We start from the raw sequence: 57671 nt of genomic DNA on the forward strand, positions 1-57671 counted from the left end.
TGCCGCACCGCCGGCGAGAATTGCCGCCGGTGCGGGCAGAACAGCTGCAGCGGCAACGGCTCGCCGGGCTGCTCGGGCAGCAGCCGCACCAGCCGACCGCGCTGCAGGTCGTCGCGCATGTCCAGCCAGGACTTGTAGACGATGCCCTCCCCAGCCACCGCCCAGCGCCGCACCACCTCGGCATCGTCGCTCTGCAGGGGTCCGCTGACGGCCACCTGGCGCAGACTGCCGTCGGCCTGTGGAAAGCTCCACTTGTCATAGGTGCGCCCATGCAGCTGGTAGAGCAGGCAGGCGTGCCTGGACAGGTCGTCCAGGCTGCGCGGCGCGCCCTGGCGGGCCAGATAGGCCGGCGCCGCCGCCAGCAGCCGGCGATTGTCCGGGGCCAGCGGCAGGGCCACCAGGCTGTCGTCCTGGCTGCGACCGTAGCGGATGGCGATGTCCACCGGATCGCGATAGACGTCGGCCTGCTGGTCCGAGACGTAGAGCCTGAGGGTCAGGCCGGGATGGCGCTGACGAAACTCGGCCAGCCAGGGCAGCAGGAGATTGCGCCCCAGATCCGAAGGCGCCGCCACCTGCAGCACCCCACGCAATTCCGGACTCTCCCCCTGCAACCGCTCGCGCCCTTCGCGCAAGGTCTCCAGCACCTCACGGGCATAGGGCAGATAGGCCTCGCCCTCGGCGGTCAGGCGCAGGCTGCGGGTCGAGCGGGCGAACAGGCGGATGCCCAGTTCGCGCTCCAACCGGCCGATGGCGGCGCTCACCTGCCCCGGCAAGAGGTCTGCCTCGCGGGCGGCGCGGGAAAAGCTGCCGAGGGCGGCGGCGCGGACGAAGAGGCCGAGGTCGTCGAAGCGGATCATTTTCACTCCTGCAGTGAAGGTGCTATCCGATTCTGCCGCTTTTTCCGGTCGAGCATGAAGACGACCATGGGCCCACGTCTTCTTATCGTACAAAGGAACCCGCCCATGAAAGCCATCGTCCACGGTGACACCACCCTGCCCGCCAGCGATCCCCGTGCCCTGCAGGACGCGGTGCTGCCCGACCCCACGCCCGAGGCCCATGACCTCCTGGTGGAAGTCCGCGCCGTGTCGGTCAATCCGGTCGATACCAAGGTGCGCCAGGGCCTGGTGCAGCGCGAGTCCAAGGTACTGGGCTGGGACGTCTCCGGCGTGGTCCGCGCCGTGGGCAGCGCGGTCAGCCGCTTCGCCGTGGGTGACGAGGTGTACTACGCCGGCGAGCTGTTCCGCCCCGGCTGCAACAGCGAACTGCACCTGGTCGACGAGCACCTGGCCGGGCACAAGCCCAAGCGCCTGGATCACGCCCAGGCCGCGGCCCTGCCGCTGACCGCCATCACCGCCTGGGAACTGCTGTTCGACCGTCTCGGCGCGACCGAAGGCGGCGGCGCCGGCCAGCAGCTGCTGGTGATGGGCGCGGCAGGCGGCGTCGGCTCCGTGCTGGTGCAGCTGGCCCGCCAACTCACCGAGCTGACGGTGATCGGTACCGCCTCGCGCCAGGAAACCCAGGACTGGGTGCGCCAGCTGGGTGCCCACCACGTCATCGACCACCACCAGCCGCTGCGACCCCAGCTCGAAGCCCTGGGTCTGGATGGCGTGACCCTGGTGGCCAGCCTCACCCATACCGATGAGCACTTCACCCAGCTGGTGGATGTCCTGCGGCCCCAGGGTCGCCTGGGTGTGATCGACGATCCGGCGCAACTCGACGTGGTGCCGATGAAGGCCAAGTCGCTGTCGCTGCACTGGGAGCTGATGTTTACCCGTTCGCTGTTCCAGACCCCGGACAAGGTGCGCCAGCACGAGATTCTCGAACGCGTCGCAGGTCTGATCGACCAGGGCACCCTCAAGACCACCCTCGGCGAGCACCTGGGCCGGATCGATGCCGCCAACCTGCGCCGCGCCCATGCCCAACTGGAAAGCCATCAGGCCCGCGGCAAGCTCGTGCTGGAGGGATTCTGATGCCCCGCCTCAGTGCCCTGACCCTCGCCGTCGCCCTGGCCGTGGGTAGCCTGACCGCCCAGGCCGCGCCGCTGCCCCAGGAGCGCACCCTTGGCCAGCTGGAGCCGGTGTTCGCCTTCCAGGACGCCATGCCCACCGGTGTCACCGTCAGCGAGACCGGGCGGATCTTCGTCAACTATCCCCGCTGGGGCGACGCAGTGCCCTTCACCGTGGCCGAACTCAAGGACGGCAAGGCGGTGCCCTACCCGGACGCCGCGCTCAACGTCGAGACCCCCGGCCAGCCGGGCAAGGGCTTCATCAGCGTGCAGAGCGTGGTGGCCGATGGTCGCGGAAACCTCTGGGTGCTGGACACCGCCGCGCCGGGTTTCGCCGCGCCCAAGGCCGGCGGCGCCAAGCTGGTGGCCATCGACCTCAAGACCAACAAGGTCGCCAGGACCCTGGTCTTCCCGGCCGCGGTGCTCGAACCCAACAGCTACGTCAACGACGTGCGCTTCGACTTTCGCGTCGGTCGCGCCGGGGTGGCCTATGTCACCGATTCGGCGCCTCCCGGTGGGCTGATCATCCTTGACCTTGCCACCGGCCAGGCCCAGCGTCGCCTGACCGGCGCGACCCAGGCCACCGTCGACCCCAGCTTCGCCCCGGTGGTGGAAGGCGAACCGTTGCTGATGCAGCGCCCCGATGGCAGCAAGGTCCGACCGGCCATCGCCAGCGACGGCATCGCCCTGTCGCCGGACGGCGGCACCCTCTACTTCAGCCCGCTGTCCAGCCGGCATCTCTATGCCGTGCCCACCGCCCTGCTGCGCGATCCCAAGGCGAGCGAGGCTCAGGTGCGCGCCGGGGTGCAGGATCTCGGCGAGAAGGGTGCCTCCGACGGCCTCGAAGCCGATGCCCAGGGTCGCGTCTATGCCGGCGACTACGAGCACAACGCCGTGCGCCAGCGCCAGGCCGACGGCAGCTGGAAGACCCTGGTCCACGATCCCCGTGTGCTCTGGCCCGACACCTTCAGCATCGGTCCGGACGGCTACCTCTATTTCACCGCCAACCAGCTCCATCGCCAGGCCCAGTTCCACAGCGGCCAGGACCTGCGCCAGAAGCCCTACAGCCTGTTCCGCGTCAAGATCGACGCCCAACCGGCCCCTACCCACTGATCCGATCAGGAGTTATCCATGCAGCTGTCCCAGATCGCCCGCACCCGCTACACCACCAAGGCCTTCGACGGCTCCCGCAGCATCCCGGCCGAACAGGTCGAGGAATTGCTGGAGCTGCTGCGCCAGGCGCCCTCCTCGGTCAACTCCCAGCCGTGGCACTTCGTGGTCGCTGCCAGCGCCGAGGCCAAGGCCCGCATCGCCCGGGGCATGCAGAGCCCCTACAACGAACCCAAGGTGCTGCCGGCCTCCCACGTCATCGTGCTCTGCACCCGCCTGGAAATGACCGAGGGCCATCTGGCCCAGGTGCTGGAACAGGAAGCCCAGGACGGCCGCTTCGCCAAGCCCGAGGCGCGCGCCACCCAGGACGGTACCCGCCGTCACTTCGTCGACCTGCATCGGTATGAGCGCAAGGACGTGCAGCACTGGATGGAGAAGCAGACCTACCTGGCCCTGGGCACCCTGCTGCTGGGAGCCGCCGCCCTGGGCATCGATGCCACCCCCATGGAAGGCTTCGACGCCAACAGCCTGGACCAGGAACTGGGCCTGCGTGAACAGGGCTACACCGCCCTGGTGGTGGTCGGCCTGGGCTATCGCGGCGAAAGCGACTTCAACGCCGCCCTGCCCAAGTCCCGCCTGACCCGCGAGCAGGTGTTCACCTTCCTGTAACGCAGACCTGCGTAGCGTGGATAACGGCGCAGCCTTATCCACAGTGCGAACCGGTAGCCGCCAGTGGAAAACGCTGGCGCGGTTTTCCACGCTACGCAGGCGTAGGTTGGGTTGAGCGCAGCGAAGTCCAACAAGGGGCAGCAGCCGCCTTCCTGCAGACATGAAAAAGCCGACCGCTAGAAAGGGTCGGCTTTTTTGTTTTCGGGCCTGTTGGGCTTCGACGATGAAGCCGTCTCAACCCAACCTACGGGCTCGCGTAGGTTGGGTTGAGCGCAGCGAAGCCCAACAGGCCCAGCTCCCATCAACCGCCCTTCAGATCCGCCAGGATCGAGAAGGCCCGCAGGCGATCCGCCTGCTCGTAGACGTCGCAGGTAAAGATCAGCTCGTCGGCGTCGGTCTTTTCCAGCAACAGCTCCAGGCGCTCGCGGACCTTGTCCGGGCCGCCGATCACCGCCATGCCGAGGAAACTCGACACTGATTCCTTCTCATGGGGCAACCAGACCCCTTCCATGCTGCGCACCGGCGGCTGCAGGCGCAGGCTGTCGCCGCGGAACAGGGCGAGGATGCGCTGGTAGACGGTGGTGGCCAGGTAATTGGCTTCGTCGTCGCTGTCGGCCGCCACCAGCGGTACCCCGAGCATCACATAGGGGCGATCAAGCACCTTGGACGGCTTGAAGTTCTCGCGATAGAGGCGGATGGCCTCGTGCACATAGCGCGGTGCGAAGTGCGAGGCGAAGGCATAGGGCAGGCCCTTGGCCGCCGCCAGCTGGGCGCTGAACAGGCTCGAACCCAGGAGCCAGATCGGCACCTCGGTGCCCGCACCCGGCATGGCGATCACGCCCTGCCCGGGCTGCTGCGGCCCGAAATAGTGCTGCAGCTCTTCCACGTCGCGCGGGAAGTCGTCGGAACTGCCCAGGCGATCACGGCGCAGGGCATAGGCGGTGCGCTGATCCGAGCCCGGCGCGCGACCCAGGCCGAGTTCGATGCGGCCCGGATACAGCGAAGCTAGGGTGCCGAACTGCTCGGCCACCACCAGCGGCGCATGGTTGGGCAGCATGATGCCGCCCGAACCCAGCCGCAGGGTGCTGGTGCCAGCGGCCAGATAGCCCAGCAGCACGGCGGTCGCCGAACTGGCAATACCGTCCATGTTGTGGTGCTCGGCGACCCAGTAGCGGGAAAAGTCGAGTTGCTCCACATGGCGCGCAAGGTCCAGGGCGTTGTGCAGCGCCTGGGCGGCATCGCCATCGTCACGGATGGGAGCGAGGTCGAGGACCGACAGGGCGGTCTTAGCGAGACGGGTCATCAGGGTTCTCCTCGGCGACCTGATCGTAGGCCGCCCTGTGGCGCTGAATGAGAGGCTGCTTCGCGGAGGCCCAGGCGGCCAAGGCGCCCACCGGCACCATCAGGCTCTGGCCCAGTTCGGTGAGGGCGTATTCCACCTGGGGCGGCTTGGTCGGCGTCACCGTGCGGGACACCAGGCCGTCGCGCTCCAGCTGGCGCAGGGTCACGCTGAGCATGCGCTGGGAAATGCCGTCGACCCGCCGGCGCAATTCGTTGAAGCGCAGCGGACCGGGTTCCAGGGTAAAGAGCGTGAGCAGGGACCAGGCATCGCCGATCCGGTCCAGCACGTCCCTGATCGGACAGGCGTGGGCATGCAGGCGGCGACGGCTGGAGATACGACTGACCACGGCGTCCATGGCGATCCTCGAAGCAGAACTGGCTTCCAGCCTACGCCTTTCGGGCGGTTATTAAAAGTAACCACCCGTCAGGACTGGTATTGCCGCCGTGGCCAGGGCACAATCCAGAAGGTCGTGACCGTTTTTATTGATTGAACGTTCAATAAAAAATAGTTACCCTCTGAGGCTCCTTCCGCTCTGTCCAGGAGATGCCTCGTGCCCAAGGTCGGGATGCAGCCCATCCGCCGTTCGCAGCTCATTGCCGCGACCCTCGAAGCCGTCGACGAAGTCGGCATGGGCGACGCCAGTATCGCCTTTATCGCCCGCAAGGCCGGGGTCTCCAACGGCATCATCAGCCACTACTTCCAGGACAAGAACGGCCTGCTCGAAGCCACCATGCGGCATCTGATGAATGCCCTGCGCCAGGCCGTGCGCGAACGCCGTGCCGCCCTGCCCGGTGACGACCCCGCTGCCAACCTGCGCGCCATCATCCAGGGCAACTTCGACGATACCCAGGTCAGCGGCCCGGCCATGAAGACCTGGCTGGCCTTCTGGGCCACCAGCATGCACCAGCCCAATTTGCGCCGGCTGCAACGCATCAACGACCTGCGTCTCTACTCCAACCTCTGCTGGCAATTCCGCCGCCTCCTGCCCCACGAGCAGGCCCGTGCCTCGGCCCGCGGCCTGGCCGCCATCATCGATGGCCTCTGGCTGCGCGGCGCCCTTTCCGGCGACACCTTCAACACCCAGCAAGCCCTGCAGATCGCCTACGACTACCTGGACCTGCAAATGGCCAAGGCCTGACCTTCTCTCTCCTCCCAGGCCCCGCCCTGTCCACTCGGCGCGGGGCTCTCCTCCCGCGTCTCCCGCTCCCTCCCCCGCTTCGACAGAACCGCTCTGGGCCGCCCATCGCCCCGTTTCGGCACGCCTGTGAATTTTTCATTGATTGAACGTTCAATAAAAATTAAGTAGACTGGATCTATCGCTGGCGCAGAGAAACCTTTCTTTCGCGCCCCCTGTGTTCCTTGCGGGTGCCACGGCGCCCGCCCAGCTTGGGAGAACGTCCATGGCCCGTTTCGCCGAACAGCAGCTGTACATCGGTGGCCGTTATGTTGCCGCCACCGGTGGTACCACCTTCGAAACCTTGAATCCCGCCACCGGGGAGGTGCTCGCCACGGTGCAGAGCGCCAGCCGCGCCGACGTGGACAAGGCGGTGGCCGCCGCTGCCGCCGGCCAGAAGGTCTGGGCCGCGATGACTGCCATGCAGCGCTCGCGCATCCTGCGCAAGGCCGTGGACATCCTCCGCGAGCGCAACGACGAGCTGGCGCTGCTGGAAACCCTCGACACCGGCAAGGCCCTGTCCGAGACCCAGGCCGTCGACATCGTCACCGGCGCCGACGTGCTCGAGTACTACGCGGGACTCGTGCCGGCCCTGGAAGGCGAGCAGATCCCGCTGCGCGAGACCTCCTTCGTCTATACCCGCCGCGAGCCGCTGGGCGTGGTCGCCGGCATCGGCGCCTGGAACTACCCGATCCAGATCGCCCTGTGGAAGTCCGCCCCGGCCCTGGCCGCCGGCAACGCCATGATCTTCAAGCCCAGCGAAGTCACCCCGCTGACCGCACTGAAGCTGGCTGAGATCTATACCGAGGCCGGTCTGCCCGATGGCGTCTTCAACGTGATCAATGGCGTCGGCCCGGAAGTCGGCGTGGCCCTGACCGAGCAGCCCGGCATCGAGAAGATCTCCTTTACCGGCGGCGTCGCCACCGGCAAGAAGGTCATGGCCAGCGCCGCCGGCTCGACCCTTAAGGAAGTCACCATGGAGCTGGGTGGCAAGTCGCCGCTGATCGTCTGTGACGACGCCGACCTGGAGCGCGCCGCCGACATCGCCGTCATGGCCAACTTCTTCAGCTCCGGCCAGGTCTGCACCAACGGCACCCGCGTCTTCGTGCCCCAAGCGCTCAAGGCCGACTTCGAGGCCAAGGTGGTGGAGCGGGTCAAGCGCATCAAGCTGGGCGATCCCCTGGCCGCCGAGACCAACTTCGGTCCGCTGGTCAGCACCCCGCACATGGAAAAGGTGCTGGGCTACATCGCCCAGGGCCAGGCCGAAGGCGCCCGCCTGCTCACCGGTGGCGAGCGCGTCACCCAGGGCGAACTGGCCAAGGGCAACTTCGTCGCCCCCACCGTCTTCACCGATTGCCGTGACGACATGGCCATCGCCCGCGAAGAGATCTTCGGCCCGGTCATGAGCATCCTGGCCTATGCCGACGAAGACGAGGTGGTGCGTCGCGCCAATGACACCGAATACGGCCTGGCCGCCGGCGTGGTCACCCGTGACCTGGCTCGCGCCCACCGCATGATCCATCGCCTGGAAGCCGGCATCTGCTGGATCAACACCTGGGGCGAATCCCCCGCCGAGATGCCGGTGGGTGGCTACAAGCATTCCGGCGTCGGTCGCGAAAACGGCCTCACCACCCTCGGCCACTACACCCGCATCAAGTCGGTGCAGGTCGAGCTGGGCGACTACGCCTCGATCTTCTAAGCCGCTCAGGCAGCGCTGTTCTCCCCTCTCCGCTGGAGAGGGTCCGGGGCTGGGGCCCGACCCCACCCGCCGTCAGGAGGAGACTTTTTCATGGCACACGAATTCGACTACATCGTCATAGGCGCCGGCTCGGCCGGCAACGTCCTGGCCACCAGGCTGACCGAAGACAAGGACGTCACCGTCCTGCTGCTGGAAGCCGGCGGCCCCGACTACCGCCTGGACTTCCGCACCCAGATGCCGGCCGCCCTCGCCTACCCGCTGCAGGGCAAGCAGTACAACTGGGCCTACCAGACCGAGCCCGAGCCGCACATGGATAACCGCCGGATGGAATGCGGCCGCGGCAAGGGCCTGGGCGGCTCCTCGCTGATCAACGGCATGTGCTACATCCGCGGCAACGCCCTGGACTATGACAACTGGGCGCAACTCGACGGCCTGGACGACTGGACCTATCTCGACTGCCTGCCCTACTTCCGCAAGGCCGAGAAGCGTGACGCCGGTGCCAACGACTGGCACGGCGGCGAGGGCCCGGTCTCGGTGACCACCGCCAAGCCGAACACCAATCCGCTGTTCGAAGCCATGGTCGAAGCCGGTGTCCAGGCGGGCTATCCGCGCACCGAAGACCTCAACGGCTATCAGCAGGAAGGCTTCGGCCCGATGGACCGCTTCGTCACCCCGAACGGCCGTCGCTCCAGCACCGCACGCGGCTATCTGGATCAGGCCAAGGGTCGTCCGAATCTGACCATCGTCACCCACGCCACCACCGATCGCATCCTCTTCGAGGGCAAGCGCGCCAATGGCGTGGCCTACATGAAGGGCGATTCGCTGGAAGCCATCACCGTGCGCGCCCGCCGTGAAGTCCTGCTCTGCGCCGGCGCCATCGCCTCGCCGCAGATCCTGCAACGCTCCGGTGTCGGCCCCGCACCGCTGCTGCGGCGCTTCGACATCCCGGTGGTCCACGACCTGCCGGGCGTTGGCCAGAATCTGCAGGACCACCTGGAGATGTACCTGCAGTACGAATGCAAGCAGCCGGTCTCGCTGTACCCGGCGCTGAAGTGGTACAACCAGCCGCAGATCGGCCTGGAATGGATGCTCAAGGGCACCGGCCTGGGCGCCAGCAACCACTTCGAGGCGGGCGGTTTCATCCGCTCCAGCGAAGAATTCGACTGGCCCAACATCCAGTACCACTTCCTGCCGATCGCCATCAATTACAACGGCACCAACGCCATCGAGGCCCATGGCTTCCAGGCCCACGTCGGCTCCATGCGCTCGCCCAGCCGTGGCCGCATCGAACTGACCTCGCGCGATCCGCGCCAGCACCCGAGCATCCTGTTCAACTACATGAGCACCGAGCAGGACTGGCGCGAATTCCGCGACGGCATCCGCCTGACCCGCGAGATCATGCAGCAGCCGGCGCTGGATCCCTATCGTGGCGAAGAGATCAACCCGGGCCGCGATTGCGTGACCGACGCCCAGCTGGACGCCTTCGTGCGCTCCCACGCCGAGACCGCTTATCACCCGTCCTGCTCCAACAAGATGGGTACCGACGACATGGCGGTGGTCGATGGCGCCGGTCGCGTGCACGGCCTGGAAGGCCTGCGCGTGGTGGACGCCTCCATCATGCCGATCATCGCGACGGGCAACCTCAACGCCCCGACCATCATGATCGCCGAGAAGATCGCCGACAAAATCCGCGGTCGCGCCCCGCTGCCGCGCAGCAACGCTGCCTATTACGTCGCCAACGGCGCCCCGGTACGGGGTACCCCGCTGCGTGACGTCAACGGTCAGCGCGCCGCCGAGCCGGTCCCGCAGCGCCGCAACCAGCCGGCCGCCTGATCCCAGGCAGCCGAACGCAAGAAGGGCGCCCGCGGGCGCCCTTCTTGTATCTGGCTCTTCGAATCGTCTGGCAACGGGCTCGGCAAGACAGCCCGCTCTTTCCCCTCTCCCCTTGGTAGAGGGCCGCCCAGCCCCTCACCTCACAGACAATCCTTCACCGCCGTCAGAATGGTCCGCGGCCGCAGTGGATTGTTGGCCATCTGCTCGCGCAACTGGATCCGCGTACCGCGCGACGCCGACCCGATGTCGATGATCGCCGCCGTGGCGCCCGGCACCTTGCTGTCCACCAGCACGCGCTGCCCGCTGCTGCCTTGCGGCTGGACCAGCACGTGCCGACCATCCTTCTCCAGGCCGGTCACCAGGCAGCCGCGATAGTCCTCGGCATTCTTGCCCGTCCGCAACTCCATCGGCGGATTGCGCTCGAGGTTCGCCTGGCTGGTACAACCCGCCAGAGCAGCGGCCAGGATGGCCAGGGTCTTCGTTCTCATGGGTGGCTCCTAACAAGCTCTTCACCCTATTTTAGCCGCCGCTGCCTTACGCTAGCCTTAACCGCCGCACATCCTTGGTTTACAAGGGCTTTTCCATGGCTATAATGGCCTCCCCCTTGCCGGTATAGCTCAGCTGGTAGAGCAACTGACTTGTAATCAGTAGGTCCCGGGTTCGACTCCTGGTGCCGGCACCATCTCCGATCCTCGCCATGTCGACTGATCACCCGCATCGGCTCTCCTTTCGTCGGATCCATCCGATCCCGCCCTACAGTTGCCTCCTATCATTCATGGTCACTGCCAAAAGCGGACCCGACCATGGCTCAAGTAATCAACCGTACATCCCCGCTTTACAAAGAAAGCTGCTTCGTCCAAGCGATCTACGCTGACGGAGCCGTATTGCGTGGTTCGGGCACGGTGGTAGGTACGAATGACGTTCTCACCGCGCTACATGTGATCTACAACACGGAGCACGGTGGATGGGCGACCCAGGTCATAGTCACACCGGGGGCCTTGGTCAACGGTAATAGTTTCTCGGCACCTTTAGGCACCTACTCCGCAGCCAGCTGGACGGGCTATTCCTCGAACTGGGACACCAACAACGACGGCACTCCCAGTCTCGCCGAATCCGGCCATGATCTCGCCTTGCTAAATTTCGATCTGAATCTGGCCAATCTGACAGGCAGTTTGGCGGTCACGGATGCCCAACAGAATTTCAACGGGACCATCGTTGGTTATCCCGTACGGGGCAACGGTCTAATGCAGGAGCAGGTAAACGCCACCTACCTGTCCAATGAATCCGTCTTTCGGGTCGATGGTGCTCTTGGCGTGGGAGCTTCAGGCGGGGCGCTCGTCGATTCCAGCCAGGGTAATCCGACCGTCAGCGGTGTGCTATCCGCGGGAGACAGTGCCTATACCTATGCGATCTACGCAGCGATGACCGGTGCCAATCTGAACTGGTGTCAGACCGCCGCTGCTGCCAACGATGCCTTGCTCGATGCCAGCAGTACGTACCGGCCAATGGGAGCCGGCATTTCAAGTGGTAGCGATCAAGATGACCGCCTGATACAGACTCGCCTCGCTTACGACTCGTCCAACTCCTCCTCCGTCTACGCCTATAAAGGGGCGGATAGTCTGATCATGCGTGGCGCTTACGCAGATTACACCCTTACCGCCAGGGGCGCAGGATTGCAGGTGTTGGACCACTACAATGGTGCCCATCTTTCACTATATGACGTCAATGCCTTGGTTTTTCAGGATCGAACACTCTATGTCGTGAGTGAAGAACAGGCACAGGTTGCGCGTCTGTACAGTGGTCTAGGCAGAACGCCCGACTTTGACGGATTACAAAACTGGTTGAACGCCCATGCGCACGGCATGAGCTTTCAAAACATCCTCTCCAGTTTCGCGCAATCCGCCGAATTTACTGCGCATTACGGTGACACCAGCAATAGCCAGTTCGTATCGCTCCTGTACGGCACCGTACTCGATCGGGCAGAAGACAGCGCAGGAGCGGCCCACTGGATCGCTCATCTCGAAGCAGGGCTCAGTCGGCAGGAGGCCATGCGGTTCTTCACTGATTCGCTCGAAAATAGCCAACGTAGCGAAGGCGATTCAGGCTATTTGCAGGTGGTCACTCACAGCGCCTGGTCAGCATACGACGTGTCGATCCAGCCCAATCTCGTTCTGGGTACAACGCTCTCCGATCAGCTCTACGAAGTCGACTTACTCCAGACAGACGAGGACGCCGTGCAGGTGTTCGGCTATAGCGGACTCGACGTTCTACATCTCACCGGTCCAGCAGGCAGTTATACGAGGACATCCGGGTTGCCGGGCGAGTCCAGCTTCACGCTCACTTCCGCGGCCACAAGGGCGGCAATATCTGCTCATGACGTCGAAGTACTGAATTTCACCGACGGTAATGTCTATGCGCTTACGAGTGACCAGGCTCAGGTGGCGAGGCTCTATACGGCATTCGATCGGACACCTGACATGGAAGGACTGCATGGCTGGTTAGGCGTGGCACATCAGGGAGAAGGTCTCGCCACCATCGCTCAAGGCTTCATGCAGTCCGCCGAGTTCGCCACACGCTACGGCAACCTGACCAACACCGATTTCGTCAACGCTCTGTATCTCACCGTGCTGCACCGTGAGGCCGAGGCAACGGGCGCCGCCCATTGGGTGGATAGCCTGGAGCGTGGTGCGACCCGCCTCGACACCTTTATGGCCGTCACCAACTCGTTGGAAAATCAAAATCTGACGCAGGGCGACGGAGGATTCATCCAGTTGATCGGTAACAATAGTTGGACCTGAGTGCCGGGAGAGGTGATCAACGTTCTTATCCCGCTGGATACACAGCGACGAGCTGCCGTTTCAGGGGTTCGAGTGCCCCGCCATAGCTGTCCGACCTCGCTATCATGGGCCTTTCCTATCATTTCATGGATGAACCATGATGCAGTTGATCACGGACCGCTCGGTCGCTCCCTACAAACAAGTCTGCTACATCCAAACCTACTTTCCGGATGGCACCGTCACCAGGGGCTCGGGCAGCGTCGTAGGGACCAACGATGTCCTCACCGCCCTGCATGTCGTGTTCGATGACACCCATGGTGGTTGGGCAACCAAGGTGATGGTCACGCCTGGCGCCTTCGTGGACGACAGTGACGGCAGCTTCTCAGCGCCTTTCGGAACCTATTCGGCGAGCAACTGGGTTGGTCGGACCACCAACTGGGATACCGATGGTGACCATTTGCTGACGATCAAGGAATCCGGTCAGGACCTTGCCCTGATTGGATTCGATGTCGACATCGCGGCGGCAACGGGGGGTGTTCTGACCGTAGGAAATTCTACCAGCAGCTTCCAAGCCACCCTGTTGGGTTATCCGGGGAGTCAACACGGCCTCATGCAGACCACCGGATCTGCCACGTCCGTCTATCCCTATGCCTCGGCCTATGACGTGTCGGCGGCTCTCGGGCCAGGTGCCTCCGGCGGCCCTCTGCTGGATACGAGCTCGGGAACACCTGTCATTGATGGCGTTCTTTCCGCAGGAGACAGCACCAGTTCTTACTATGCATCCACCGGCGGACAGAATGCGGCCTGGTATGCCCAGAGCGTATCTGGGAACGATAACCAACTGCTAGAAGGGTACCTGCATCGCCCGGTCGGGGCCGGTGTCACCAGTGGTAGCGACCACGATGACCTGATGTACGAGTATCAACTCTCTTATGTCAACAGCTCTGCCTCGGTATATGGATACAAAGGTGCCGATGCGCTGTTGATGGATCGCTATTACAGCAACTACCAGATCACCGTGGACTCGGTCGATGGCGGCCAGGTGCATGTCACCAATCTCGCCGATCAAACGCAGCTGTCACTGAACGATGTCAACGCGCTGGCCTTCCAAGACTGGGTGGTCTATTTCATGACCTCAGACCAGGCACAGATTGCGCGGCTCTATACGGTCTTTGGGCGTACTCCCGACTTCAGCGGCTTGAAGAATTGGGTAAACGCTTATGAACATGGTACTTCGTTCAATACCATCGCTTCTACATTCTCGCAATCGCAAGAATTCGCTAACCACTACAATGCCGTAGATAATCAGGGGTTCGCCTCTCAACTCTATAGCACCATCCTGGGGCGTACAGCGGACAGCGCCGGTCTGGCGAATTGGACTCAGGCCTTGAATCAAGGCCTGAGTCGCGGTGACGCCATGGTTGCGTTCACCAACTCCCAGGAAAGTATCAATCGAACGTCCGGCAGCGATGGATTCATCAAGATTGTCAGCCATAGCGCCTGGTCCGATACCGATACGGTCATCCAGAACGGCGTTGCGTTCGGTAGCCAGTACAACGACCGGATTCATGAGAATCAGCTCTATTTCGATGCAGGCAATAGTACTGAGCTGTATGGCTACCAAGGTGGCGACATCCTTTACCTGGAAGGCGCCTCGAATGGCTATCAGCGTAGCCTCGCTAGTCCCAATACTCTCAGCTTGAGCAATGTCAGCTCAGGCGACCGGATGCTACTGAACGACATAAACATGTTGAGCTTCACGGACAAGAACGTCTTCGTACTGACTGATGCCCAGGCACAGATTGCACGTCTCTATACGGTCTTCGATCGGGTACCTGATTTCGATGGTCTGCAAAACTGGCTGAACGCCAATAGCCACGGCGCAAACTTCACCAGCATTGCCAATGGTTTTGCGCAGTCACAAGAGTTCGCCTTACGCTATAACGCCGTGGACAATCAGGGCTTCGCCAATCAACTCTACCAGACGATTCTCGGGCGAGATGGCGAGGCGGCCGGCCTCGCTCACTGGACGCAACAGCTCGACGCTGGCCTGAGTCGTAGCGATGCAATGATCAATTTCACCAACTCTCAGGAAAATCAGCTCCTCACGGAAGGAGCCAATGGTTTCATCCAGATCGTCGGACAAAGTGACTGGGTCTAGTGGCTAGTTAAAAAGAACCCGCCAAATGGCGGGTTCTTTTTATCCAGGACGCGGATCATCCTTTTGCCACTTCCCCTTCCTTCACTCCGGTCTTGCGCTCCTCGCCCGGCGTCGGCACCGCCAGCCAACCATTGATCTTCTGGATGTCGGTGTCGCGGAAGCCGCCGCTCCAGCGCAGCAGTACCAGCTGATTGGTGACGAAATCGTACTGCGCCTGCAGATAATCCCGCCGGGCGCTGTATTCCTGCTGCACCGCATTGAGCACATCGACGGCGGTCGCCACGCCCAGGCCGAGCGAGCGCTCGCTGGCGGCGCGCGACTTTATCGCCGAATCCAGGGCGTTATGCGAAGAGCCGATCTTGGCCAGGTCGGCGGCGCTCTTCATATAGGCTGTGCGCGTTTCCTTCACCACCTGCCGGCGGATCGATTCGTACTCCTGCTCAGCGGCATCGCGCGAGCCATAGGAGCTGGCGACGCGGGCGCTGGTCGAGCCGCCGCTGTAGAGTGGAATCTGCACACTTATGGTGGCGGAATAGGTGTTGATGGCGGACGAGGCGATGACGTTGTCATAGGCGAAGTCGCTGCGCTGGGCACCAAGATTGAAGCTGAGCGTCGGCAGGTGGCCGGCCTTGGCTTCGGAGATACCGTAGTTGGCGGCATCCACCGCACGCTGCTTGGCCTCCAGCGCGGGATTGTTCGCCACAGCGGAATTCACCCATTGCTCTTCGTCACCCTGCGGCATGGCCAGCTGGGCTTTTTCGTTGAGTCGCTTGAGCGGTTGATAGACCGCACGGCCGATCAATTCGCCCAAGGCCTCGCGGGTCACCTGGATCTGGTTGCGCGCCTCGATCTCCTGGGTCTTCAGGCTATCCACCTTGGCGGAGATCTGCAGCACGTCGGTGACGGTGCTCATCTGCTTGTCGAACAGGGCCTGGGCACGATCCAGATTACGCTGGGTCGCCTTGCGCTCGGCGGTGACCAACTCGAGGGTATCTTCCGCCGCCAAGGCAGCGAAATAACGCTGCACCAGATCCGCAGCCGATTGGCTCTTGGCATCCGCGTATTGGGCACGATACTGCTCGGTGAGTTGTTCGTAGCGCTTGAAGCCGCGCCAGGCGGCCGCGTTATACAGCGCCTGGCTCAGGCTGAGGTTGTAGCTCTCGCCATTGTAATTGAGCGTCTGCAGGCCTTCTTCGCGTCGAACCCGGCTGGTGGAAGCCCCACCACTCAGCTGCGGAAGAACCTGGCCAAACGCGGAACGCTCCTGGCCCTCCAGGTTCTTCACCTGAGCTTCGGCTCCGCGAATGCGCGGGTCCGATACGGCACTGTCCTGGTAGAGCTTCCAGAGATCGATATAGTCCTGCGCGCCGGGTCCCTCGGACGTCTGTGCCTGTGCCAAGCTACAGCCACTCAACAGCAAGGCCAGAGCGATACGTTTACCGTTCATGGCTGCCCTACTCCTCGATCAGCGAGCGAGCCATCGCATTGCGCGCTGGCTTGAGCAGGTATTGCAGCATGGTGCGGGACCCGGTGTTGATCAGCACGTCGGCCGGCATGCCCGCGACCAGTTCGCGATGGCCCAGATCCTTACGACCCTGGTCGGTCAGCTTCACCCGGCCCAGGTAATAGGGCGTACCGTCACGCTCATTGGTGATGCGGTCGGCCGACACATAGATCAACTCGCCCTCGATGATGGGCGTGGTGGCATTGCTGAAGGCACTGAAGCGCACTTCCGCTTTGGTCCCCAACTCCACCCGGTCGATATCCTTGGGTTCGATGTGCACCTCGACGATGAGCTTGGCGGCATCCGGCACGATATCGAGCAGAGTGGTGCCTGACTGAACGACGCCCCCGATGGTATGCACCGCCAGGTTCATCACCATCCCGCTGACCGGTGCCTTGACCTCGGTCCGGTTGTACTTGTCCTGCAAGGCACCCACCCGTTCACGGGCCTCATAGATCCGCGACTGAGCATCGGCCAGCCGACCAGCCACGTCCGATTTGAATTTCTGGGTGGCCTGCAGGATCTGCAGACGAGTCTCGCCGATCTGAACCTTGGCCCGCGCGATGGAAGAACGGCTATCGGCAATCTCCGCCTGCAAACGGGAGAGGTTGCGCTCCTGATCGCGAAGGCGTTCGTTACTGACGAAGCCTTCCTTCAGCAGCCCGGTGAGGTCCTTGATCTCGCTGGCATAAGATTTGGCCAGGCTCTCCTTGCTGACGATGACGTCGTTGTAGCCACGGATCTGCTGTTCGAGTTCAGCGGCACGATTCTTCAGGACGTCGATCTCACCACGGCGAGCATCCCGCCCGGCCAGGAAGATCTGCCGCTCACTGGCCCTGGCCTCCTGGACACGCTTGTCCGCGGTTGGAAAGTCGCTCGCGCCAAAGGTGATGTCATTGGCATCGTCGCGCTCGGCGATCAGCCGTGCCTCTTGCGCCTGGGCGGCAATCAGCTGACCACGGGTCGCCTCCAGTTCCGAACCCGCCTGGGTGCTGTCCAGCACGATCAGCACGTCCCCGGCCTTCACTTCATCGCCGTCATGTACGCGCACTTCACGGACGATACCGCCTTCAAGATGCTGGACTGATTTGCGGTAGCTATCTACGGCCACTACGCCAGTAGCGACAGCGGCACTGTTTAGCGGCGCCAGAGCTGCCCAACCGCCGCCAACTCCAAATACCACGAAGAGAATAATAAAGCCCAGTCGACGCACAGGGGCATCGTTGACCTTCAGGCCTGCGGCCTCGGCTTCCAAGTAGACATCTTTCATACAGAGGCTCCTCCTGCACTACCGGGTTTGGGAGGCAAAGGAGTAACCGAGGCAGGATTAGCTACCGGCTGGGGCGCCCCAGACTGCTGAGCCTTGAGTTGGGCGAGCACCTGATCACGGGCTCCAGACATCACGATCTGGCCTTCGCTCAGCACCAAGAGGTTATCCACATAGGCCAGGGCGCTTACCCTGTGGGTAATGATGAAAAGCGTAGTGCCCTTCTGCTTGAGCTTGATCAAGGCTTCGCCTAGTGCTCGCTCACCCGCATCGTCAAGATTCGAATTGGGCTCATCGAGGATCACCAGCTTGGGATCGCCATAAATGGCACGTGCAAGACCTATCCGCTGCCGCTGCCCACCGGACAACGCACCGCCATGGGCACCAATTACGGTGTCGTAGCCCTGGGGTAGACGCAGAATCATCTCGTGAACGCCTGCAACTTGTGCGGCCTCTACGACCTTGGTGGCGTCCACTTCTCCGAAGCGGGCAATGTTGTCGGCGATAGAGCCTTCGAACAGTTCGATGTCCTGAGGTAGATAACCAAGGTGCGACCCCACGGCAGCGCGATCCAGATGGAACATGTCGGCTCCATCCAGCCGCACCTTGCCACTTTGAGCAGGCCAGATGCCAAGGAGGGCGCGGGCTAGGGTCGATTTACCCGCAGCACTAGCCCCTAGTACGCCTACTGAAGCTCCAGGTGGTGCACGAAAGCTGATGCCCTTGATGACCGGTGAGTGAGCACCGGGCGGGGTGACAATGATCTGTTCTACGGAAAGATCACCTTTCGGAACAGGTAGAGGCATCCGCTCTGGATCTGCTGGTATTTGCTGGAGCACGTCATTCAGACGAGCATATTGCCCGCGGGCAGCAACGAAGCCACGCCAATTTCCAATCATTTGATCGATAGGTGCCAAGGCTCGACCGACAAGAATGGAAGCAGCGGTCATCAACCCAGGGGTAATTTCGTTATTTATGACCAAATAGGCGCCCAAACCGAGCACAAATGATTGAAGCAGCATCCTCCAAGTACGAGAAGCATTTGAAATAGCCCCCCCTTTCTCGCTGGCCTGAGCCTGTAGAGAAAGCACCTTGTATCCCCGAACTTTCCAACGCCGTAGCAGACTGGGCAGCATGCCCATAGAGTTGATCACTTCGGCATTGCGCAGACTTGCACTCATCATCCCCAGAGCTGCACCGTTTTCGCGATTCGCTTCGAGCAACTGTTTACTGGTTGCCCACTCGTTAGCGAAGGCGAAAATCACTGCTACCACTGCACCTATAACCGTTAACCATCCAAACCATGGATGGAAGTAAAACATAAGCCCTACATATATCGGAATCCAAGGAACATCAAAAAACGCAAACAAACCGCTACCAGTGAGGAACTGCCTCAAACCAGCGAGATCACTCATTGGCTGTGCAGAAATGCCTACACCGCTGGTATACAAAGACTGCTTGAAGCTTGCGTTGAAAACGCGCTCGCTTAACAAAAGATCCAACCTTGTAGAAATGCGGATCATTATCCGGGAGCGAATCCATTCCAGCGCTCCATATACCGACATTAAAAATACGACAATAAGTGTCAGCATGATCAAAGTTGTAACACTTCGACTACTAACTACACGATCATAAACCTCGAGCATGTAGAACGAAGGGACTAGCAAAAGCAAATTTACAAACAAGCTAAAAAAGCCAACATAAAAGAAGCTGGTCTTCGAAGAAAACAACGCCTTCTCTAATTCCGTTTTGTTTTTCCTGATCATTACACACCAAATAAGCTAAGCACTATCCCTATCTAAACGATAAGCTTTATGCTAGACAAGAAGACAGTTTACTGACCACATGAGAAAACATAAAATCATCAAATGGATCATTAAATCCTATTGCACCAACATCACTTCGAGCAAAAAAATCGACAACTGTTACCCTGGCAAATTTTTTGGCGACCTCAAAATATGGAAGAGATGCAGCAATATTTCTGTGTAGATTGAAAACTATAGCACGGCAAGCTTTTCTTTGAAGCGCATTATCTAAACGAGAAATTTCTTCACCCGAAGGATTCCGACCTAAATATATTAGCCTAGCATCCGAATTATTTAGAGCCAACCTAAATCTTTCAATACACCGCACAAAATAGGCATAATCTTTTTCAATCAATGGATCATGATGATTGAAAACAAACTTTACACCAAAATTTTCCAGATAAAATTGATGATCACACAAGTTAGCATCTTTTTCTGACCTTTGATCAGCCCCCACAGAACGATAGTAGCTTCCATCTAAAAAAGTTGAAAAATCATCCTCAACACAGTGTGAAACCATATCTAAACTTGAAAAAATCCAATCAAACGGAGTAGAGCACTTTCTTTGATTAAATTTTTTCAAGATACTCGCAGTTGCACAATGGTCACCAATGCTGAAATAGCTATAGCTACTATTGTGCAATGTCGACGCAAGGCCGACTAAGAAGTCATTGATTACATATTTTCGATACTCTTCACTCCTGGCAAAGTCTCCCGCAACTTCGGCTAATCGTTTTGCGTCCAGTGGATCCTGAATCGATAGCATATTACTACTGAAGCCTGATTCATCAGGCTCTCTATTTAAAACGCTCAAATACAACTGAGAAATAAAATCTTTTTTAAAGTCATTTCCAGTCATAGATTCACCTTAAGAGCAATAGGGCAACAGTAACTGAGAAACTTCATTATACTGTCGGCGGAGGTCACTTTTTAATTCATCTGAAAACACTAAAGGCGTAAGACTCAGCCACTTCTCAGATGCAATATAAGTCAACAACTCATTGTTCGTCCCTGACCAATAAGAGTTAAAAAAACCTCCTTCACACAAAAAGTCCTTTATCTTCTTTGATCCGTATCCAATTATAGGAACACCTGCCTTAATAGCTGCCGCGCAACCATGAAACCTCATACTTATCAAAGCAGCACTATCTAATATAAGAGAATATAAATCTTCAGTTGTAGTGCAAATTATGCAGCCAGGAAACTCTTCGATAACAGACGATTCTAAAGGATGATGAGGCTCCAAAAAAATGACTCTAAAGCACTCTTTGTTAGCCGCAGAATAAAGTCTTGAGATACCGTCAATGAATTCTTGATGAGATTCATTTAACGGATACCTCAAAACTATATCCAAGCGTTCTTTCCTATTGACTTGAACTGATGAGTTCTGAATGCAGTAATAGATCACGGGATCGCAAAGCTTAGTCACGCCGCACTTGTATTTACTTAATGCCAGCACGGACTCTTCATCTCTTGCAGTAGCAACACAAGATCCGCGCAAAAGTGCGTCGTATGCGAAATTAAAACTCTCATCGCCCGTATGTTCAGTGCTAGCTCCTACCGACATCAAAGCATAAGGCGTTTTTGTAGCAATCAAAGCATCGATCCAACGAATATCAGCTAAAGGGAAATGCTCAACACCAAAAAGCCCGCCCCCACCAATTAAAATCAGCTGAAAAGAAGCTAAAAAATCAAGATCACAAATTGCCTCGCGAGGTAATTTTTTACCCTTGAAGCTATAATCACCTACGGCTTGCCAAGACACGGAATATATTTGATCAAAATCAAATCCGAGGGTTGATACATAGTTAGCCAAAAATTGAGCTTGGTCGCTATCTCCGAGATTTCCATTCCCATAAGCACCAAACAAAAGGACACCTTTTCTTAAAGGAACTTTATCACCAAGCGAGGCCACTTGATTATCAATACGGTCAACAAGTCTCTGTCTATATAGCCTCTCAAAAAACTCGTCAGCGGCCAAAAAATCTTCGACATTAGACAACAAACTTTTCGAAGCCAACTTTTCATCTATCACATGTTGACTTTCTGGCGGCCTTTTTAAAAAAAGATCATAGAGCAAAAATATATCAGCCTCATTAGGTTTCATTTCCCACTTTTTTGTCGAGAGAAGATTACCAAATATTCCCAGAGCTTCTTCAGATCCCAAAACACTGATGCGGGCCAGGTCAAAGCTCATATTCATAAGCTGGTCAATAGCCTGCTCGTTTTCAGGCTCACGACCTAAAATGCACCTATAAAGATAAATGGCATCTTCTCTCGACAATTTCATCAAAAGCTCCTGACATCCGGTCGACTTACCTTAGTAACCTTACCGAACGACTCTACATATTCGAGCCGAGATAATAAATCGTCGTTCTCGCAAATCATAATAGAAATCAAGCCAATTCCTATTATTCTCGAGTCGGCTTTATTGCTCTCCAAGCTCAAGTCGGTCATTTTATGATTGATAAATTCAATACACAGAAAATTTCCGTGCGACTTCGGAGCAACAAACTTAAAAACCTCTTTACCTCTAGAGAATGCTGTCTGAGCGAATTCTCGACCATTTAACCGAACGCTGAAATTAGTACTTTCAGAAGGCCTCGTACATTGAATATAAACAGCTAAATCTTTTTCGGTAGGGTTTATCGGTACATTCAATGCTACCTTTTTTTGCAAACTCCAAATACCCCAATCCTCAAGAGCTCCCCAACCCTGACCTGAGCGAAAAACACTGCTATCCAAAATATACTTGTCAAAATACAGCTTCGAGTTCTTCCGAAAACTATATACAGAACCGAACTCCGCCACTACCAAATCCTTAGGAGATATAGCAGCTGAAGATGCAATGTCCTTTAAGGGGTTTAGAATAGCCAATGCGACATCAAGCCAAGTTTTCCTTTTAAATTCGGAAATGACTAATGCTTCTTTCTCCTGCAAAAAGTCTTCTTCAAGCAGAGACTTAAATTTATTAATATAATCAGATTTATTACCTGACTCGAAGTAGACAGCAAGCTCACCTCCTGCTTCGGTGAGCGAGGTGTTATCCGCAACCAATGGGACTTTACCACAAGCCAAACTTTCACTGACTGGTAATCCCCACCCTTCATAGTAAGAGTTATAGGTTGTAAATCGGCAGGCTTTATAAAGCACAGCCAACTCTGAATCGCCGATATTGGAAAGAACGCGTACTTTGCGCTGAAGTATCTCGCTGTTTCCAAGCCTAGACATCGCAGCTTCATTCAGCCAGCCAATCTTGCCGACGCAAACCAGATTAGGAACATTGTCAATTCCTAGGCCTCTTACCATCTCAAGCCAAGCATCGAAAACAAATAGATGATTTTTTCGACTTTCAATAGTACCCACGAAAAGAACAAAGGGCTTTTCCAAAATTTCCATAATTACGTCGGAACACACTATGTTTTTTTCTTGTGTTTGCTCCAAAAAAATAGGAATCGCATCTAGCGTGCAGACGTGAGGCGATATTTTACGTCCATGTACTTGTAGCGCCAGAGCGCTCAAATCGGAAGCTGTTTGTTTGGAATTTGCCAAAAAGTCATCGGCATACAAGATGACGTTATGAATCCAAGATATGAAATCTTTTACCAAACCCTCTGAGCAATGCTCAGGCACCTTCAACGGAATAATATCATGGATATAAGGAACGTATTTTATATTATATTTTCGCTTGGCCTCTGCCACAGTCGAAAAATAACTAGGAATCCACCAAGATGTCCCTAGATTCACCACCACGGCTCCTTTTTCGAAAGAAGCCTCCTTTATCCGCATCAAATAATTTTCTAATTTATTCAGGATGGCTCGCCAAGCGGGATCATCCACATCAGATGAAGTGCCTGCCAATACGGTCATTTCTTTGAACAGTTCTTTCGGAATCGACTTCCAATTAGCGCCATCTGCCTGCATGGAAATTATCGAAACTTTCGAATCCTCGATAAGAGCACTCACAACCTCGATTTGAACTCGCTGAATTCCCGTTGGCGCTCTATTGTGCTGGAAGTATTGGACAAGATCACTGATATCAAAGCAGACACCGGACAAAGGCGCTCCGGAGCTTCCAACAGCAAACTCAAGCGATCCGCCGTTCAAAATATAACCTGAGTTTTTTTCTACAATGTCAATTCGACCAGACAGCTGATTAGAAGGAATAGGCAATTCAAAGCCGTATGATCCAGACCCTATATTACTATCTTTCAAATCCTGACGAAATATGGTTGCCTCTACATTGGCTAAGATCTGTCCATTTTTCTTCGCCACTACTATGCAGGAAGACTCCAAATCGCTTCTATTTACCAACCAACCGGTGACCTTGCCAGCCGAATAACCATCGACATGTCCATAGTACTTATTGCTCATAATTAACCCCCATAGCTAAATTATTAAAGATAAATTCCAGGCGCTTCTTATAGCGCTCTTTACATTGACTCAACGAAAACGGCAGCTCGCCGACGCTGGTGTCTTTCTTAACACCCTCGAAGAACAAATCCTTCATCTTTTGTGCAGCATCAAGCACATCAACCTCAGCCCAGCGCCCAAGAGCATAGGCATATTCACCCTCTTTTACCGGCTCAAAGGTATGACGAGGAAATATAGTATTTTCAGAGTTACAAAACTCCATATTGCCAGAATGACCTGTCGCGATGACGTGCAATCCTAGCTGTAGCGCTTCCGCAACGTTTCTTCCATAACCTTCAGCTCGGTGAAATGATAAAAAGCAGTCACAACTCCTGTAAAGCTGGCACAGGCGTCCCTTAGTGAACGTCTCTTCTATTATGAAGATTCTTTTGTCGCTACTAGCAGCCGACTTTACGTCCTCCCACATTTGATCAAACACTTTTGGAGCATGGACCTTTATGACCAACCCAACTTCGCCTGGAGAGTATAAAGACGGAGGAAAAGCTGCCCAAAAGGCTTCCAAGCAAGACTTGGGATTTTTCCGATAGGATGATGAGCCCAGATCGAATACAAAAACAAATAAAAATGCCGTACTTGGGAGACCAAAATCGTCACGAGATACTTTCTTATATTCGGGAATTGTCACGGCCAAAGGCATTATCATGACAGGCTTCTTTGAAGTATGGGCTACTGCATCGTAGATATATCTAGATGACACCCAAATCTCGTCAACGAGATCGATATACTTCAACCATGCCACTGGCCAGGCTTCAAGCTCCCATGGCCAATAGCCCACATTATAGTGACCTGAAAAAGTATCTTTTTCGGAAGACACCAATTGTCTGGCTGTTTCTGGAGCGGTCATGCAAAAAATGTTGACCGCCAATGACGGATCGTAAGCGTCTGGCTCAGAGTACTCATTAAAATCCTGCGGATGGTTTGGGCCAGGATCGAAATTTACTCCGGCAACAGAAATACCGGACTCCTTGAGCGCTTTATAGGTGGTTCGAAAATCCTCACCTATACCTGAAGCACCATATGCATAGCCAAACACATTCACGCCCTTTCTTTTAGGGCCGACGCATTTTTCTTCTTTTTTGGCCTCGTACAACCAGCCGAAGTCGTACTCCTTCAGCAAGTGATGGGAAAACCACAGAAGAAGCTCCGCCCTGCGGCTTGGCAAAGGAAAGACATCCTGAAGATCACGCCTTGAGGCGTATACGACTTCCTCGAGATGCGTCAACCCGCAAGGCTCTGGCTTTTTTTCTAAAAGCTTTCTTTTGAGGCTATTGCTACGCTTTAGCGATGGGTACTCGTTGACACCATTGAATACTAGCCATGCCAAAAATTCTGTAGACCATTCACTGTGAACGACTGCGAACGTATCTATCAGATCGGGACGGATGTCAAAGAGTAGCGTGACCGGGTCCATATCTTTAGTCTGCATCAGACGCCTTACGACCAGTGCTCACTCCGCTATAAGTACCCAAGGCCCAATCGGCGTTCAGGGAAGGGCTGTAGCAGAAATCAAACTGGTATTTGATTCCCCATCGATCCAGCAGCAACTGCTGCTCTCTCTTGGATCGCGCGGCCTTGTCCGCCGAGGAGTCCTTCCCCCGGCTCGCCGATTCCGCATGAATCAACTCAGCGAATGGCGTCCAGAGAATCTTCAGGCCGAGCTCATTGATGCGCAGGCACATGTCCACGTCGTTGAAGGCGACGGGGTGCCGGACCTCGTCCATCCCTTCGATCTGCAGATAGAGATCACGCCGCAGGATCAGGCAGGCGGTAGTACAGGCGCTCTGGCGGCGGACAAGGTGGTTGAAGCCCAGGTAGCCCGGATCGTTGCGCATCCAGTTGTTGCCCGTGTGGGCAGCCAGGCCGTTGATGCCGATGACGACGCCGGCGTGCTGGACCATGTCGTTCTTCCACAACAGCTTGGCGCCTACCGCGCCAATGTCGGGGCGTACGGCCAGGCTCAGCATTTCCTTGAGCCAGTCGGGATGCAGGATCTCGATGTCGTTGTTGATGAGCCCTATGTATTCGCCCGTGGCGAATTCGATACCGACATTGTTCAGGGTGGCGTAGTTGAAGGGATAGGGATGCGGCAGGATGCGAACGCCGCGCCCCTTGAGTTCGTCGAAGTAGGCGAGCGTTTCGGGATCGCTGGTCTGGTTGTCGACGATGATGAGTTCCAGGTCCGGGTAGTCGGTCTGGGTCAGCAGGCCTTCCATGCAGGCATGCAGGAGCTGGTAGGCATCCCGGGTGGGGATGATCAGGCTGACCTTGGGCAGACGCTCGGGCAGTGGCCAGTGGGTGCGTAGCGTACCGGGCAATTTGGACTGACGGCTCAGACGGGTACCCGGACGCAGCTTGTCCACCAGCCAGGTCAGGCGCTCCAGGCGCTGCGGCTTGCCGGCATCGCAGCCGGCCGGCGTAGCGGGACTGTTGGCACTGCGATGGCTGAGCACCTGGGTCACGCGAGCAACGCCCAGCCTGTCTTGCTCCGTGGCCAGGATAAGGGCGGCGAGCACCCCTTCCTGATCGCGTGGCAGCTCGGGCGCTGCGTTCAGCAATCGGACGGCGCGCTGGATGATGTCGCGGCCAAACAGGGCACCGGCGGTAAAGAGATCGGCGCCCAGGTAGAGGTCCAGATCCCAGCTCGGTTTGAACCAGGGGTTGCTACGCTGGCCATCCGCTGCGTCCTGATCGCTATCGGCGAAGGCCCAGGCCACTTGCTTGCCTGCCTCCTTCGGTTGCAGCGCCAGCGCCAGTTGGTCGAGGGCGTGGGGCAGCAGACGACTATCCAGTGGCTGGAGCAGCACGGCGTCGGCCCCCTCCTCCAGCAGCAGCTGCAAGGAGGTGGATACGTCAGCGGGGTCGGCAACAGCCTGGGCGAAGGGCCGCAGGCGTTGTTGACTCAGGCTGTCCAGGCACGCCTGCCGCTCGGTTTCACCGGCTTCGCCATGGAGCAGAACGGCGATCCTGCGACCCGTCACGGCTTGTGGGTACTCAGGGGCGCGCTGGTAGTGAGCGAACCACTCTGGGTAATGGCCGAAGCCGGCACTACGCGGACAGCGCTGGTCGTAATCGCGCGCCAGGCGAATGAGCAGGTCGCGGGGTGCCGGGTCGGCCTGCTCCGGCCAATGGGCGGCCACCAGGGCGCCGAGTCCTTCGGCGTGGCAACAGACGGTGATGGGGCTGCCGTGCAGCGGTCGGCCTTGATCGTCTTCGATATGCACCTCGCGGCGCTCGCCGTCGCCGAACTGCCAGGGCAGCTCCAGGCTATAGCCATGATCGGCATCGGCGCGATAGATGAGTGCCGGATGGTGCAGATCCGCCAGGCAACGGGCGACGATCTGATCGCCCAGGCGCGCCCGTACCTCGACGTGACGTCCCGGGGTGGTGTCATCCCAGATCCAACCCGCTACGACAAGGCCACCGCCGTACCAGACCTGACTACCCGGCACCTGGGACTCGCCCTTGACAGGCTTCTCGTTGGGTAGCTCCAAGGGCTCGCCGATCCAGGGGCCCTCGTTGGCCAACCGAACGGCGATACGCCGAGCCCCGCTGAGCCAGGCCGGTTGCAACTGGAGGGCGAAGCCATGAAAGCCGTCACCAGCCAGCGGATCGTGCTGATAGGTGTCCGCACGTACCAAGGCCACGCACGCCCCATCGATGACGACTTCCAGCGCCAGACGCAGATCGGGCTGGGCAGGATCGAAGGCCCAGCCCTCGAGCACGTTGCCGTGAAGACCCTGGATCTGGCCTTGCACGGTGACCAGGGCGGGAGCTTTGGAGAGTTCAGTCATGGAGAAACCTGTCGGGAAGGGCGTCGCCTAGCAGGGCATTCAGGGGCGCGGGCAGCAGACCGAGGGGATGGGCGCCCACTTCGGTCGCGACCACCCCTGCGGGTGCATAAAGGGGCAAGGCGGTATGCCGGGCAATTTGAGGTGCGAACCAGGCACTGGCTGGTGCGGCCTCGAGACTCAAGACCAGGGTACAGCCGGCCAAGGCAGGTATCCGGGACCGGGCGATACCAGGTAACTCGATCAGGGGGCTGACATTGCCACTGGCGACCAGGCTCCTTTCCCAGGGCGTGCGCTCTAGGAGCAGGAAGCGACAGGCCAGGCCTTGCCGCCGGCTCAGACGAACCAGCTGCAACCACGCCTGGGCCAGTCGTGGATCCGCGAGGGAATCAGCGATCAGGATATTGCCCAGGCGCGGGGTCGGTGGCTGGTCGAGCGACGCAAAAGACGCGCTCGCCGCAACGGGGACCTGGGGATTGCTCATCAGCAGCGCGGTGGCCAGCGCGGCGAAGGTCACGCGCTGCTCGCTAGCTGCCTCGCGAAAGCCAGTGGCTGGGAAGCCGGTATCGGCGGCCGGATCGATCAGGCGATAGGGCACGTCGAGCCGCGCGGGCAGGGTCTGCAGCAATGCAGGACAGCGCTCGGGCTGAATGTAATCCAAGGCGCTAGGCCGCAACCGTTGCAGGTCCGTGATCAGCTGCTCCATTTCCAGGGGTAGACGGTAGTCAAGGAGCACCGGCAGCCCCTGGCCGTGAACCCGCAGGCTGACTCCCAGCTCGGCATCCGTCTGCCGAAAGGCGAGGACAAAGGCAGGTTCGTCGCCACCCAGCGCTGCGAGAAGATCGAGCCGGTCGGCCGCGATGATCGTCGCGCGGGTGTTGGCCGACGCCAGTTGGGCGCCGAGCTCAGGGAGTCGCTCGCGCTGGAGCCGCTGGCGATAGGGCTTGAGCGGATCGTGACGATAGAAACGCTCGAAGGCACGTTCCGCGCCGGGGTAACGCTGGCGCAGGATGGCGTTGTTGAAGGCTACCCGCTCGAGCTTTTCCGCACCGAAGGAAACGCCGCCGCGGTGCGCGACGAAGACCCGCTGCGCCGCCACGTGCCGCCAGCCCTGGGCCTTGGCCCTGAGGCACCAATCGGTTTCCTCGCCATAACCGCGCTTGAGCTGGATCTCGTCGAGCAGGCCGACCTGCTCCAGAGCGCGACGCTTGATATAGAAGCAGAAGCCACAACCTACTTCGATCTCGGGCGGTGCCGAGAGATCGCTGGCCGCCTGGCGATGCAGGGCACGCTGTTCGTCCAGCGTGGGCATGACGTGGCTCTTGCGGCTTTCCGGGAAGCTGAGCAGCTCGCCGTTGTTGCTGAAAGGTGTCGCGGTGGCTACCTCGGCTGCGGAGTAGGCCGCTTCACGCAGCCTGTCCAGCCAGTCATCGCAGACGCGCGCGTCGGCGTTCAGCCATACCACGTCGCGCGCACGATGCAGGGCCATGCCCCGATTCATGTTGCGGATGAAGCCCAGGTTGGCCGGGCTGCGATGGAGTTCGATCCGGCCCGCCTCGGCCAATTCGCGCAGCGCCTGGCTCAGCTCGGGCTCGGGGCTTTCGTCGTCCAGTACCACCACGTTCATCGGGGTCTGGTTGGCGTCCAGGCTATCGAGCACGCCCTGGATACAGGCGAGCGATGCCTCGCGCCCCCGGAAAATGGGAATGAGCACATCCACGACGGGGTCGATGGATTCCACCGGCGCTTCAACCGGAATGGGCCGTAGCGCTTCGACGGCCGCCAGCGGACTGCCCAGAACCTCGCTGCCATCCGCCCAGCACAGGCGCACACGGCCGAGCGGAGCAGGCAGACGGAGGCGAATGCCACCATGACGCCCGCCATTGATCGACTTGGCCAGTAACGGACTGGGTAGGTTGGCGACGATGGTCTGTTGACGATCACCCAGTTTCAACGTGAGTTTGACCGGCGTTTGTGGATGCCGGGTATCCAGCACCCAGCCACGGATTTCCTGGGTGGCCGGATCGAACTCGACGTGTCCCCAACGCCGAGGCGGTAGCTGCTGCAACAGCACGGCGAGTTCGTCGGCGCTGTTGACGTAGGGCAGTTGCTCGACCAGTCGCGCCGGTTTGACGCCAGGTAGCGCGATGAGTGCACGCAAGCGTAATAGCCGAACCGCAGGGGTATTACGGGCAGGATTGGCCGGGTCGGCGAGAAAGTCGTAGGCGGCTTGGGACTCGCCCTTTTGCAGGAGCACGTGGGCGAGCAATGCTGCCGTTTCGCCCTGCCGTGCCAGGCTGGCGTTGGCGTTGGCTTCGGCCAGGGTCAGGAAAGCCTGATCCAGCGCGCCTCTGTTGAGCGCCGCAAGACCGGCGGAGACCAGCGCTACCGGGCGCTGATCGGGAATCTGGAGTGCCAGCTCGAGACGACGTTGAGCCTCGTCTGACTGTCCGGCCTGGAGCAGAGCCTGATAGTGCTCCATGAGTGTCGATTGGCTCATGGGCAGCGGTCTCCGCGAAAAGCCAGGTGGATCAGAAGGCTACTGGTTTGAAAAAGACTTCCGGCCCTAGGGCCGGAAGTCTTGTCTCAGGTCAACGAAACGCCGTTAGACCTGGCCGGTGACCAAGATGACGCTGGTGTCGTGAGTCTGAGCCTCCGCGGAACCCACGATGCCGATAGCGACATCGGCGCGGGTGCCACCGGTAGCCAGCAACTGGGCCCAGGTGACCAAACCTTCGGCGTCAGCGGTACGGTCCAGAACGTTGCTGTACAAACTCTGGATGTACTGGGCATCGCTCAAGTTACCCAGGCTGGCGAATTCGGCAGAACCGAGGAAGCCGTTAGCGATGGCCTTGAGATCACCGCCGTTGCCAGCGAACGCCTCAGTCCAAGCCTGAGCACCACTGGCATCGGCGTTGCGATTGAACAGACCTTCGTACAGCCGCAGAACAGTCGCTTCGGACTGCGACGACGCAATAGCGACAGAGCTGGTGCCCGAAGTATCCGTCACGAACTGCACGTTGCTGAGCGTCACGGTACCCGTGCTGCTGGTCAGTACCACCGAGTTGCTGGTCGAGGTCACGGTGTAATCCGCCAGGCTTCCACTGACCCTGACCACATCGTAGCCGGTACCAGCGTCCACGATGTCGTTGCCATTTCCGGTATAGATCAGGTCGGCGCCGGCACCAGTGCTGACGGTGTTGTTGCCACCATTGAGGATGACGACATCATTACCACCAGCAGTCGTGATCTTGTCATTACCCGCGCCAGCATCCACCAGGGTGTTGACGTTATCGGTCACGGCAATGATGTCATTGCCCGAGCCGCTGATGATCGCGCGATTGATACCACTGGCATCGACGGTGGCCTGAGTGGTGACGGCGTTGCCCACGGTGAAGGTGACGTTGGCGGCCGAGTTGATCAGGAACACCGAGGCGTTGGCCAAGGTCGGGCCAACCGGAATGTTAACGTCGGTACCAGCAGCACCAGCCACATCCAGGGAGACGAATTCAGGAGTCTGCAGAGCGCCAGTGACCGGGTCGACGGTCAGGCTCAGCGACTTGCCGTTGTAGCCAGCGGCAGTGACGGTGGAGTTGGACACGTCCAGGTCCAGGAGGTCGGCAATGACGCTCTTGGTGGTGACGTTCAGCGAAGTGGCGGCCAGAGCAGTAGTGAAAGCAGCGGACGTAATGGCGGCATCGTATTGCATGAAAAGAATCTCCTAGGTCGCGCGTCAGGTGGTGACTTGCGCGTAATGAAGCGGGATTTGGGTGAGATCTTCCCTGGGAGACTGGTAGCGGGCAGCGTTCATCTCGATGCGGGGGGTGATCGATACATGTAGAGCGACGAGCTTGGCCTGCCCCTGTTGGGCAGTAACTTCCTGGCCGTCCACGAGGTCTTGCGGATCACATCCGGCAAAGACCGCCTGGGCATCCAGAACGTATTCGGCGCGGCGTGGCCCGACCAGGGCCATGGCCACCGCAGTGATGGGCGCGCGCTTGCCGCGCGAGCCGGAGAAATTGCCGCTGAGCACAGCGGGCTGCAAGACATCGGCGACCTTGCAGCTGTAGGCGATATCCACACCCTGGGGCTTGTTCGGCCAGATGATGGCGAAACCTTCGAGGCGGGCTTCCTGTTCGGTATTGCCCACCCACTCGTGGGCCGTGACGTCCCCTTTGGCCTGAACATGACCGAGGAGCTCGAGCAGCAGGGGGCTGCCATGCCGCTCGGCCCGCGCTGCCGCTTCCAGCGCCTGGCTCGCGACGACGGGAGCCTGCTGCTGTTCGGGACGAATGATGTCGACGGAGGTATCGATCCGATCGACGCGCAGGTCGACCTTGCGTACCGGCAGATCGGCACGCTGATATTCGGTGATGAGCAGGGTGCCGGCGCCGTTCTTGACGCGCACGATCAGGGTGTCACCCAGACGGGAGAGGGTATTGCGGACGACGGTTTCGCCTGGAAAGAAATCGACCGAGCTCTTGCCGATGGGGGCAGGCTGCAGGCTGATGAGGCAGGGCTGCTCGGCGTTGTCCTGGGAGGCATATCTGAGGATATACATCCCGGGCTCGAGAGTGAGCAGCCGAGTCTTGAAGGTGAAGGGTGAATCGTCCATGTGATCCATTGCGCCCGTGACCGATATCCTTAAAAGTCCCGGATGCGCACACCCGAGCCTTGGTCAAGTGCCAACACTATCACACTTTAACTGTGACGATGCCAGCTTCTTGACGAGGTCAGGATAGAAGAATTTCGTCGAATCTCAATCGAAAATCGTAATACCAGTCTACCGTTCGGCAAGAAAGTTCAATCGCTTTGATAGCAAATTGCCACATAAAAGGCAGACTACTGCCCAATTTGGCCATTCCTATCATGCTGCGTTAAACCTGCATACTAGACACCTGTGCTAGGGTGCGTACTTTTTGGGCCAGCCTCGCTCATGCGCATTTTGCATGTCTTCAAGACGTATCTACCCGATACCCATGGTGGGATCGAACATGTCATTCGCCAGATGTGTCTGGCGACAAGAAGCTTCGGGATCGAGCATCGGGTCCTGACGCTGAGCAAGCATCCCGACCCCGAACGGCTCGAGGTGGACGGCATACCCGTCCGCCGGGTGAAGCAGGACCTCGACCTCGCCTCGACCGGACTTTCCCTGGCTGCCTTCCGCGCCTTCGCCGAGGAAAGCCGCGCTGTCGACCTGGTGCATTTTCACTTCCCCTGGCCGTTCATGGACGTCCTGCAACTGGTGATACGGCCAGGCAAGCCCTATGTGGTCAGCTACCACTCGGACATCGTCAAGCAGCGCCATCTGCTCAAGCTCTATTCACCGCTGATGCACGGCTTCCTGGGCAAGGCGTCTCGCGTGATAGCGGCAACCGAGCCCTATCGCCGGTCCAGCCCTACCCTGCAACGCCTGGGTAGCAAGGTAAGGGTGATTCCCTATGGCCTGGATCCAGCCAGCTATCCCGAGGCGGATCCACGGCGCGTGGCGAGCTGGCGCGAGCGTCTCGGCCCCCGCTATCTGCTGTTCGTGGGGGTATTGCGCTACTACAAGGGGCTGCACCTGCTACTCGAAGCGCTTCAGGGGCTCGACTATCCGCTGGCCATCGTCGGCGACGGACCGGAAGGCGAAGCCCTTCACGCGCAGTGCGAGCAGTTGGGTCTGAAGAACTGCCATTTCCTGGGACGTCAGAGCGAAGCAGACCTGGCAGCGCTTTATGCCGGCTGCGAAAGCTTCGTCTTCCCGTCGCACCTGCGCTCCGAGGCCTTTGGCATGGCGCTATTGGAAGCGGCCATGTACGGCAAGCCCATGCTCAGTTGCGAGATCGGCTCGGGCATGAGCGAGATCAATCTCGACGGCGAGACCGGGATCGGCGTACCGCCCGAGCCTGCTGCCCTGCGTGCGGGGTTGATCACGCTCTGGCAGGATGCCGACCTACGGACCCGCTATGGCCAGGCCGCTCGGGCGCGCTTCGACACGCACTTTCGCAGCGAGATCATGGCTGCCGAACTGATCGGGGTCTATCGCGAAGCCCTTGGTTGAACCGGATCGCCTAACGTCCTATCAGGGCTAGGCGATAGACCTCGAGCGTTCGGGCGGCACAGGCGTCCCAGGTGTAGCCGCGAGCGCGTCGCTCGCCGTCGTCGACCCGCTGCTGAACGCCCAGGGGATCGTCCAGAACCTGCTGCATCGCCTGGGCGATAGCCCCAGGCTCACGCGGGTCGGCCTGCAAAGCCGCCTCACCCACGACTTCTGGCAGCGACGTGGTGTTGGAGCAGATCACCGGGCAACGCGCGGCGAAAGCCTCGATCGCTGGCAAACCAAAACCTTCGAACAACGACATGAATACCAGCGCCGCCGCACTCTGCAGAAGGGCGATCACCTCGTTCTGCGGTAGATACTCCAACCACTTCCCTTCGCCTCTGGCCTCCAGCGCGCGTAACTCGGCGACCAGCGCCTCGGCACGCCAACCATTGCGGCCAACGACTACCAGCGGATGGCGTTTACGCAGTACTTCCGGCAATCGAGCATGGGCCGCAAGAACGGCGGTGAGATTCTTGCGTGGTTGCAGCGTTCCAACAAATAGAAAGAAGCCAGGCTCCAGGCCATGTCGCGTCAGCACCTCCAGCCGCGCGGCCGTGGATTGCCGGCTGAAATAACGCGCATCTACGCCCAAGGGGGTTACGTGAACCCGGTCCTCGGGAAGTTTCAGGATTCGGATGATATCCAACCGACTGCTTTCGGAGATGGTGATGACCTGATCAGCCCAGCGGACGCTCCGGTTGAACAGGCTGCTCTTCAATGCACGCAACCTGGGAGTGACCCACTCAGGATGCAGTTGCGGAATCAGATCCATGACGGTAGCGACCAGGGGTATGTCTTTCAGTCGCGGGATATGATGATCCAGCGCGTGAAAAACCTCGACCTCCGCCGCCAGTCGGCGGCTGATGCTACGATCCGCGCCCAGCAGCGCGCTTCGAAGTACCAGACCGGGGAAGCTCTTGGCCAGTCCTACGGGTGTTCCGCAGGCCAATGACTGCGGCTCACCATCGAGGACATACGAGCTTATGCGCAGCTCAGGACAACGTGACAGCGCCTGCCAGAGCGCCTCACTGTAGATGCCGATGCCGTCAAGATGTCCCAAGGCGGTCCCGCGAGACCAGACGGTAGTGCCCAGGCCGAGTCTCACGTCCGTCGAGCACCGCTGCCCATGGCTCCGAAAAGGTCGCTCAGGGTTTGCTGGAGCGGTATCAGATCCCGTGGACCGACGATTCCTCTCAGGCGAGCATCGTCTCCTCGCAACACGGGAATTTCATTGGCACGGACGAACGCCGGATTCACACGCACCTCGATCGCATAACCCGCGATCTGCTCAGCCATCTGGATGACGGTACGTAGCGCAGTAGCCTGCCCGGAGCAAACGTTGACCGGACTGGAACGGTGAGTGCTATCCAGCAGACCGATATAGGCCTGAACCAGATCACGGACATCGGAGAAGTCTCGACTCACATCCAGATTGCCTAGTTCTATTACCCGTTCACCGCGGGCGAAATGCCCCACGATCTTGGGAATCAGGAAGCGCTCATCCTGCCCCGGCCCGGTGTAGTTAAATGGCCGGGTGATGACGATGGGCAAGCGGTCATACCAGGTAGCGACCATGTGCTCCATGGCCAGCTTGCTGCAGGCGTAATGGTTGACGGGCGCCGGGCAAACAGATTCGTCGATCACCTCGATACCAGGCGTGCCATAGATGTTGGCACTACTGGCAATCAGCACTCGCTGGGGTTGCCGCTCGAGCGAACCCAGTGCCTCCAGCAGGTTCAAGGTGCCGAACAGGTTCACCCGGTAAAAGGCCTCCTGATCGGCATGACCAACGAAGGCCAGCGCCGCCAGATGGATGACCCAATCCGGCTGCGCCTGCGCCACGGCGGCAGCGACGGCCGCCTTGTCGGTGAGATCGCATGCCAAGGTGACATCCGCATCGGTAGAGCCGCTACCAAGTCCGATGACCTTGAAGTCTCGGGCCTTGAGTGCATGGATCAGATAGCGTCCGGTAAAACCCGATGCGCCTGTGACCAGAGCGGTTGGCATGCCTATCCCCTTAGTTAGAACGAGAAGCCTTGTTCATTACGACGCAGGTCAGCCTCGACCATCATCTGGCACAGCTGCTCCAGGGTAGTCTTCGGCTCCCAGCCCAGTTCGCGCTTGGCCTTCTCGGGATCGCCGATCAGCAGTTCAACTTCCGCCGGACGGTGGAATTTGGGATTCACGGCGACGATCTTCTTGCCGCTGCGGGTGCAGTAGCCTTCTTCCTTGTCTGCTTCGCCCTTCCATTCCAGCTGGATATCCACGGCCTTGGCCGCCAGGCTAACGAAGTCACGCACGGTTTCGGTACGGTTGGTGGCCAGCACGTAGGTGTCGGGCTTGTCGGCCTGCAGCATGCGCCACATGCCTTCGACGTATTCCTTGGCGAAACCCCAGTCACGCTTGGCGTCGAGGTTGCCCAGCTCCAGCACGTCCAGCTTGCCCAGCTTGATCTTGGCGATGCTGTCGGTGATCTTGCGGGTCACGAACTCACGGCCGCGCAGCGGGGATTCGTGGTTGAAGAGGATGCCGCTGGTACCGAAGATGCCGTAGGACTCGCGGTAGTTGATGGTCATCCAGTGGGCATAAAGCTTGGCCACGCCATAGGGGCTGCGCGGATAGAAGGGGGTGCTCTCGATCTGCGGAATGGCCTGGACCTTGCCGAACATTTCCGAGGTGGACGCCTGGTAGAAGCGGATCTTCGGATTGACGATGCGGATGGCTTCTAGCAGATTCACCGGACCGACGCCGGTGATCTCGGCGGTGGTCACCGGCTGGTCGAAGGACACACCCACAAAGCTTTGGGCGGCCAGGTTGTAGACTTCGGTGGCTTCGGTTGTCTGCAGCAAACGGATGCTGGCAGACAGATCGGTCAGGTCATACTCGACTAGGTGCAGATTGGGATGGCCGGCGACCCCGACCTCCTCGATGCGCCAGAAATTGACAGAACTGGTGCGGCGGTAGGTGCCATAGACCGTATAGCCTTTTTCCAGCAGCAGTTGGGCCAGGTAGGCGCCGTCCTGGCCGGTGATGCCGGTGATGATCGCTTTCATGTGTTTCTCGTCTCTTTAGTAAAATGACAGCCTAATGCGGTCTGCAGTGGGCGATTGTAGCTTAAGCAACAACCGCCCTAGCGCATGCGGCCATGAATTGCGGCGCTGTCTAGCCCGCGATGCCCGCCTCACTCTTGCGCTTCAGCAGTACTTGGATCAACTGCTTGGTACTGCTCTCCCACGTCAACCAAGGCATGTCCTCGGAACGAGGATGCTCACCCCGCGTATGCATGGGCAACCAGCGCTTGACGGTCGCCGCGAGCGCCTCGCCTGAGCTACCCTCGAAATAGAGAGCATGATCGCCAGCGACTTCCCTGAAAACCGGCAGGTCTCGGGCGATGATCGGAAGCCCGGCTTGGGCAGCTTCGATGAGCGGCAAGCCAAAACCTTCGCCTTTCGAGCTGTTGACCAGACAATCTGCCGCCTCGTAGATACGCTCAAGATATTCGTCACTGATCCCTTTCAACCAGAACAGCTTTTTCCCCAACAAAGGGTGGCCCTGCAACTTGGCGATGAGATCTTCGGTATTCCAGCCTGCCTGACCTACCAATACCAAGTTCACGTCCAACCCTTCACGCCATAGCAAATCAAAAGCGGCAAGGGTTTGATCGTGTCCCTTGCGCGGTTCAATAGTGCCTACGGACAGGAAAGTCGCTCGTTCCTCCAACTGGGTCAGCACCTGGCCCGCATCATCCGGAAGGCCTTTTGTAGGCATCGAGCTTTCAACATCCGCCCCCAGGTGGAACCACTCGATACGCAACTGCTTATGTCTTGCAACAGGATGGGCATCCAACCAATCACGCATGTCTTGGGCAACGGCCGCAGAAATGCACAGCAACGTATTGTTCTGTGAGATTGCTTGCAGCCACTCATGGTGCAGGTCACCGATGAAGTCACGGAAGACCTCTGGCATGAGAACCGGCAGCAGATCGTAAACTACAAACGACACTTCTACACCCGCGTTGCGCATCGCCTCATGCGCTGCTTGCTGACGGATAACGACATGGTGCTGTAGGTCAAGGCCCAAGAACACATCACCACTGGCGTAATCGATGGCGGTATCGATATCGCGGTCTGCATGAGCGAATGCTGGAAAGTTCTTTTTCAAGAACTCGCTAGCATAACGATAGCCGAGGCTATCCATGGTGGCATATACCGGTTCGCTAGAATAACCTGCCGGAGGCGTTGAAAGCAGCTGCTGCAAGACGCTTCTTACTACCCGTTGAATGCCGCTCTTCGAATCGACATGCACAAGTTGTGATATATCGATGAAGAGTTTTTTCTCTCGCTCCGGCCTGAAGTTTTGAGCAAAAGCAGCTGCACACTGCTTGATATCGTTAAACGTAGGCTTTTCCAAGACTATCGACGCAATGGCTTCCTCGGCCAGGGTAATCAGCCGACTCCTGTCGGGAGCAACACTGGACGTAGCCTTTCCGGCCACGCGCTCGAACAGCGCAAGAGCGGCAATCGCACTTCTATCCCAAGAGAATTTTTTACTATGCTCTTTCCCATGGGCAATGAGGCGTTTTCTGAACTCCTCATCGGTAATCGCCCGTGACAGTGACTGCCGCATCGAATCAAGGTCGAAAGGATCAAACAATGCTTCAACGGTGCCAATCACTTCGGGCACGCTGGAAGTGTTTGAACCTATGACCGGTGCTCCGCAGCTCATCGCCTCCAGCGCTGGTAGCCCGAATCCCTCGTGACGAGACGGAAAGATGAATACCTTACAGGTGCTGTAAAGCGCCACCAGTTCTTGGTCGGTCACATAGCCGGTGAATACCAACTCATACTCTTTCAAACCAAAAGAGCTCGCCGAAGCGCGCAGACCGGCAATTATGTTTTCCGGCATCTTACCGGCCAAAACCAGCTGATGCTCACTGCGGATGTGTCTATCAAGAGACGCATAGGCCTCAATCATGCGCTCGAGATTTTTACGCGGATCAGCGCCCCCTGTATAGAGTACAAAGGCACCGCGAATGGCAAATTTTTCCCGGAGGAAGGATTCGTCTTCGGCCGACATCTGCGCGGGAACGAAAATCGAGTCTGCGGCGGTGGATATATTGACCACGCGGTCTGCCGGAAGACCTGCAACATCGATGCCTTCGCGACAGGCTGACTCCGAAATACCCAACCAGCCTTGCGCGCTCTTCAGATGAGCAATTTTATTCAGATAGTAGTTTTTGAAATTCGGGTGAGGATCTAGATAGTCCTCTGGATTCATCAATGGGATAAGATCGTACAAGGTGACAACGACGGGTGTCTCGCTGCTGATACCTCCCAAGGTCACGATCGCGTCATCGGCAGTACCTTCGAAAAGGCTACTGATATGTACGACATCGGCATTCAGGGAGGCTATGTAGGCCTCGCGCAATGTTTCGGCAGCCAAGCGTCGCCAGTCATTTCCGGAAAGGCACTCCGCGGTATGGGCAGGGCCGTACCATACATGGATGCGATCGACTGGCAGCAACCCTTCGAATGCCGCTCTGATGGGTTCGATGGTATCCCCGAACTGGCCATTCAACAGTATGATAACTTCGTGTTCACCTCGGTTTCGGACTATCCCTTGTGCGAGGGACAGACTGTAACGACCGATGCCACGGTATCGACTTTCTGTTTGCGCGCCTTGCAAATCCAACACGATACGCATTAGTGCGACCCTCCGTGCTTGGCTTCGATGGCGGCCTTGAGCTCTTGATAAAAATGCTGTGCACTGGTACTGAGATCGGACAAGTCGGGTTCGGTGCCTTGAATGAACGTGTTCGGATTGTAGATTGGCCGCTCCTCGACCGGGGCATTGGGCGTGAACAGTCCCGCCCCTCTGGCAACGCGGAATAGCTTGTCGTATAGCTTGGGATAACGACCGACGACGCGAGCCGCCCGACGCTTATACGTTGGATTGGCCAAGACCTTGCGGAGAGCCCTGACTATCCAAGGGTAGGCAGCCACCTTTGCTAACCTTTTCCCGCTTGCTGCCAGGCGAGCCGGTGATAGCCGAGTGGTTCGCACCGTCTTGTTTGCTTCACGTAGCGGTTGGGTCAAACGCCAAGACAGGCTATGTACCACTGCATCCAGACGTCTTTGAGTATCTGCAGCTTCATTCTGCCAGTGCCGAGATTGCGCATCGGCAACCAGTGCCGCCTCGGACAACTTGACCATTTGCTGCTCGCGTTCATCATTGATCTGACGCAGGCCTTGGGCGAGATCGCCAGTGGACGCCAGCATAGGAAACCGTTCGCTTAGTAGTTGCCAGCGTGTCACCTGCTCTTGTTCACCTTGTTCCAGCCTGGCGATATCTTTGTCTCGCTCGGCAAGTTGAAGCTCCATTCGATGCCTGAATGTTTCTTGGCTCAGCAGCAACTTTTGATGTTCCACTTCGAGGCGAAGATAGTCATTCTCAGCGGCAAGCACACGGTGGTCAGCTTGAGCGCAATGCTTCTCCGCCTGGACAACAGCCGCAGAAGCTTCCGCAGATCGAGAAGCCAGCTCCTCATTTCGCTTAGCAAGCTCCCCGTTATGTTGTAACAACTCCTCATTTTTCTGAGATAGCTCATTGACCCTCTCCAATGCGGAGAGCTGCCCATTAGTCAGATAGTCGTCAAACACATTGGGCGGTGCCTGAAAATGCTGACGAAGATCAGCATGCTCGTTGGCCAGATAGAAACGATTCAAGCCATCGAAGTGGACGAAGGTGTAGTCGTGGTCAGTAATCAGCTCCTCCCACTCCTGATGGCTGCCTTGCTGCGAAAGCGGTTCGGTCGATTCTGCCAGAACGATCCAAGGCCGGAGCTTAGTAAAGTCGATGCCCAAGAGTACTTCACGCTCCGCCCCCTCGACGTCAATCTTGAGGAAGTGAACGTCTTCGATTTTCCACAGGGCGCAAAGGTTAGAAACCGTATCGACCTGAACCTGTACCGGGACGTGCGCGAAGCCATTATCGCCATGGCGTTCGGCAACTGACTTGCGCGAGGTCGACAGGCCGGTATCGGCAACCTCATACAAGGTCATGACCCCCTGCTCGGCGCCAGCGGCGATCTGAAGATTTATATCGCGCGGCCGCGCAGCAATCAGCTTATCGAACCATTGCCGAACGGGTTCGACGTTCAAGCCTTTCCAGCCTCGGTCATAGAAGGCCTTGGTGACGGAATGCTCGACCGGATCATTGGCTCCAATATCGATGTAAAAACCTGTTTCCACATGGCCAAGCGCACGCCAGAGCAATACGTCTTCTCTATTCTGCGCAAACGAAATAAAAGTCATGCCTTGGAGATCTCGATGTCCGGATTTAGCCAGTTGCAACCGGCAAAATAAACCTTGTCCAAATTTGAAACAGTGAACACAAGAGCCAAGTCACGCCACTCGTAGTTCGCCGTCAGATGAGTATCCCTATCTACCAATGCGGTCTGTACGGAATAGCTACCGGGACCTAGATTCGCCTTGAAGGAAATGTCGAAGATGTACAGCTCACCTGAACGGGGACGTTCAATGGATTGCTGGGTATACCAGGTATTGGTGCCGTGCATAACCTGACCAAGCCGGTCCTTGATGCCGTAGCCCAGAACCAGCGTATCGAGATCGCTGAATAGTCTTACGCTGACTTGAAGACGTGCCGACTCCCCAACGTTCAGATGCTCTACGACTTGGCCTGCATCATTGTAGAGGGCGATATGCTCGACGCGCGCTTCGCCGGTACCGGAGCTCACCTGGACCTTGCCATCCTCGAGCGTCTTGGTCTGTACCGTCGAGTTCTCCTTCTCGGCAATCAACGCGTTATAGAAGTCCATCACTTCTTCCGGAGCACCGTCCTTTATGATGCCACCGCGTTCCAAGAGGATCGCACGATCACACAATGCCTGGATGGAATCTCGGTCGTGGGAAACGATCAGCAGCGTCGTGCCCTGCTGTTGGAACTCGCGAATCTTGGCAAAGCTCTTGTGCTGAAAATAACTATCGCCTACCGAGAGGGCTTCGTCGACGATGAGAATCTCTGGGCGGAAGGCGGTGGCGACAGCGAAGGCAACTCGCATTTGCATACCGCTGGAGTAGGTACGGACCGGTTCGTCGAAATAGTCACCAATCTCAGCGAAGGCTTCAATGTTGGCCATTTCATGTTGTACCTGCTCGCCCCCGAAGCCCATCAGGCCAGCGGCATGCATTACGTTTTGTCGACCGGTCAGCTCTGGGTTGAAGCCCATGCCCAACTCGAGAATCGCCGAAATCCTACCGTTGAGCTGGATGCTTCCTTCAGTGGGCTGAAGGGTTCCGGTGATCATTTTCAAAAGCGTACTTTTGCCAGCGCCGTTTTGTCCGACGATCCCAATGGCCTGACCGGGTTCGATCGTGAAATTTATATTTCGTAGCACCCATTTTTCTTCGAGAACGCCACCTTTGAAGCCAAACCAACGGGCGAACCTGAACCATTCCGAAGAATAGGTCCGATAGGATTTTCCGACGCCTGAAACCTTGAGCAGGCTCATAGTGCGTCCACCATTTCGGGAGCGGCTCGACGAAATATGAACAATCCGAGTAGCAGGAGAAGTAATGAAATGCCCAGGGTAATGGCAATGGCCCCGGTGTCGGGAGCCTGCCCATAAACCAGCACATTTTGAAAGCCGGTAATTATCGGATACATTGGGTTATAACTAATAAAGCCCCTGACCGACTCTGGAACGATGTGCACCGGATAGACGATCGGAGTGAACCAGAACCAGATCTGCAAGAGAATGGGTACGACTTGACCGATATCGCGGACGAACACGTTCAGGACACCTAGGATCAACCCGACACCCAATGCCAACGCTAACGCCGCTAGTGTGAGCGGTATCAGCCAGAGTAGCTCTATACCCGGAAACGAATCCAAAAGAGCGAACACCAGGAGCATGGAAAGTAGCAGGAAGAAATAGTTGACCAGACAAGATCCCGTCACGATAACGGGTAGACAGATACGCGGAAACCGCATTTTCTTCATCAGGTTGCCTTGCTCGATAAACAAACCCAAGCACCGGCTGACGATTTCGGAAAACAAGTTCCACCCCAGGATGCCTGCCATGAGGTAGAGCGCATAGGCATACTTGTTATCCACGCCCGGCAACTTGGCCGCGAGCACATTGGAGAGAATAAGAGCGTAGATAGCGACTTGGGCCAACGGATTTATGATCATCCAGAGCCCACCGAGACGACTCCGCGCAAAACGTGATACGAAATCATTTTTGATAGACGACGTTATGAAGTGACGATAACTCCATATACCTCTCAACAAACCAAACATCATTTCTCCTACAGAAGAATCCAAGAGGCAGTATTGCGTCTTGGAGCAAGACGTTACCAGTCTCCTGGCCTAAGTCCTTCGGCAGCGGTTCCGATCGGCACGTTGCTTCACCGGCACAGCCTGAAAATCCTCGATTGGGCGCTGGCAAGGCGGATCTGCGGCCAAGCCGGGCGCTACGATATCAATTAACACCGTCTGGAATCCAAATTTGGATCTCGCAATGGGTACGACGACGCTTTGACCGGCCTACTGATCGAGCGCCCCGCCGGCCAGGAAACCCCTTCTCGTCGCCTAGCGCTTGGGGACAGCGCGGTCTGCGACCCCCGCCGTCACCCCTGGCTGCCGTCACCCAAGGCGCCATTCATCGGTCGCGACTCAAGAAAGCTCGCCGACGCCAGATACGTCTTTAGTTCCTTTTCTGGCGCGTTCAACCAATAGCGGTTGCACGAAGGCAATGCACCTCAAATCGATGCAGTGGTTCGATATGGTCAATAGCTGGCGTTCTCACCGGGGGGTCATGAAGCTCGCCCTTTTGCTTGGCATCACCGCGGGCTCCTGCTCCGGCACGGCATGGGCGCAAACGGTCAGCCTTGTCGGCCTCAATCTGTCCGGGGCCGGATTCGCCTCGCAGGTACTGCCTGGGATCAACGGCACGAATTACATTTTCCCAAGCGAAGCCTACTTCAGCCAGTGGAGCGCTCGCGGTGTGAAGCTGATTCGTTTCCCAATCATCTGGGAGCGCTTGCAGCCGACCCTGGGAGGCGCTCTGGATCCGACGTACGCAGCCCTCATCGATCGCACCTTCGGTTACGCCGACAAGTACGGCATGAAGATCATCCTCGATCTGCATAATTACATGCGCTACCGCGGGGTGGTGATAGGAACGGGCAACGTTGCCTATGCTCAATACCAAGACGTCCTCACACGTATCGCTCAGCGCTGGAGCTCGCATACGTCTCTGTATGCCTACGACATCATGAACGAACCCCACGACGCCGTGGCTCAGTGGTCTGTAGCCGCCCAGTACGGCATCAACGGCGTTCGCTCAGTCGATTCGACCCGGCCGATCATGATCGAAGGCAATGGTTGGGCGGAAGCGACCCGTTGGCCACAATGGAACGACTCCCTGCTTGCCTTGAAGGATCCGGCCAACAACCTGATCTTCCAGGCGCATACCTACTTCGATGGCGAGGGAGGCGGTGGTAACTACGCGGTGACCAGTGCCAGTGCCTATCCGGACGACTACGGTGTCCAGCGGGTGAAGCCTTTTGTCGATTGGCTAAAGAAGAACGGCAAACGCGGCATGATCGGTGAATTCGGGGTCCCGGACAGCGATCCTCGTTGGAATGTGATCATGGGCCGCACCCTGGCCTACCTGAAGCAGAATTGCATGCCGGCGACCTACTGGGCGGCCGGACCTGGCTGGGCCAACTACAATCTTTCCGTCGAACCTATTAACGGCGTGGATCGCCCCCAATGGCCCACCTTGAAGGCCTATCTTGACGATTCGAGCTGTGCCCAAATCGGTCCTCTATCCAGCACGAATCAAACCGCTACAGCGGTGGACAGCGCAAGCTATGCCGGTACCGTTGCCGGCGTCTATCGTGACTACCTGGGAAGAGACGCCGACCAGGCCGGGCTGACGTTTTGGTCTACCCAGATGGCCAATGGCAGCATGAACCTGGCGGGCGTTATCAATGCCATTATGGGTAGTGCCGAGTATCAGAATCGTATGGCCGTGGAGCGACTTTACCAAAGCTACCTCGGGCGTAGCGCCGATAGCGCAGGCCTCAGCTATTGGTCAGGTCAACTAAACAGCGGCGCCATGACGATCAATTCCATCGCTGCAGCGTTGATTGGCAGCACTGAGTATCAAGGCAACCTGCAAAATACGGTCAATCAGCTTTACATCTCCTATCTGGGACGCAATGCCGACCCGTCAGGCCTGAGTACTTGGGCGAAGCAGATTTCTGACGGAGTGATGACTGTTGCAGCGGTGAAAGCCTCCATCGCCGGCAGTGCGGAAGGCCAGGGTTACGCTCAATCAATGATCCAGCAGCTTTATCGAAACTACCTTAGCCGAGAGGCCGACGCGGGTGGCCTGAACAATTGGATGTCTCAGGTCACCAGCGGTGCCATGACGCTGGACGATGTCGCTACAGCCATTAAAGGCAGCGCCGAATACCGTAGCCGACAATCCTGACGGAACTCGCTTAAGCGCCCCCGCCCCGCCGATTGATCTTCCGACTCAGGATAATCGCCGTTTGGGCCTGCTTCACCTCCTCGAGATTACTGATTCACTTGAATGGCTCGCCGAGCTTTTCGTAGGTGATGCAGCGCAGGAAGGCCAGGTAGTCGAGCTGGCCACTGGCCGAGGAGAACTCCTCGACTTCGACCGTCTTTCCAGCACGCGGATGACGCCAGCGGTGCTGCGCGGCAGGGCGATGATGGCGCCGTAGGCGCGGACGGTGGCCTGTTCCAATTCGGAGCCCAGGCACTGGATGATGCCGTCACGCTCAAGCCGCGCCAGGCGGGTCACCACGGTGGTGCGCGCCAGGCCCAACTGGCGGGCTAGGGTGACGTAGGAGGTGCGGGCGTTCTGTTGCAGCAGGTGGATGAGCTGCCAATCGGTTGGATCGAGTTTGGTGAGCATCGTGGCTGCCTGCCAGGGTCTGGCAGGGCCTTCGCTCAAACCGGCGTCGTGCTGGTTGGACAGTCTGCGCAGTCCATGGACACCCACTAGCAAGCGTGGGGGGACACACCTTCTGCGATGACAGTAAATGGCGAGGTAGAAGGTGAGGCTCTATCGACACCCAAGACCCCGTGTGCTGGACGAGCAAGGCGGGAAGACCAAGCCACAGTAGACACTGCGAAAACGGGCGCGTGATCCGTGCCAACTATTTGCAGTCGCTGGGCCTAAACGTTAAATTTTACGGGTCACGGTCAATCCCGTGGCCGGGTGTAGCAACCTGACAAACCAAGGCGCGGCAGCGTCATAGCTCACAGCCAATGCTTAGCATCTGGTTGCGCGCGTTCTATGGCGGGCCGTGCGGGGCAGGCTTCGGCCTGGCCGGTTCCCTTGGTTCCCGGTTTGCTACCCCCGTACGGTCCGCCTCCATACCGCGTAGCAACGGTGGTGGCGGCTCCTTAACCGAACCAAGGAGCAGCATGAACATGCATCGTCTTCCTTTTAAGCTCGCGCCCCTCCCCTGTCCTAGCCCATTGCGTCGTACCTCCATGGTGGAGGTGAACAATGGCTGATACGAAAGGTGCGATCCTTCCCTCCCCCGTCACCCCAGCCTCGTTACGACAGCCTGAGTTCACCCGGGAGTCGCCAGAGGCAGACGCGGATATACGGGCTTCAGTGCTCAGCGACCTATTGGATCGCCTAGCCAACGATGAGGGTAATGCGGATAGCCCAACAGACCTACGTCAGCGAATTTCGGCCTATATGGCTCGAGATCTACTCGATGAAATGGTGACGCTCTATCGCAGAGCGTTATCAGAGGCTCGTCACCCCTAGGGGAGGAGACAGCTGAGCGTCGCTCGTGTGGCGCTCAGCTGTCCATGAGATTATGACGGCTAGAAAAGCCTATGGGCTTTGGCGAGATGTCTCTAAGCCGCTACCACCGCTTTTTCGTCAACGTAGGCTGCAAATCTGTAGTCGAGACGCGACCTGGTCATGGATACTCTGCAGCCAGGTCACTTGGCTTCGTGACTTGAGCTTCTTTCTACCCTTCCTTCAGCCAGCGCTCGAACGTCGCACCCTGTGCTCCATCCGTCTGTGGAGCGTAGTAAACCAGCCGTAGATGGCGGTCCACATCGACAGTGAGCGTCGTGTGTTCGAAGACCACCTTGCCTATCCCGTCCAGTTGGAAGTACCGAATGCCTTGGCAGGGCCCATGGATATCCTGGCGATTCCACCAGTCACAAAATTCCGGGGCTACCCGCTCCAAGTCCTTTACCAGTCCCACAATGTCTGCATCTTGGGTTCCCTGAACAAAATCGCGCCGGAAGCTCGAAAAGATCTGGACTGCCTGGCTCTCCCACGGGTCGAGAAGCTGGCGTAGCCGCTTGGACGTAAACAGCATCCAAAGCAAATTACGTCGCTCAGGAATCTGCTCCGAAAAGCCAAACAGTCGGTCGGCCGCGCCATTCCAAACCAACACATCCCAGCGCAGGTTCAAAACGTAGGACGGGCGAGCATCCAAATCCTCAATCAACCGAATAATCAGGGGCGGAACTACGCACCACGTCCTGCCGGGCTCACACGGTGGCCGCTGTTGGGCGAGTAGATAGAGATGACGACGCTCCGTGGCATCGAGCTTGAGTGCACGGGATAGATTGTCCAAAAAAGTCGAGGACACGCTGATTTCTCGACCCTGCTCGAGCCAGGTGTACCAACTGAGACCCACTCGTGCCAGCGTCGCTACCTCCTCACGCCGTAGCCCAGGTGTCCGCCGTCGCCCGCCGGAAGGCAACCCAACCTCTTCAGGCGTCAGCCGCTCCCGGCGACTTCTTAGAAACTCTGCAAGCTCAATCCGAGAACGTTCCAAAGACCGTGCCGCCGGCATGCCATTACTCCTAGTAACAGTATAAGCAACCAAATTGTAACAGGCTTAAAAGGGTGCGAAGAATAGCGCGTCCTGGCGCCGAGTGCCTTATGTCAGGGCTGTCGCGCGAGGAGGAACAGACGCGCTTGCTATTACTGTCTAGGAGTCAAACGGATGTACAACACGCTCTTGCATCAGAAGTTGGAAGCCCTCAAACAGGCCAACCAGTACCGCACCTTTACAACCTTGGACCGCTTATGTGGCCGCTACCCTCTGGCTCGCCTGGCCGACGGCTCACAATCGCCAGTCGTGATGTGGTGCAGCAATGACTACCTGGGCATGTCCCAGCATTCCAAGGTACGGAGCGCCATGCACGAGGCCTTGGATGCCTACGGTGCAGGTTCGGGAGGTTCGCGCAACATTGGGGGCTCTCATGCGTTGTACGGACAATTAGAACAAAGCTTGGCCGACTGGCACGGTAAGGAAGCGGCACTGGTGTTTCCTACCGGCTTCGGATCCAACGATGCCACCCTGCAGTGTCTGCTGCGGGAGCTGCCCGAATGCGTGGTGATCAGTGATGAGCGTAACCATGCCTCGATCATCAACGGCATCCGCTCAACTTCGAATGAGCGCCATATCTTCCGGCACAACGATCTCGAGCACTTGGAGCAACTGCTACAAACCTACTCCCCTGACCGACCCAAGATCATTGTCTTCGAGTCGATCTACTCCATGGACGGCGATGTCGCACCCGTTAAAGAAATTGTTATGCTGGCCAAGCGATACAACGCTCTAACCTACCTCGACGAGGTACATGCGGTAGGCATGTACGGGCCTCGGGGCGCCGGTGTTGCTGCCGAACTAGGCGTAGCGGAGCAGGTAGACATAATTCAAGGCACTATGGCCAAGGCCATCGGTGTAATCGGTGGCTACATCACCGCAAACTCCGTCATTATTGATGCTGTACGTTCCTTTGCAACGGGCTTCATCTTCACCACGTCTCTGCCGCCTGCGGTAACAGCGGGCTGCCTTAAGAGTATCGAACACCTCAAGCGTAGTGACGTAGAACGGAAGCGGCTGCACGCGCGTACCGCAAAACTGCGTGGCAAGCTTCTGGAGCAGGACATCCCCGTTATGCCCTGCTCACGCACTCACATACTGCCGGTATTGATCGGCGATGCCGAGCGTTGCAAAGCGGCTGCAGGACGCCTATTGCAAACCCATCACATCTATCTCCAGCCGATCAATTTTCCTTCGGTCGCCGTAGGCACGGAACGCTTCCGCGTTAACGCAACGCCCAATCATAGCGATGAGCAGATCGAGCAATTGGCCCTTGCCCTACGAGAAACCTTCGAGCACTTCGCCATTCCTTTTGCCTCCCAGCGGGTTGGTGCGGAGGTTGCGTGATGAGCATCTCCTACGACATCCGTCGTGCTACGCCTGACGACATCCCTGCGCTCATCGAGCTCAGAGCCCATCTACTCGATGCCGGCGGAGCGCCTTACGCCAGCCGTACACCCACAGACACTGAGCGTTGGCGCAGGGCCTACCCGCTTTGGCTGGCCACCTGTCTTGACGGGTCAGATCGGGTACTCATCCTGTGCGCTGAGCATAAGTACACCCAAGCCATACTCGGCTGCGCCACAGGCATCATTGATGACCGTGCCCCGGCTCCCGACTGTCTTAATGGCCGATCGGGTTGGGTTCAATCGGTTGCCGTAGTGCCTGAGCTACGCCGCTGCGGTATCGCAAAGGCACTCATGCAGCGGCTTCTAGACTGGTTCAGGACGCGCCAAGTGAACTCAGTCGCTCTACAAACTACGCCTGCTGCTACCTCGCTCTACCAGAGGCTCGGATTCGCCTCGACTGGCGAAGCTCTATTGGTACGTGCGGAGGGCCGGCCATGAACGTCCTGATCATCGGTCTGGGCTATGCCGGTCACCGTTTTTGGCGTGCCTTTGAACACCTGTCCGTCAGTACTGGCATGCCCTTGCGCTTGGCGTATGTTGATCGGAAACCCAAGGCATCAGAACTGCCATTCTTTCCTACGGTGGCGTCCGCGCTTCATCACTTCGAGCCCGACATCGTCGTGGTCAGCGTCAACGATGAAAGTCATGCACGAATCTTGACGGAGCTAAGCGGATATCGTGGCTTCGTGCTGTGCGAGAAACCACTCGTTACTCCCGCTGACGACCTGACACTTGTTGCCGAGCAGCTAAGTCAGGTAAGTGGTTTTGCCTTGGACTTGGTAGAACGGTACTCACCCGCCACACAATCTCTGCGTCGGCAGATCAGCGCACAGGGTTGGTCGCTGGTGAGAGCCAGCTTTCACTGGGGTAAGGACCGGCTCAATGACTACCGCCCTACCTGCGGTGTCACCAGTGAAGTCATCCATGCGCTGGATTTGGTGTCGTGGATCTGTTCCTCCGCTGATCCTTTGCAGATTCACGATGTGATCGGAGTACGTTCGGACTTCTCGATTTCCGGACATTCCGTGCTGGATACCGTCTCTCTCACCGGAACGTTGGGCCAGGCCACACTCGCAGGCTATGCCAGCTTCGTGAACATCGTGCGTCAGCGCACAGTGGACTTCAGCTTCATCGATCAAGAACAGCGAGTCATTCAGGCGCGCCTGGTTTTCGATACGCCGTCCTGGGATCAGGATCACCTGCGAATTTGGACGCGCGATGATCAAGGGCAGGAGCAACTGATCGATGAACAGTGTTTCAGCCCGGCCCAACCCGGACTTGAAACCCTGCATAAGCTGAGTCGCCTCTGTCGCCAAGTAGTGCGATGGGTATCTATTCGCGAAACGCCCTCACAGCCCTTTGCCGGCCTGCAAACGGCTATCGCTCTACAGCACCAGCTTAACTTAATTGAGACCTCCGCCCGTTGCCCCGCTCCGGCCTGCTATGTCCCTTACGGGAACCGCAGCCTGCTGCCGGAAACGAGTGACCTGGAAACTCTGGGCTGATTTCAAAGGAGACTGCCAATGTGCGGCATTACTGGCTGGCTGTCTTTCAGCCAAGATCTTAAATTTCAGCATTCTATCTTGCAGCGCATGACCGAAACCATGACGCGACGAGGACCTGACGCGGGCGGCCTATGGATTGATGGACCAATTGGGCTCGGACATCGACGCCTCTCCATAATTGACCTTGAAGGCGGTCGCCAGCCAATGACGGTGGGCTTCGGCAGCGACCCTGAGGCGGTAGCCGTCACCTACAGCGGTGAGGTCTATAACTTCCAGGACCTCCGGCGTGATCTGCAAGTGCTCGGACATCAGTTCGAAACTCGCAGCGACACCGAGGTAGTTCTGCATGCCTATCTGGAGTGGGGCTATGACTTCGTCGAACGACTCAATGGCATGTACGCTTTCGCGATCTGGAACAGACGCAAGCAAGAACTACTACTAGTCCGTGACCGGATGGGGGTCAAGCCGCTCTACTACTTTCCAACGGACGATGGCGTAATTTTTGGCTCCGAGTCCAAAGCCCTGCTGGCGAACCCTCTTGTACCTCGCAAGATTCAAGCAGACGGTCTGCGTGAAATCCTTGAGATGGTAAAAACTCCAGGGCAGGCCATCTTTGCGGGCATGCGCGAAGTGCTACCCGGCGAATGGGTCAGGATTGCCCGCAGTGGTCTGCAACGGCATCGTTACTGGAAGCTTGAAGCACGGGAGCACGAGCACTCGCTGGACCAGACCATCGGCCACACGCGCGAATTACTCGAAGACATAGTTGAGCGTCAGGTGGTTTCGGATGTGCCCTTGTGTAGTCTGCTTTCAGGCGGACTCGACTCTTCTATCATCACATCGCTGGCATCGCGCAAGCTGCTTGCAGCGGGGAAAGAGAACATCCGCTCTTTCTCGTTGGATTTCGCTGATCATGGCCAAGGCTTCGCAAGCGATGCTGTTCGAGGCACGCCCGATGCGCCCTTTGTGAAAGACTTAGTGCAGCGGATCCAGTCTCACCATGGCGAGGTCGTCCTTGACAGTCGGGAACTTGCCGATCCGCAGCTGCGGGCGCAGGTTATCCGAGCGTTGGACCTACCGCCAGCCTATTGGGGCGATATGTGGCCGTCTCTCTATCGACTCTTTGAAGAGGTCCGACAGCATTCTACTGTCGCCTTGTCCGGGGAAAGCGCAGACGAAGTGTTCGGTGGCTATCGCTGGTTCCACGATCCAGCTGCCATCCAAGCGCATACTTTTCCCTGGCTGACTTCCGTGACGGAGAAATATTTCGACGGCAAGACGTTGTTCGATCCAGGCTTACTAAAACATCTGGATATGCAGAGTTTCCTACAGGACAGCTATTCGCAGGCTATTGCTGAGGCGCCTGGCTTGCCGAGCGAGGCCGCCGGGGATCGTCGGATGCGGGAGATGAGCTACGTCAATCTGACCCGTTTTGTACAGACGCTACTAGATCGCAAGGACCGGATGAGCATGGCGGTTGGACTAGAAGTAAGGGTGCCATTCTGTGACCACCGCTTGGTCGAATATGCGTTCAACATTCCTTGGCATATGAAGGCCTTCGACGGTAGAGAAAAGAGCATTCTGCGCGCGGCGACACGCGACCTTCTGCCAGCGTCCATCATCGAGCGCGTAAAGAGCCCCTACCCCTCGACGCAAGATCCCGCCTACGAGCAGGGGCTACGCAGAGCGCTAGCCGCTATCCGGGATGACTCGAATGCGCCCGTCCGCCCTTTCCTCAACTTCACCCGTGTAGAGGCAGCGTTAGAAAGGCCCCTTGGCACCCACTCGCCTATGTATGACCGCATGGGTATGGAGCTCGCGGTCGGGCTTGATACTTGGCTGCGGGAGTACGACGTCAGCGTCGAGCTTTTCTAGCTAGTTGGGCGACCGCCGCGTCGCCCCTTCACTTCCTATTTACTGACTCACCTCCGTGAGGACTTTGTCATGCCTTCAAATCGTACTTCTCCCACCTATCTCATCGCCCTGGGCGCATTCGCCCTTGGGATGGCCTCCTATGTCACAGCAGGGCTCATCCCGCTCATCCAAAGCTCCCTCTCAGTGTCAGTGGCCATGGCGGCCCAACTGGTTACCGCCTTTACCCTTGCTTATGGCATCGGTTCGCCCGTGTTCGTCGCCCTTGTGCCGCCCAACCGGCAACGTGCTGGACTGTTACTCGCCCTACTGGTCTTCGTACTTGCGAACGCAGGAAGCGCCCTTTCTGATAGCTTTCTGACGCTTGTAGTTTGCCGCGCAATCGCCGGTATTGGTGCCGGTGTCTACCTCGCCATGGGCATTGCTGCCGCCGCATCGCTCTCTACTCCAGAGCGCCGCGGCAAAGGTATCGCCGTAATTTTGGGCGGCATGGCCAGCGGTGTGGTCCTTGGTGTACCGCTGAGTTTGCTATTGGCTGACCAATGGGGCTGGCAAGCAGCTCTATGGTTGATCACGCTCCTGGGCGCTGTGAGCTGGGCGGGCCTTTACCTGCGTCTGCCAGCGCTACCCAAGGCGACCGCCAGCTCCCTTGGCCAAAAACTCGCCATGCTCAGCGATGGCCGAGTCCTGACCATTTTGCTCGTGTCGTTGCTGGCGGCCGTATCCAGCCTCGGCATGTATACCTTCATCGCCCCTCTGCTGTCCGACCCTGCCTACGGTGGTATCCACTCTGTTACGCCCTACCTTTGGGTATGGGGTATCGGCGGTGTACTAGGAAGCTTTCTGATTGGCCCTTTGGTTGATCACTTTCGTAGTGCGGTACTGACGCTGGTGATCATGGTCATCCTGGCCGTGTCTCTGCTTCTCCTTCCTCAAACCGCACAGTGGAATCAGTGGCTTGTCATGCTGCCCATTGCCGCATGGGGCGCGGTCGGCTGGGCCCTGCAGGTACCGCAGAACAACGAGCTGATCCAGGCGCGCCAACACCATGGTGACGGCAACCTTGCAGTGGCCTTGAATGAATCAGCCTTGTACTTGGGTAGCGCTCTTGGTGCGGCTGCAGGCGGGTTCGTTCTACTGCTCGAACAACCGGTCGGGAATCTAGCGCTCTACGCTGCCGGCGTAGCCGCGCTTGGCGCCATTGCCCAACTGTTTCTGCTACGCCAGAAAGGCACGACATCCCATCACACCTATCTCGATTCTAAACACTGACTAAAGGAGAAAGGCGGTGGAACTGCGCCACTTACGCTGTTTCATCGCCATCGCAGAAAAACGTCATGCAGCCCGGGCAGCGGCACGACTGCATATCGAGCAGTCGGTTTAGGGAGAGCGCCAGAAGCGAATAAACCCTGGTATCTCCTGTTGGTCGTGCGCTATGAGGGCGTTTCCACCGACGGAGGCACCGTTTGCAGGAGCCACGGAGACCGAACCTATTCACCCCCACTCAATTGACCTTACGTCTGCCATGCACACGTATCCTCATGAAGCCACCGGCTCTGACGAGCCGATCAAACCTGACTCGCTTGACCCGCTGGCTCGATCAGTTTCCGGCGATGCCGAATCCCATTCTTCTCGACAGGGTGCTCCCGCCAAGGCTCAGCAAGCTGGCCAGGTAGAAGATTCTCTTCTCGAGCCCGAAACGTACAAGGCAGGAACGGCTTACGAGTCACTACGGATTGTCACCCTCGACGAACTGCGTCCCTTTGATCATAACCCCCGTACGGTAAGGAATCCGGCCTATGACGAGATCAAGGCCTCGATCCGCGAGCGTGGTCTGGACAGCGTACCTGTCATCACACGGCGTACTGGCGAGTCTCACTACATCATCTACAGCGGGGGTAATACGCGCCTGTCGATCCTGCGCGAGCTCTATGCCGAAACTGGCGAAGAGCGCTTTTCCCGGCTGACTTGCCGGTATCGTCCGTGGACCGAGCGTGGCGAGCTGGAGGCACTGACGGGCCACCTAGCCGAAAATGAACTCCGTGGCGGCCTCACTTTTATCGAACGCGCCAAGGCCATCCAACGGGCGCAAGCGCTTTACGAGCAAGAAGCCGGACGCACCCTCTCCCAATCCGAACTGGCACGGCGCCTCAACGCGGATGGCTATCCCGTTCGCCAATCCCACATCAGTCGCATGCAGGAAGCGTTGCGCTATCTGCTCCCTGCCATACCCACCGTGCTGTACGCCGGCCTTGGGCGGCACCAGGTGGAACGCCTCGCGATTCTAAGACGGGCGTGCGAACGCACCTGGCAGCGTCTGGCAAACCACCGCGAGCGCCACACCTTTGCCGAATTGTTCCAACACGTATTGGCGCAATTTGATTCTGCGGGCGAGCACCTCTGCCCACGACGCGTACAGGACGAGCTGATCGCACAAATGGCCGCAGCGCTCGGGATGCATTACGAGGTGCTGGCACTGGACATCGATCATCAGGAAACGCGCCAACGTGCGCTCTCGCAAACGCCACCGCTCGGTTCGCACGCACCGGGGCACACACCCAATGAGACCGGCTCGGGTACCACTTCACGGCTCATGGCCATTCAGCAGTTGATTGCCCGCCATACCGGTGAGCCCTTTGCGCAGCCGGGAAACAAGTCCCACATGGCTCAACCTTCTCTGGGCAGGGATGAATCCATCGACCACGCGACGCCCCCTGAATCGGTGCGCACCCAACCTGAGCACCTGCGGGAGCAGATTGCACACCTTGCGCAGCAGCTGGCTCGAGACGCAGGTGTCGAGCCCTACGTGAGCGTCCATACCAGTCATCTAGGCTTCTCCTGTACGTGGCCAACCGGTGCCCATGCCCTGCAGCCCGCAGCGCGTACCGTGTTGCTCCTGCTGCACGCGCTCAACGGCACCGCTCAGACGCTACCCCTGGTTGACCGCGCAGCCCTTGCCGATGGACTCGGCGCGCTCTTGCAGGGTCAGGCGGGCGAGATTGCCCCACTAAGTGGATCTTCGCTCTCACTGCTATTCCGGCTCATCCGCCACACCCGTCGCCTCAACCGCCTAGAGGCCGGTTCTTTCTCTTGATCCTGTGCACTGTTCCGAGAACCTCTGTCATGCCGACCAGCCACCCTCTGAACCAAGCCGTACTGACCCAAGCCCTGCATCACTTACATCACGGCGAGCTTCGCCGCTGCCAAGCGATGGGATTTGACGAGGAGGAGCTGGCCGCCCTGAAGCAGCCAGACCTGGTCAGCCTTCTGGTAAACGCGCCAGTCTCATGGTGCACGGTGTCGATCAATCGCGACGTGATCAAACGTCTGCTTGGACAATCTGCCGATGTGAGTCAGGAAATCGCGCAGATTGATCGCATGCTGCGCCTGGGCAGTAGCAGCGAGATGGTCAGTCACCGCTTCGGGCTCACCCACCAAGAGGTTGCCTTACGCCGCAAGGTGCTGGGCTTACCCAAGCGCAAAGGCCGTTATCCCGCGCTGGACGATGCGCAGGACGCCGCACTCTGGCGGCAATGGAAAACCGAGGTAGCGCAGCGAGGGCTATCAACCGACGACGAGACCGCCATGCTTGAGCTGGCCATGGAGCTCGCTGAGGCGCATGAAGTACCGCTGGCCGTTCTATGGTCGTCGGTTCGTCGCTGGACCGGTCAATAGGGAGCGTAGGCATGGCCCACGAGGCGTTGCGGCGCGCGACTCCCGCGCCCCTGACAGCTGTCTTCAATGACGTCCTGCGCACCCTCAAACCATCCCCAAAGGCGGACGGCACGCCCCAGGATGGTTTCCTCTACAGCGGTAACCGCCACGACAGCCTACCGCGCGCGCTCCTGCTTGATCGGCGCCTGACGCCGCTAGAGCGCAACGCCTGGCAGGTTTTGCACGTGCTGCTGGATCGCAGCGGCCTGACAGCCTTTCCGACCTACGAGCGGCTCCGTCCGTACTTGGCGGTCATGCCTTGCGCCACACAAGCGTCCAACGAAACCGTGGCCCGCGCCCTGGCCCTCCTCCGACTGACGCGGTGGCTGAGTCTTGTCCGGCGACAACGTGATCCTCAGACCGGCCGTATCCAGGGCAACCTCTATGTCCTGCACGATGAGCCCCTCACGCCGTTCGAAGCAATCCAGCTGGATCCGGACTATCTGAAGCTGGTGAGCCAAGCACTGAGCCACGCAGCGAAGACAGTGCAGGTGGTCGCGCGACAGGTGCTAAAGGAGGTGACTGAAGATCCGCAGGTCAACCAGCGGAGCCTTCCCACTCGCCTGCAGATCATTGCTCAACGTCTCGCTCAGCAGGGTTGGACGGACAAAGGCGTACTGGCGGTAACGGACCCTGAAATCCCAAAATCCGAAGACAGTACGCCCGCACCGTCTTCGGATTCCGAAGCAGGTGCAATCCCTGATTCTGACGACGCCCTTCGGAATCCGAAGGCAGACCGTACTGTACGTAAAGTAGATAAAGAATTATTACGTACGAAGACGACTGTGTCTAACGAGCTCGTACTACCCCCACGTTTTCTCGCCCTTGACCATGAGCAACGGTCCGGCGCCCTGGCGGCCCTCAAGCCCGTGGAGCCTGCACAGCGACAGGCGATTCTTGATGAATGGGCGGCCCGCTGCGAGCGCTCCGCGGTTCGCAATCCAGCGGGCTATCTGTTCGGCATCATCCAGAAAGCCCTGCGTGGCGAGTTCAATCGCGCTGCAGCGTCCACCCCAACCCCACCACCGCTGCCGCCTGAGCCGACACCGATCATTCCTGCCGAATCGTCACCGGCACGCGCGCGCCAAACGTCACGAAATCCTGAGGTAGGTCGGGTTCACTTGGATCAACTGCGATCAGCGCTGCGCCTTCCTCCGCGGGACGCTATCCCCAGGGGATAGCGCATCGACCAAGGGCACAGGTCATCCCGCATATGGGCAGATCAACAAAAACGGTCATGGCATGACCGACCACGCGCCTCCTTGCTGAGCTATCCCCAGGGGATAGCTCCAGGACTCATGCTGGATGCAGACCTCTCACTGTCTTGGCTTCCTGCATGGGCTGCCGTCCAGTTGCGGACCTGATCTATCCCCTGGGGATAGGTGGCGGGACCCAAGATAAATCACACGTCTTGGATCAACGTCGCCTAGCCCAGTGAGGCTTTTCCCGAAGCTATCCCCAGGGGATAGCTATCACACGGCTCGCAACCGACGCGTTTAGCTAACACTTAGCGAAAACGGGTTCAGCCCCAGTACGCCTTAATCGCAGCCTCAAGACGGCTCTGCATTGAAAAGTAGCGACTCG

Annotated in this window: 43 protein-coding genes, 1 tRNA gene and 1 pseudogene (1 of these 45 cut by a window edge); 21 read left to right on the forward strand and 24 right to left on the reverse strand. The window is 58.4% G+C overall.

Going from position 1 to position 57671, the window contains the following annotated elements:
* A protein-coding gene (locus ACZ5R1_RS22090; RefSeq protein ID WP_115946308.1) for a LysR family transcriptional regulator crosses the window boundary here: on the reverse strand, window positions 1–857 show its 5' portion. The gene continues 52 nt to the left of window position 1, outside the view; 857 of the gene's 909 nt are visible here — the first part of the coding sequence; its start codon is at window positions 855–857; its stop codon lies beyond the left edge, outside the window.
* Window positions 858–962: 105 nt separating this feature from the next.
* Between ACZ5R1_RS22090 and ACZ5R1_RS22095 the strand changes: the two genes are divergently transcribed.
* The 3 genes from ACZ5R1_RS22095 to nfsB are packed head-to-tail and all read left to right on the forward strand — an operon-like array spanning window position 963 to window position 3784.
* Entirely contained in the window at window positions 963–1970 is a 1008-nt protein-coding gene (locus ACZ5R1_RS22095; RefSeq protein WP_115946307.1) for a zinc-binding alcohol dehydrogenase family protein, read from the forward strand.
* The gene (locus ACZ5R1_RS22100; RefSeq protein ID WP_288505182.1) at window positions 1970–3118 is read left to right on the forward strand and encodes an L-dopachrome tautomerase-related protein; all 1149 of its coding nucleotides are present in this window, start codon (window positions 1970–1972) and stop codon (window positions 3116–3118) included. Before ACZ5R1_RS22095 ends, ACZ5R1_RS22100 begins: the two co-directional genes overlap by 1 nt.
* Window positions 3119–3136: 18 nt before the next feature.
* On the forward strand, window positions 3137–3784 hold the full coding sequence (gene nfsB / locus ACZ5R1_RS22105; RefSeq protein WP_278442917.1) for an oxygen-insensitive NAD(P)H nitroreductase: 648 nt from the start codon (window positions 3137–3139) through the stop codon (window positions 3782–3784).
* Between the two features lie 301 nt (window positions 3785–4085).
* Here nfsB and ACZ5R1_RS22110 read toward each other — a convergent pair whose 3' ends face one another.
* Window positions 4086–5087, reverse strand: coding sequence for an LLM class flavin-dependent oxidoreductase (locus ACZ5R1_RS22110; protein WP_077171143.1), 1002 nt, complete (start codon window positions 5085–5087; stop codon window positions 4086–4088).
* A complete protein-coding gene (locus ACZ5R1_RS22115; RefSeq protein WP_077171144.1) occupies window positions 5071–5481 on the reverse strand; it encodes a winged helix-turn-helix transcriptional regulator in 411 nt (136 codons plus the stop codon). The genes ACZ5R1_RS22110 and ACZ5R1_RS22115 overlap by 17 nt, the downstream gene beginning before the upstream one ends.
* Before the next feature lie 195 nt (window positions 5482–5676).
* Here ACZ5R1_RS22115 and betI point away from each other — a divergent pair, with 195 nt between their 5' ends.
* The 3 genes from betI (at window position 5677) to betA (ending at window position 9832) form a co-directional block, all read left to right on the forward strand.
* On the forward strand, window positions 5677–6264 hold the full coding sequence (betI, locus tag ACZ5R1_RS22120; protein WP_464712687.1) for a transcriptional regulator BetI: 588 nt from the start codon (window positions 5677–5679) through the stop codon (window positions 6262–6264).
* Between the two features lie 262 nt (window positions 6265–6526).
* Window positions 6527–7999: a betaine-aldehyde dehydrogenase gene (gene betB / locus ACZ5R1_RS22125; protein WP_464712688.1), complete on the forward strand. Its 1473-nt coding sequence runs from the start codon at window positions 6527–6529 to the stop codon at window positions 7997–7999.
* A 90-nt stretch (window positions 8000–8089) separates the two neighbouring features.
* Window positions 8090–9832: a choline dehydrogenase gene (gene betA, locus ACZ5R1_RS22130; RefSeq protein ID WP_464712689.1), complete on the forward strand. Its 1743-nt coding sequence runs from the start codon at window positions 8090–8092 to the stop codon at window positions 9830–9832.
* Between the two features lie 140 nt (window positions 9833–9972).
* Here betA and ACZ5R1_RS22135 read toward each other — a convergent pair whose 3' ends face one another.
* A complete protein-coding gene (locus ACZ5R1_RS22135) occupies window positions 9973–10320 on the reverse strand; it encodes a hypothetical protein (RefSeq protein WP_464712690.1) in 348 nt (115 codons plus the stop codon).
* A 118-nt stretch (window positions 10321–10438) separates the two neighbouring features.
* Between ACZ5R1_RS22135 and ACZ5R1_RS22140 the strand changes: the two genes are divergently transcribed.
* The 3 genes from ACZ5R1_RS22140 (at window position 10439) to ACZ5R1_RS22150 (ending at window position 14770) form a co-directional block, all read left to right on the forward strand.
* A tRNA-Thr gene (locus ACZ5R1_RS22140) sits at window positions 10439–10514 on the forward strand.
* Window positions 10515–10635: 121 nt separating this feature from the next.
* Window positions 10636–12630 carry a DUF4214 domain-containing protein gene (locus ACZ5R1_RS22145; RefSeq protein WP_464712691.1) on the forward strand — a complete coding sequence of 665 codons (1995 nt, stop codon included), beginning with the start codon at window positions 10636–10638 and terminating at the stop codon, window positions 12628–12630.
* 136 nt (window positions 12631–12766) lie between these two features.
* Entirely contained in the window at window positions 12767–14770 is a 2004-nt protein-coding gene (locus tag ACZ5R1_RS22150) for a DUF4214 domain-containing protein (protein WP_464712692.1), read from the forward strand.
* A 55-nt stretch (window positions 14771–14825) separates the two neighbouring features.
* Here the strand turns inward: ACZ5R1_RS22150 and ACZ5R1_RS22155 are convergent, their stop codons facing one another.
* From ACZ5R1_RS22155 to ACZ5R1_RS22195, 9 genes are read right to left on the reverse strand one after another with little or no spacing between them, the layout of a single operon-like run.
* Window positions 14826–16217 (reverse strand): TolC family outer membrane protein, encoded by a 1392-nt coding sequence (locus ACZ5R1_RS22155; protein WP_464712693.1) that lies wholly within the window; start codon window positions 16215–16217, stop codon window positions 14826–14828.
* 7 nt (window positions 16218–16224) lie between these two features.
* Window positions 16225–17544 (reverse strand): HlyD family type I secretion periplasmic adaptor subunit, encoded by a 1320-nt coding sequence (locus ACZ5R1_RS22160; protein WP_464712694.1) that lies wholly within the window; start codon window positions 17542–17544, stop codon window positions 16225–16227.
* Window positions 17541–19307, reverse strand: coding sequence for a type I secretion system permease/ATPase (locus ACZ5R1_RS22165; protein WP_464712695.1), 1767 nt, complete (start codon window positions 19305–19307; stop codon window positions 17541–17543). The genes ACZ5R1_RS22160 and ACZ5R1_RS22165 overlap by 4 nt, the downstream gene beginning before the upstream one ends.
* Window positions 19308–19353: 46 nt before the next feature.
* Window positions 19354–20205 (reverse strand): DUF1796 family putative cysteine peptidase, encoded by an 852-nt coding sequence (locus ACZ5R1_RS22170; protein ID WP_464712696.1) that lies wholly within the window; start codon window positions 20203–20205, stop codon window positions 19354–19356.
* A 9-nt stretch (window positions 20206–20214) separates the two neighbouring features.
* On the reverse strand, window positions 20215–21636 hold the full coding sequence (locus ACZ5R1_RS22175) for a polysaccharide pyruvyl transferase family protein (RefSeq protein ID WP_464712697.1): 1422 nt from the start codon (window positions 21634–21636) through the stop codon (window positions 20215–20217).
* Window positions 21636–23720: a glycosyltransferase family 4 protein gene (locus ACZ5R1_RS22180; protein ID WP_464712698.1), complete on the reverse strand. Its 2085-nt coding sequence runs from the start codon at window positions 23718–23720 to the stop codon at window positions 21636–21638. Before ACZ5R1_RS22180 ends, ACZ5R1_RS22175 begins: the two co-directional genes overlap by 1 nt.
* Entirely contained in the window at window positions 23710–25206 is a 1497-nt protein-coding gene (locus ACZ5R1_RS22185) for a glycosyltransferase family protein (RefSeq protein WP_464712699.1), read from the reverse strand. The genes ACZ5R1_RS22180 and ACZ5R1_RS22185 overlap by 11 nt, the downstream gene beginning before the upstream one ends.
* Window positions 25196–27571, reverse strand: coding sequence for a glycosyltransferase family 2 protein (locus tag ACZ5R1_RS22190; RefSeq protein ID WP_464712700.1), 2376 nt, complete (start codon window positions 27569–27571; stop codon window positions 25196–25198). The genes ACZ5R1_RS22185 and ACZ5R1_RS22190 overlap by 11 nt, the downstream gene beginning before the upstream one ends.
* Window positions 27564–29837 carry a glycosyltransferase family 2 protein gene (locus ACZ5R1_RS22195; protein WP_464712701.1) on the reverse strand — a complete coding sequence of 758 codons (2274 nt, stop codon included), beginning with the start codon at window positions 29835–29837 and terminating at the stop codon, window positions 27564–27566. Before ACZ5R1_RS22195 ends, ACZ5R1_RS22190 begins: the two co-directional genes overlap by 8 nt.
* Between ACZ5R1_RS22195 and ACZ5R1_RS22200 the strand changes: the two genes are divergently transcribed.
* Window positions 29826–30014 carry a hypothetical protein gene (locus ACZ5R1_RS22200; RefSeq protein ID WP_464712702.1) on the forward strand — a complete coding sequence of 63 codons (189 nt, stop codon included), beginning with the start codon at window positions 29826–29828 and terminating at the stop codon, window positions 30012–30014. The two genes, ACZ5R1_RS22195 and ACZ5R1_RS22200, sit on opposite strands and share 12 nt — an antisense overlap.
* Before the next feature lie 159 nt (window positions 30015–30173).
* On the opposite strand, the gene ACZ5R1_RS22205 is transcribed toward ACZ5R1_RS22200, so the two are convergent.
* On the reverse strand, window positions 30174–31277 hold the full coding sequence (locus ACZ5R1_RS22205) for a DUF4214 domain-containing protein (RefSeq protein ID WP_308708753.1): 1104 nt from the start codon (window positions 31275–31277) through the stop codon (window positions 30174–30176).
* A gap of 24 nt (window positions 31278–31301) precedes the next feature.
* Window positions 31302–32183 carry a cell wall-binding repeat 2 family protein gene (locus ACZ5R1_RS22210; RefSeq protein ID WP_464712703.1) on the reverse strand — a complete coding sequence of 294 codons (882 nt, stop codon included), beginning with the start codon at window positions 32181–32183 and terminating at the stop codon, window positions 31302–31304.
* Between the two features lie 321 nt (window positions 32184–32504).
* Between ACZ5R1_RS22210 and ACZ5R1_RS22215 the strand changes: the two genes are divergently transcribed.
* Complete coding sequence (locus ACZ5R1_RS22215; protein WP_464712704.1) at window positions 32505–33611, forward strand: glycosyltransferase; 1107 nt, start codon at window positions 32505–32507, stop codon at window positions 33609–33611.
* 10 nt (window positions 33612–33621) lie between these two features.
* Here ACZ5R1_RS22215 and ACZ5R1_RS22220 read toward each other — a convergent pair whose 3' ends face one another.
* The 7 genes from ACZ5R1_RS22220 to ACZ5R1_RS22250 all read right to left on the reverse strand — a co-directional run bounded on the left by ACZ5R1_RS22220 (window position 33622) and on the right by ACZ5R1_RS22250 (window position 42974).
* The gene (locus ACZ5R1_RS22220) at window positions 33622–34758 is read right to left on the reverse strand and encodes a glycosyltransferase family 4 protein (RefSeq protein WP_464712705.1); all 1137 of its coding nucleotides are present in this window, start codon (window positions 34756–34758) and stop codon (window positions 33622–33624) included.
* Window positions 34755–35660 carry an NAD-dependent epimerase/dehydratase family protein gene (locus tag ACZ5R1_RS22225; RefSeq protein ID WP_464712706.1) on the reverse strand — a complete coding sequence of 302 codons (906 nt, stop codon included), beginning with the start codon at window positions 35658–35660 and terminating at the stop codon, window positions 34755–34757. The genes ACZ5R1_RS22220 and ACZ5R1_RS22225 overlap by 4 nt, the downstream gene beginning before the upstream one ends.
* A 14-nt stretch (window positions 35661–35674) precedes the next feature.
* Entirely contained in the window at window positions 35675–36706 is a 1032-nt protein-coding gene (gmd, locus tag ACZ5R1_RS22230; RefSeq protein WP_077171156.1) for a GDP-mannose 4,6-dehydratase, read from the reverse strand.
* A 109-nt stretch (window positions 36707–36815) separates the two neighbouring features.
* Complete coding sequence (locus ACZ5R1_RS22235; RefSeq protein WP_464712707.1) at window positions 36816–39356, reverse strand: glycosyltransferase family 4 protein; 2541 nt, start codon at window positions 39354–39356, stop codon at window positions 36816–36818.
* Window positions 39356–40966 (reverse strand): FkbM family methyltransferase, encoded by a 1611-nt coding sequence (locus tag ACZ5R1_RS22240; protein ID WP_464712708.1) that lies wholly within the window; start codon window positions 40964–40966, stop codon window positions 39356–39358. Before ACZ5R1_RS22240 ends, ACZ5R1_RS22235 begins: the two co-directional genes overlap by 1 nt.
* Window positions 40963–42183 (reverse strand): ABC transporter ATP-binding protein, encoded by a 1221-nt coding sequence (locus ACZ5R1_RS22245; RefSeq protein WP_464712709.1) that lies wholly within the window; start codon window positions 42181–42183, stop codon window positions 40963–40965. Before ACZ5R1_RS22245 ends, ACZ5R1_RS22240 begins: the two co-directional genes overlap by 4 nt.
* Window positions 42180–42974, reverse strand: coding sequence for an ABC transporter permease (locus ACZ5R1_RS22250; RefSeq protein WP_464712710.1), 795 nt, complete (start codon window positions 42972–42974; stop codon window positions 42180–42182). The genes ACZ5R1_RS22245 and ACZ5R1_RS22250 overlap by 4 nt, the downstream gene beginning before the upstream one ends.
* Window positions 42975–43491: 517 nt before the next feature.
* Here ACZ5R1_RS22250 and ACZ5R1_RS22255 point away from each other — a divergent pair.
* Window positions 43492–45177, forward strand: a complete 1686-nt coding sequence (locus ACZ5R1_RS22255; protein WP_464713296.1) for a cellulase family glycosylhydrolase — start codon at window positions 43492–43494, stop codon at window positions 45175–45177.
* A gap of 72 nt (window positions 45178–45249) precedes the next feature.
* Here ACZ5R1_RS22255 and ACZ5R1_RS22260 read toward each other — a convergent pair whose 3' ends face one another.
* Entirely contained in the window at window positions 45250–45627 is a 378-nt protein-coding gene (locus ACZ5R1_RS22260; protein ID WP_464712711.1) for an Lrp/AsnC family transcriptional regulator, read from the reverse strand.
* A 1078-nt stretch (window positions 45628–46705) separates the two neighbouring features.
* A complete protein-coding gene (locus tag ACZ5R1_RS22265) occupies window positions 46706–47548 on the reverse strand; it encodes a helix-turn-helix transcriptional regulator (RefSeq protein ID WP_464712712.1) in 843 nt (280 codons plus the stop codon).
* A gap of 153 nt (window positions 47549–47701) precedes the next feature.
* On the opposite strand from ACZ5R1_RS22265, the gene hemA reads away from it, so the two are divergent.
* From hemA to ACZ5R1_RS22310, 9 genes and pseudogenes are all read left to right on the forward strand, one after another.
* Complete coding sequence (hemA, locus tag ACZ5R1_RS22270; protein ID WP_464712713.1) at window positions 47702–48934, forward strand: 5-aminolevulinate synthase; 1233 nt, start codon at window positions 47702–47704, stop codon at window positions 48932–48934.
* A complete protein-coding gene (locus tag ACZ5R1_RS22275; protein WP_464712714.1) occupies window positions 48934–49434 on the forward strand; it encodes an N-acetyltransferase family protein in 501 nt (166 codons plus the stop codon). The genes hemA and ACZ5R1_RS22275 overlap by 1 nt, the downstream gene beginning before the upstream one ends.
* Window positions 49431–50501: a Gfo/Idh/MocA family oxidoreductase gene (locus tag ACZ5R1_RS22280; RefSeq protein ID WP_464712715.1), complete on the forward strand. Its 1071-nt coding sequence runs from the start codon at window positions 49431–49433 to the stop codon at window positions 50499–50501. Before ACZ5R1_RS22275 ends, ACZ5R1_RS22280 begins: the two co-directional genes overlap by 4 nt.
* Before the next feature lie 18 nt (window positions 50502–50519).
* Complete coding sequence (gene asnB, locus ACZ5R1_RS22285) at window positions 50520–52376, forward strand: asparagine synthase (glutamine-hydrolyzing) (protein WP_464712716.1); 1857 nt, start codon at window positions 50520–50522, stop codon at window positions 52374–52376.
* 69 nt (window positions 52377–52445) lie between these two features.
* The gene (locus ACZ5R1_RS22290) at window positions 52446–53645 is read left to right on the forward strand and encodes an MFS transporter (RefSeq protein WP_464712717.1); all 1200 of its coding nucleotides are present in this window, start codon (window positions 52446–52448) and stop codon (window positions 53643–53645) included.
* Window positions 53646–53661: 16 nt separating this feature from the next.
* Window positions 53662–53751 (forward strand): annotated as a pseudogene (locus tag ACZ5R1_RS22295) (LysR family transcriptional regulator); the annotation flags it as partial.
* Window positions 53752–53898: 147 nt separating this feature from the next.
* Window positions 53899–55467: a ParB family protein gene (locus ACZ5R1_RS22300; RefSeq protein ID WP_464712718.1), complete on the forward strand. Its 1569-nt coding sequence runs from the start codon at window positions 53899–53901 to the stop codon at window positions 55465–55467.
* 29 nt (window positions 55468–55496) lie between these two features.
* Window positions 55497–56048: a DUF2857 domain-containing protein gene (locus ACZ5R1_RS22305; RefSeq protein ID WP_042134775.1), complete on the forward strand. Its 552-nt coding sequence runs from the start codon at window positions 55497–55499 to the stop codon at window positions 56046–56048.
* Window positions 56049–56059: 11 nt separating this feature from the next.
* Window positions 56060–57268: an STY4528 family pathogenicity island replication protein gene (locus ACZ5R1_RS22310; protein ID WP_464712719.1), complete on the forward strand. Its 1209-nt coding sequence runs from the start codon at window positions 56060–56062 to the stop codon at window positions 57266–57268.
* The last annotated feature ends 403 nt before the right edge of the window (window positions 57269–57671 follow it).

This window comes from Pseudomonas sp. Pso3 (assembly GCF_055393275.1).

Bases quoted from the DNA above. Each gene is read 5' to 3' on its own strand.
- ACZ5R1_RS22205 (WP_308708753.1), bottom strand. From the start codon at position 31,277: ATGCAATACGATGCCGCCATTACGTCCGCTGCTTTCACTACTGCTCTG.
- ACZ5R1_RS22170 (WP_464712696.1), bottom strand. From the start codon at position 20,205: ATGACTGGAAATGACTTTAAAAAAGATTTTATTTCTCAGTTGTATTTG.
- ACZ5R1_RS22185 (WP_464712699.1), bottom strand. From the start codon at position 25,206: ATGCAGACTAAAGATATGGACCCGGTCACGCTACTCTTTGACATCCGT.
- ACZ5R1_RS22175 (WP_464712697.1), bottom strand. From the start codon at position 21,636: ATGAAATTGTCGAGAGAAGATGCCATTTATCTTTATAGGTGCATTTTA.
- ACZ5R1_RS22155 (WP_464712693.1), bottom strand. From the start codon at position 16,217: ATGAACGGTAAACGTATCGCTCTGGCCTTGCTGTTGAGTGGCTGTAGC.
- betB (WP_464712688.1), top strand. From the start codon at position 6,527: ATGGCCCGTTTCGCCGAACAGCAGCTGTACATCGGTGGCCGTTATGTT.
- hemA (WP_464712713.1), top strand. From the start codon at position 47,702: ATGTACAACACGCTCTTGCATCAGAAGTTGGAAGCCCTCAAACAGGCC.
- betA (WP_464712689.1), top strand. From the start codon at position 8,090: ATGGCACACGAATTCGACTACATCGTCATAGGCGCCGGCTCGGCCGGC.
- ACZ5R1_RS22210 (WP_464712703.1), bottom strand. From the start codon at position 32,183: ATGGACGATTCACCCTTCACCTTCAAGACTCGGCTGCTCACTCTCGAG.
- ACZ5R1_RS22145 (WP_464712691.1), top strand. From the start codon at position 10,636: ATGGCTCAAGTAATCAACCGTACATCCCCGCTTTACAAAGAAAGCTGC.
- ACZ5R1_RS22100 (WP_288505182.1), top strand. From the start codon at position 1,970: ATGCCCCGCCTCAGTGCCCTGACCCTCGCCGTCGCCCTGGCCGTGGGT.
- ACZ5R1_RS22110 (WP_077171143.1), bottom strand. From the start codon at position 5,087: ATGACCCGTCTCGCTAAGACCGCCCTGTCGGTCCTCGACCTCGCTCCC.
- ACZ5R1_RS22240 (WP_464712708.1), bottom strand. From the start codon at position 40,966: ATGACTTTTATTTCGTTTGCGCAGAATAGAGAAGACGTATTGCTCTGG.
- ACZ5R1_RS22280 (WP_464712715.1), top strand. From the start codon at position 49,431: ATGAACGTCCTGATCATCGGTCTGGGCTATGCCGGTCACCGTTTTTGG.
- ACZ5R1_RS22160 (WP_464712694.1), bottom strand. From the start codon at position 17,544: ATGAAAGATGTCTACTTGGAAGCCGAGGCCGCAGGCCTGAAGGTCAAC.
- ACZ5R1_RS22300 (WP_464712718.1), top strand. From the start codon at position 53,899: ATGCACACGTATCCTCATGAAGCCACCGGCTCTGACGAGCCGATCAAA.
- ACZ5R1_RS22265 (WP_464712712.1), bottom strand. From the start codon at position 47,548: ATGCCGGCGGCACGGTCTTTGGAACGTTCTCGGATTGAGCTTGCAGAG.
- ACZ5R1_RS22180 (WP_464712698.1), bottom strand. From the start codon at position 23,720: ATGAGCAATAAGTACTATGGACATGTCGATGGTTATTCGGCTGGCAAG.
- ACZ5R1_RS22310 (WP_464712719.1), top strand. From the start codon at position 56,060: ATGGCCCACGAGGCGTTGCGGCGCGCGACTCCCGCGCCCCTGACAGCT.
- nfsB (WP_278442917.1), top strand. From the start codon at position 3,137: ATGCAGCTGTCCCAGATCGCCCGCACCCGCTACACCACCAAGGCCTTC.
- ACZ5R1_RS22255 (WP_464713296.1), top strand. From the start codon at position 43,492: ATGAAGCTCGCCCTTTTGCTTGGCATCACCGCGGGCTCCTGCTCCGGC.
- ACZ5R1_RS22290 (WP_464712717.1), top strand. From the start codon at position 52,446: ATGCCTTCAAATCGTACTTCTCCCACCTATCTCATCGCCCTGGGCGCA.
- ACZ5R1_RS22260 (WP_464712711.1), bottom strand. From the start codon at position 45,627: ATGCTCACCAAACTCGATCCAACCGATTGGCAGCTCATCCACCTGCTG.
- ACZ5R1_RS22235 (WP_464712707.1), bottom strand. From the start codon at position 39,356: ATGCGTATCGTGTTGGATTTGCAAGGCGCGCAAACAGAAAGTCGATAC.
- ACZ5R1_RS22115 (WP_077171144.1), bottom strand. From the start codon at position 5,481: ATGGACGCCGTGGTCAGTCGTATCTCCAGCCGTCGCCGCCTGCATGCC.
- ACZ5R1_RS22275 (WP_464712714.1), top strand. From the start codon at position 48,934: ATGAGCATCTCCTACGACATCCGTCGTGCTACGCCTGACGACATCCCT.
- ACZ5R1_RS22150 (WP_464712692.1), top strand. From the start codon at position 12,767: ATGATGCAGTTGATCACGGACCGCTCGGTCGCTCCCTACAAACAAGTC.
- ACZ5R1_RS22250 (WP_464712710.1), bottom strand. From the start codon at position 42,974: ATGTTTGGTTTGTTGAGAGGTATATGGAGTTATCGTCACTTCATAACG.
- ACZ5R1_RS22165 (WP_464712695.1), bottom strand. From the start codon at position 19,307: ATGATCAGGAAAAACAAAACGGAATTAGAGAAGGCGTTGTTTTCTTCG.
- ACZ5R1_RS22245 (WP_464712709.1), bottom strand. From the start codon at position 42,183: ATGAGCCTGCTCAAGGTTTCAGGCGTCGGAAAATCCTATCGGACCTAT.
- ACZ5R1_RS22225 (WP_464712706.1), bottom strand. From the start codon at position 35,660: ATGCCAACCGCTCTGGTCACAGGCGCATCGGGTTTTACCGGACGCTAT.
- ACZ5R1_RS22095 (WP_115946307.1), top strand. From the start codon at position 963: ATGAAAGCCATCGTCCACGGTGACACCACCCTGCCCGCCAGCGATCCC.
- ACZ5R1_RS22190 (WP_464712700.1), bottom strand. From the start codon at position 27,571: ATGACTGAACTCTCCAAAGCTCCCGCCCTGGTCACCGTGCAAGGCCAG.
- ACZ5R1_RS22215 (WP_464712704.1), top strand. From the start codon at position 32,505: ATGCGCATTTTGCATGTCTTCAAGACGTATCTACCCGATACCCATGGT.
- ACZ5R1_RS22135 (WP_464712690.1), bottom strand. From the start codon at position 10,320: ATGAGAACGAAGACCCTGGCCATCCTGGCCGCTGCTCTGGCGGGTTGT.
- gmd (WP_077171156.1), bottom strand. From the start codon at position 36,706: ATGAAAGCGATCATCACCGGCATCACCGGCCAGGACGGCGCCTACCTG.
- ACZ5R1_RS22305 (WP_042134775.1), top strand. From the start codon at position 55,497: ATGCCGACCAGCCACCCTCTGAACCAAGCCGTACTGACCCAAGCCCTG.
- asnB (WP_464712716.1), top strand. From the start codon at position 50,520: ATGTGCGGCATTACTGGCTGGCTGTCTTTCAGCCAAGATCTTAAATTT.